This window comes from Streptomyces sp. NPDC057136 (assembly GCF_042670885.1).
GTDB lineage: Bacteria > Actinomycetota > Actinomycetes > Streptomycetales > Streptomycetaceae > Streptomyces.
Map to the genome: position 1 here is coordinate 1 of NZ_JBHUUV010000048.1, position 46,649 is coordinate 46,649.

Sequence of the window (46,649 nt, forward strand, 5' to 3'; positions counted from 1 at the left end):
CGGTCTGGCCGGGGGGCCCCCCGGCATGGTGGTTCCACCCCGGGGGGTTTGCGGCTTGTCCCGCCAGGGGACAGGCCCTACGGGCAGAGGCGTTCCACGTGCCAGGCGGCCGGGTTCTCCGTGGAGCGTACGTAGCGCAGGCGGTCGTGGAGACGGTTCGCGTGGCCCTGCCAGAATTCGATTGATTCCGGTACGACGCGGAAGCCGCCCCAGTGCGGGGGCGCCGGGACCTTCTCGCCCTCCGGGTAGCGGGCGGCCAGTTCCTCGTAGCGGTCGACGAGCTCCGTGCGTGAGCCGATCACCGTCGACTGGTCGCTCGCCCAGGCGCCCAGCTGGGAGCCGTGCGGGCGGGTGCGGAAGTAGGCGACCGTCTCTTCGCGGCTCACGCGGGCCGCGCTGCCGGTGACGATGACCTGGCGGGCCATCGGGTGCCAGGGGAAGAGCAGCGAGACGTACGGGTTGGCGGCCAGCTCACGGCCCTTGCGGGAGTCGTAGTTCGTGAAGAAGACGAAGCCCCGGTCGTCGTACTGCTTGAGCAGCACGGTGCGGGAGGACGGGCGGCCTTCGGGTGTGGCCGTGGAGACCACCATCGCGTTCGGCTCGTGGAGCACACCGCCCGCTGCGACCTGGCTGAACCAGTGGGCGAACTGGTCCATCGGATCGACGGCGAGGTCCTTCTCGGTGAAGTCCTCGGAACGGTAGTGCTCGCGCATCACGGCCGGATCGGTGGTGCAATCGTGACGAGGGGTGCGAGCGGAGGAGGGTGAGGAGTCTGGGGTGGGCACGGGGCCATCCTGCCGCAGGGGGCCAGTGTGCCCGGCGGGGAGGGGCCGTAACCGTCCACCGGGGAAATGGGGCCCTGTGCCGGATGTCACGCTTCCCCGCGTCGTGGGAACCCGCCAATATCTTGGGTTAGGGCCTGTCCGGCGGATCAGGGTCGGACAGGACGCGGCGTCCGATGCGGTGCATCGCAAGGCGCCGAAGGCCCCTGTGGCCTTCGTACAGCCGACGTTTCGAAACCAGTCGCCGCACAGCCGCCGAACCAGCCGCCGAACTGAGGGAGCCGCCCCATGTCCGCTTTCGTACCCGGACTCGAGGGAGTCGTCGCGTTCGAAACGGAGATCGCCGAACCGGACAAGGAGGGTGGCTCGCTCCGCTACCGCGGTGTCGACATCGAGGACCTCGTCGGACAGGTCTCCTTCGGCAATGTCTGGGGCCTGCTGGTGGACGGGGCGTTCAACCCCGGTCTGCCGCCCGCCGAGCCGTTCCCGATCCCCGTCCACTCCGGTGACATCCGGGTGGACGTGCAGTCCGCCCTGGCGATGCTCGCGCCCGTGTGGGGCCTCAAACCGCTGCTGGACATCGACGAGCGGACCGCGCGCGACGATCTGGCGCGGGCCGCGGTCATGGCCCTGTCGTACGTCGCCCAGTCGGCGCGCGGCCAGGGGCACGCGATGGTGCCGCAGAGCGAGATCGACAAGGCGGAGTCCGTCGTCGAGCGCTTCATGATCCGCTGGCGCGGCGAGCCGGACCCCAAGCACGTCAAGGCCGTCGACGCCTACTGGACCTCGGCCGCCGAGCACGGCATGAACGCCTCCACCTTCACCGCCCGCGTCATCGCCTCCACCGGCGCCGACGTGGCGGCGGCACTGTCCGGCGCGGTGGGCGCGATGTCGGGTCCGCTGCACGGCGGCGCCCCGTCCCGGGTCCTCGGCATGATCGAGGAGATCGAGCGGACCGGTGACGCGTCGGCGTACGTGAAGCAGGCCCTGGACAAGGGTGAGCGGCTGATGGGCTTCGGGCACCGGGTGTACCGGGCGGAGGACCCGCGGGCCCGCGTCCTGCGGCGTACGGCGAGGGAGCTGGCCGCGCCGCGCTTCGAGGTCGCCGAGGCGCTGGAGAAGGCCGCCCTGGAGGAGCTGCACGCGCGGCGCCCGGACCGGGTGCTGGCGACGAACGTGGAGTTCTGGGCGGCGATCGTGCTGGACTTCGCGGAGGTGCCGGCGCACATGTTCACGTCGATGTTCACCTGTGCCCGTACGGCGGGCTGGTCGGCGCACATTCTGGAGCAGAAGCGCACGGGGCGTCTGGTGCGGCCGTCCGCCACGTACATCGGTCCGGGGACGCGTGACCCCCGTGAGATCGGCGGGTACGACCAGATCTCGAACCTGGGGAACTGACCGGGGCCCGCTGAAACGCGGATAGTTCAGTCCAGTACGCCGTCCAGCAGGGCCGCCCACTGGGTGACGACCCTGCGGCGGCGTGCCGCGTCGTCGGTCAGCAGGTTGGCGAGGCCGAGGCCGCGGGCCATGTCCAGGAGGCCCTGGACCGTCTCGCGTACACCCGGCTTCTCCTCGTCGGCTCCGAGGAGTTCCACGGCGATGCGGTGGGTCTCGCGGCCGACGCGGGCTTCGAGCTCGGTGACGCGGGGGCGGAGCTGTTCCTCGTTGGACGCGGCGACCCAGAGCTGGAGCGCGGCGCGGAACAGCGGGCCCGTGTAGAGGTCGACGAGGGCGGCGACGACCTCCGCGCGGCCCTGGACGGGCAGGGCGCGCAGGGCGGCGGAGCGTTCCTCCGCGACGTATTCGACGGCCGCGGTGAACAGGTCCTCGCGGGTCGGGAAGTGGTGCTGGGCCGCGCCGCGCGACACCCCGGCGCGTTCGGCGACGACGGAGACCGTGGAGCCCGCCCAGCCGTGTTCGGCGAGGCAGGCGACCGCGGCTTCGAGGAGGCGCAGGCGCGTGGCGCGGCTGCGGTCCTGCTTCGGAGTCTTGGGGGGTGTCACAACACCCATGCGGGGTCCCGTCGTTCGAGGAAGGCCGTCATCCCTTCCCGTGCCTCGGCGGAGGTGAAGAGGGCTGCCGAGCGGGCGATGAGGTCTTCGGCGTGCTGGTCGAAATTCTTCAGCACAGTAGCCGTGACCAGCTCCTTGGATGCCCGCAGCCCTTGCGGCGAGGCCCTGCGCAGTCCGTCCAGTACCGGTTCGAGTGCCTTGTCCACGTCTTCCGCGGCCAGGGTGACGAGGCCGGTGCGGGCGGCTTCCGTCGCGTCGAAGCGTTCGCCGGTGAGGAAGTAGCGGGCGGCGGACGCCGGGTCCATGCGGGCCAGCAGCGGCACCGAGATCACGGCGGGGGCGAGGCCGAGCCGGGACTCGGTGAGGGCGAACGAGGCGCCGGGCCCGGCCACCGAGATGTCGCAGGCGCTCAGCAGCCCGAGGCCGCCCGCCCTGACATGTCCGGTGACCCGGGCCACGACCGGTTTGGGCAGGGCGGCGATCCGGCGCATCAGCGCGACGAACGCCGCCGGGTCGGGCGGTCCCGTCAGGTCCGCTCCGGCGCAGAACGTGTTGCCGGTGTGGGTGAGGACGACCGCCCGTACGGTGTCGTCGGCCGCGCACGCGTCCAGGGCTTCGCCGAGCTCGCCGACGAGCCGCGCGGAGAGCGCGTTGCGGTTCGCCGGTGAGTCGAGGGTGAGGGTGGTGATGCCCTGGTCGTGCGTCGGATCGGCGAGGGTCATGCGGTGCTCTCCTTGTGGGGGTCGGCGGCGTCGGGTGCGGCGGTCTTCTCGCGGTCGCGCAGTTCGCGACGCAGTATCTTCCCGGAGGCCGCGCGCGGTACGGCGTCGATGAACTCGGCCTGCCGGACCTTCTTGTACGGGGCGACGCGCTCGGCGACGTACGCCATGACGTCCTCGCCCGTCAGTTCCTCGCCGCCGGGCCGGCGCACCAGGAACGCCTTGGGGACCTCGTTGCCTTCGGCGTCGTAGACCCCGATGACCGCGGCGTCGGCGATCCGTTCGTGGCCCAGGAGCAGCGCCTCCAGTTCGGCGGGGGCGACCTGGTAGCCCTTGTACTTGATCAGTTCCTTCACCCGGTCGACGACGAACAGCCAGCCGTCCTCGTCGACGCGGCCGATGTCCCCGGTGTGCACCCAGCCGTCGCTGTCGATCATGTCGGCGGTGGCTTCGGGGCGGCCGAGGTAGCCCTTCATCACCTGCGGGCCGCGGATGAGTACTTCGCCGTCGGTGCCGGTGCCGGCGTCCTTGCCCGGTTCGCCCAGGGCCACGATGCGCATCTCGGTGTTGGGGAGCAGCTTTCCGACTGCTCCGGGCGGCGGGTTGTCGGCGGACAGCGGGACGACGTGGGTGCCGGGCGAGAGCTCGGTCATGCCGTACGCCTGGCGGACGGGCGGCAGCCCGAGGCGGGCCGAGCATGCGGTGGCGAGGCCGGCGTCCAGGGGGGCGGCGGCGCTGACGATGTACTCCAGCGAGGACAGGTCGAAGTCCCCGACGGAGGGATGCTTGGCGAGGGCCAGGACGATCGGCGGGGCCACGTACAGCCCGCTGACGCGGTGCTTCTCGATCGCGCCGAGGAACTGGGCGAGGTCGAAGCGGGGCAACACGACGACGGTGGCGCCGCAGCGCAGCGGGGCGTTCATCAGAGCCGTAAGACCGTATATGTGAAAAAAGGGCAAAACCGCCAAAATGGTGTCGCCCGGGCCCATCGGGATGAACGGGCGCAGCTGTTCCAGGTTGGTGGCGATGGAGCGGTGGGTGAGCATCACGCCCTTGGGGGCGCCGGTGGTGCCGGAGGAGTACGGGAGGGCGGCGACGTCCTCGGCGGGGTCGATGTCCACCTGTGGTTCCGGGGCGGTGGAGCCGAGCATGTCGAGGACGGAGGTGTGCCCTTCGGCCTGGTCGCAGACGAAGATCTCCCGCACGGAACCGGCGAGCGCCGCCGCCTTGCGCGCGGTGTCCAGGAGCGGGGACACGGTGACGATCCAGCGCGCCGCGGAGTCGGCGAGCTGTTTGGCGAACTCCTCGGCGGTGGCGAGCGGGTGGACGGTGGTGACGGCGGCCCCGGCCCGGGTCGCCCCGTAGAAGACGGCCGGGTAGGCGATGGTGTTGGGGCTGTGCAGGGCGAGGACGTCACCCTTGCGCAGCCCCGCTTCGGCGAGGGCCGCCGCGATGCGCCGGTGGAACGTGTCGAGCTGGGCGTACGTGACCGTGAGGCCGTTCGTCCCGTCGACCAGGGCGACGGTGTCGCCGAATTCGGCGGCCTGTCCGAGTACGGCTTCGTAGATGGGCACTTCGAGCGCCGTAATGTCTGCGTACTCGCTGATGAACACCATGGCAGTCCCCTTCGACCGATGTTTCGACGGGCGCTTCTACGGGTGCTTCTACGCGTGCGGAGTGCCAGAATCGCGTCTGCCGGACAGCTTGGGGAGCCCCTGGACGCGACTGTCACCGTCAGTACGACTTGGGCAGCCCCAGCGACTGGTGGGAGACGAAGTTGAGGATCATCTCCCGGCTGACGGGTGCGATCCGGGCGACACGGGCCGCCGTGACGAGCGAGGCGAGGCCGTACTCGCGGGTCAGGCCGTTGCCGCCGAGGGTGTGGACGGCCTGGTCGACGGCCTTCACACAGGCTTCGGCGGCGGCGTACTTCGCCATGTTCGCCGCCTCGCCCGCGCCCATGTCGTCGCCCTCGTCGTAGAGCCGTGCGGCCTTCTGCATCATCAGCCGGGCCAGTTCCAGCTCGATGTGGGACTGGGCGAGCGGGTGGGCGATGGCCTGGTGGGCGCCTATGGGGTCCTTCCACACCTGCCGCGTACGGGCGTAGTCGACGGCGCGGGCGATCGCGTACCTGCCCATGCCCAGGGCGAAGGCAGCGGTCATGATGCGCTCGGGGTTGAGCCCGGCGAAGAGCTGGAGCAGCCCCGCGTCCTCTCCCCCACTCTCGACTTCGCTCGAGCGGGAGGTACCCCCTCCTACAAGCGCGTCGGCGGGCAGCCGTACGTCGTCGAGTACCAGCTCGAACTGCTTCTCCGGGGCCTGGAGTTCCATGTCGATCCGGGAGCGCTGGAAGCCGGGTGCGTCGCGCGGCACGATGAAGAGGCAGGGCTTGAGCTTGCCGGAGCGGGCGTCCTCGGTGCGGCCGACGATGAGGGTCGCCTCGGCTATGTCGACGCCGGAGACGAAGACCTTGCGCCCGGTGAGCACCCACTCTGCGCCGTCCCTGCGGGCGGTGGTGGTGATGCGGTGGGAGTTGGACCCGGCGTCGGGTTCGGTGATGCCGAAGGCCATCGTGATGCTGCCGTCGGCGAGTCCGGGGAGCCAGCGCTGCTTCTGGGCGTCGGTGCCGAAGCGGGCGATGACGGTGCCGCAGATGGCCGGGGAGACGATCATCATCAGCAGCGGTGAGCCGGCCGCGCCCAGCTCTTCGAGCACGATGGACAGTTCGGCCATGCCGCCGCCCCCGCCGCCGTACTCCTCGGGGAGGTTCACCCCGAGGTAGCCGAGCTTGGCGGCCTCGGCCCACAGTTCGCGGGGGTGCTCGCCCTCGCGGACGAGGGAGGTCATGTAGTCGCGGCCGTAGCGCTTGCCGAGGGCGGCGACAGCGGCGCGCAGGGCCTGGTGCTCTTCGGTTTCGAGGGCGGTGCTCATACGTTCTCCTCCGGTGCTGCGGGTTCGGTGACGACGGCGAGCAGGGCGCCGACCTCGACCTGGCGGCCGGGGGCGGCATGGAGTGCGGTGAGGGTGCCGGAGGCGGGAGCGAGGATGCGGTGCTCCATTTTCATGGCCTCCAGCCAGATCAGTGGCTGCCCGGCCTCGACGGCCGAGCCGGGAGCGAGACCGTCCGCGAGGCGGACGACGGTGCCGGGCATGGGCGCGAGAAGTGAGCCGGGTTCGGTGCGCTCGGTGGGGTCGGTGAAGCGGGGCAGGGCGGTGAAGGTGTGCGCGCCGGTGGCGGTGTCGACGTACACCCGGTCCCGGTGGGCGGTGACGGCGAAGTGCCGGGTGACGCCGCCGGTTTCGAGGGTGACGCGGCCGGGCCGCGCGGCGAGGACGCGTACGCCGGTGGCCGCGCCGACGGGGACGGGGCCGTTGCGGGTGGTCCGGTAGGCGGCTTCCGTCTCGGCGCCGTCGGGTTCGCTGCGGTAGCGCTTGGTCTGCGGCTGCGAGGGGACGTTGCGCCAGGCGCCGAAGCGGGCGGGGCCTGGGCTCGCGTCCCCGGAGCTGTGGGCCGCCGCGTCCGCGAGGGCGGCGGCGAGGGCGGCGAGCTCGCGGCCCCCCGGCCGGCCGGTGAGGGCGTCCAGGTGTCGGTCGTAGAAGCCGGTGTCCAGGCGGGCGGCGGCGAAGTCCGGGTGGCGCAGGGAGCGTACGAGGAGATCGCGGTTGGTGGCGGGCCCGTGGATGCGGGCGCGTTCCAGGGCGCGGGCGAGGTGGCGTACGGCTTCGGCGCGGGTGGGCGCGTGGGCGATGACCTTGGCGAGCATGGGGTCGTAGTGCACGCCGATCGTGTCGCCGCCGGTGTATCCGGTGTCGAGGCGCAGCCCGGGTTCTTCGGGCACGTCGAGCGTGAGCAGTGCTCCGGTCTGCGGCTGCCAGTCACGGGCCGGGTCCTCGGCGTAGAGCCGGGCCTCGACCGCGTGTCCGCGCGGCTGCGGGGGCCCGTCGGCCGGCAGCGCTTCACCCTCGGCGATCCGCAGTTGCAGGGCGACGAGGTCGAGCCCGAACACGGCTTCCGTCACCGGGTGTTCGACCTGGAGACGGGTGTTCATCTCCAGGAAGTACGGACGCCCTTCGGCCGATACGAGGAACTCGACGGTGCCCGCCCCGAGGTACCCGACGGCCCGCGCGGCGGCGACGGCGGCATCTCGCAGCCGGGCCCTGAGCGCGTCGTCGAGTCCGGGCGCGGGTGCCTCCTCGATCACCTTCTGGTGGCGGCGCTGGAGCGAGCAGTCCCGGGTGCCGAGCGCCCACACGGCCCCGTGCCCGTCGGCCATGACCTGGACCTCGACGTGCCGGCCGCGTTCGACGTACGGCTCGGCGAAGACCTCACCGTCCCCGAACGCGGCGGCGGCCTCGGCCGAAGCAGCGGTCAACTCACCTGCCAGCGCCCCGAGTTCCCGTACGATCCGCATCCCGCGCCCGCCGCCGCCCGCAGCCGCCTTGAGCAGCAGAGGCAGCTGGTCATCAGTGGCGGTCGCCGTGTCCACGGGTGCGAGGAGCGGCACATCGGCCGCCGCCATCAGCTCCTTGGCGCGGGTCTTGGACGCCATCAGCTCGATGGCCTTGACCGGCGGGCCCACCCAGACGAGCCCGGCGTCCTGCACGGCGGCGGCGAATCCGGCGTTCTCGGAGAGAAAGCCGTACCCCGGATGGACGGCATCGGCGCCCGCCGCGAGCGCGGCGGCCACGACGAGATCGCCGCGCAGATACGTATCGGACGGCGCGGCCCCCCGCAGGCGTACGGCGGTGTCCGCCTCCCGTACGTGCAGGGCGTCGGCGTCCACGTCCGAGTACACGGCGACGGTGGAAATGCCCAGCTCACGGCAGGTACGGAAGATCCGGCAGGCGATCTCGCCCCGGTTGGCGACAAGGAGGGTGGTGATCACGTCTTTCCTCACATCCGGAAGATGCCGAAGCCGCCGCGGGCGCCCTCGACCGGTGCGGTGTGGATCGCGGACAGGCACATCCCGAGGACGGTCCTGGTGTCGCGCGGGTCGATGACCCCGTCGTCGTACAGCCGCCCGGACAGGAACATCGGCAGGGACTCCGACTCGATCTGCTGCTCCACCATGGCGCGCAGCCCGGCGTCGGCCTCGTCGTCGTAGGGCAGTCCCTTGGCGGCGGACGAGGCGCGGGCGACGATCGACAGCACGCCCGCGAGCTGCTGGGGTCCCATGACGGCGGACTTGCTGCTCGGCCAGGCGAACAGGAAGCGGGGGTCGTAGGCGCGCCCGCACATCCCGTAGTGCCCGGCGCCGTAGGAGGAGCCCATGAGCACCGACAGATGCGGGACCTTGGAGTTCGACACCGCGTTGATCATCATCGCGCCGTGCTTGATGATGCCGCCCTGCTCGTACTCCTTGCCGACCATGTAGCCGGTGGTGTTGTGCAGGAAGAGCAGCGGGATGTCGCGCTGGTTGGCGAGCTGGATGAACTGGGCGGCCTTCTGCGACTCCTCGCTGAACAGCACGCCCTGCGCATTGGCGAGAATCCCGACGGGATAGCCGTGAAGCGTGGCCCACCCGGTCACCAGACTGGCCCCGTACAGCGGCTTGAACGCGTCGAAGTCCGAGCCGTCGACCAGCCGGGCGATGACCTCGCGCGGATCGAAGGGGACCTTGAGGTCATCCGGCACGATCCCGATCAGCTCGTCCTCGTCGTACGTGGGCGGCTCGGCCGGTCCCGGATCACCGTGCGCCTTGCGCCAGTTGAGCCGGGCGACGATACGCCGGGCCTGCCGGATCGCGTCCTGCTCGTCGACGGCGTAGTGGTCGGCGAGGCCGGACGTACGGGCGTGCATCTCCGCGCCGCCGAGCGATTCGTCGTCGCTCTCCTCGCCGGTCGCCATCTTCACCAGCGGCGGGCCGCCGAGGAAGACCTTCGACCGCTCCTTGATCATCACGGCGTGGTCTGACATGCCGGGGACGTACGCCCCACCGGCCGTCGAGTTCCCGAAGACGACGGCGACGGTCGGGATACCGGCGGCGGACAGCCGGGTGATGTCGCGGAAGAGCGCCCCGCCGGGGATGAAGATCTCCTTCTGCGACGGGAGGTCCGCGCCTCCGGACTCGACGAGGCTGATGCAGGGCAGCCGGTTGGCGAAGGCGATCTCGTTCGCCCGCAGGGCCTTCTTCAGCGTCCACGGGTTGGAGGCCCCGCCGCGTACGGTCGGATCATTGGCGGTGATCAGGCATTCCACCCCCTCCACCACCCCGATCCCGGTGACGAGCGAGGCACCCACCGCGTAGTCGCTCCCCCAGGCCGCGAGCGGCGACAGCTCCAGGAACGGGGTGTCGGGGTCGACCAGCAGCTCGATCCGCTCCCGCGCGAGGAGCTTGCCGCGCTTCCTGTGCCGGGCCACGTACTTCTCGCCGCCGCCCGCGAGCGCCTTGGCGTGCTCGGTGTCGAGCTCGGCGAGCTTCGCGAGCATGGCCTCACGGTTCGCGGCGTATTCGGGTCCTGTGGTGTCGAGCGCGGTGGGCAGGACGGTCATGCGTTCACCTCCATGGTGTCCAGCAGCGATACGGGCACGTGCAGGCACCGGGACCGCAGCCACTCCCCCACCGCCTTGGCCTGGGGATCGAAGCGGGCCTGCGCGGCGACGCCTTCGCCGAGCAGCCCGTGGACGACGAAGTTCAGCGCGCGCAGTCCCGGCAGGACATGGCGTACGACGGTGAGCGGCCCGGTCTCCGGCAGCAGCTCCTTGAAGCGCTCGACGGTCAGCTCGTGGGCCAGCCAGCGCCAGGCGTCGTCGTCGCGAACCCACACCCCCACGTTGGCGTCGCCGCCCTTGTCGCCGCTGCGGGCACCGGCGATCCGGCCGAGCGGGACGCGTCGCGTAGCACCCTCGGGGAGCGCGGGAGGCAACACGGGCTCCGCGACGGCGGCGAGCACCCGCGTCTCCACGGGTTCGGCCACCCGCACCCGTCCCCCGTCGGGCAGGACGGCCACATGCTCCACCTCGGCCGCGGGTACGAAGGCCGCCTCGAACACCCCGTACGGCGCGCCTTTCCCGGGCGGGGCGGTGACATGGAAGCCGGGGTAACTGCCGAGGGCCAGCTCGATGGCGGCGCCCGACACGGCCCGGCCGACCGCCTCGGCGTCCTGGTCGCGGACGACGAGCCGCAGGAGGGCACTGGCCGTCTCCTCGCTGCCGGCGTCGGCATGGTCGGTACGGGCCAGCTCCCACCCCACCTCGGCGGGCCGGCTGCCGGACCGGGCGAACGCGTCGTCGAACTGGTCCCGTACGAGCTGCGCCTTGGCCTCGATATCGAGCCCGGTGAGGACGAAGACGACCTCGTTGCGCCACCCGCCGAGCCGGACGAGCCCGGCCTTGAGGGTGGGTGGCGGGGCCTCGCCGCGCACCCCGGAGATCCTGACCCGGTCCGGCCCGTCCTGCGTCAGCCGTACGGTGTCGAGCCGGGCGGTGGCATCCGGCCCCGCGTACCGTGCGCCGTTGGTCTCGTACAGCAGCTGCGCGGTCACCGTGCCGACATCGACGACACCCCCCGTACCGTCGTGCTTGGTGATGACGGACGACCCGTCGGCATGGATCTCGGCGAGCGGGAAGCCGGGCCTGCGGACGTCGTGGTCGCCGAAGAACGCGTAGTTCCCCCCGGTGGCCTGGGTCCCGCACTCCAGCACGTGCCCGGCGACGACGGCCCCGGCGAGCGCGTCGTGGTCCTCGGGCCCCCAGCCGAAGTGGGCGGCGGCGGGCCCGGTGACGAGCGCGGCGTCGGTGACCCGCCCCGTGACGACGATGTCGGCCCCGGCCCGCAGACACGCGGCGATCCCGGCGCCGCCGAGGTAGGCGTTGGCGGCGAGGAACCCGTCCGGTACGGGGAGGCTGTCGCCCTCGACATGGGCGACGCGTACGGGCACGCCCACCTTGTCCGCCAAATCCCGTACGGCGTCGGCCAGTCCGGCGGGATTGAGCCCCCCGGCATTGGTGACGATCTTGACTCCCCGCTCCTGTGCGAGCCCGAGCCCTTCCTCCAACTGGCGCAGGAAGGTGGTGGCGTACCCGCGGCCCGGGTCCTTGAAGCGGCTGCGCGCCAGGATCAGCATGGTGAGTTCGGCGAGATAGTCGCCGGTCAGGACGTCGAGGGGGCCGTCGGTGAGCATGTCGCGTACGGCGTCGAAGCGGTCACCGTAGAACCCGGAGGCGTTACCGATCCGCAGGGGCCGCATCAGCGGTCCTTCCGTGCGGGACGGCCGGCCCCCGCCGGTCCCGCGAACGCCTGCGCGATGTCCAGCCACTGACCGGCGTCCGCCCCGACGGCCCGGACCGCGAGGTCGTCGCGGTGCGCGCGCTGGGTGACGAGGAGGCAGAAGTCGTACAGCGGCCCGGTGACCCGCTGCGGCGCGCTTTCCGGCCCGTACGCAATCAACTGGCCGTCCGGCGCGGTGAGTTCCACCCGGAACTCTTCCTCGGGCGCCTTCATCCCGCGTACGAAGTAGGCGTAGTCGCGGGCCCGCACCCCGATCCGCGCCACATGCCGCAACCGGCCGGTCGGCGCCCTGATGACACCGAGGGCGTCGGCGACGTCCTGACCGTGCGCCCAGGTCTCCATGAGCCGGGCGGTCGCCATGGACGCCACCCCCATCGGCGGCCCGTACCAGGGAAACCTGCTCCCTGGCGCCGCTGCCCGCAACGCCCCCTGGAGCCGGCGCCGCCCGTCCCGCCACCGCGCGAGCAGCGCATCCGGCTCCAGCGCGCCCACCAGCTCCTCTGCGGCCTGGTCGACGAAGGAATCGGGGTCGGCCATCGCCGTCCCGACCTCGTCCGCGAAGGCACCGGCATCGGTGACGGAGAGCAGCGTGACCTCGTCGGTCCAGGCCAGATGCGCGATCTGATGAGCAACGGTCCACCGCTCGGCGGGCGTGGGCAGGCCCCATCCCCCACCACTCAACCCCGCGACCAGCGCATCGAGTTCTTCACCCTCCTCGCGCAGATCGTCGAGCACGGACACGGCTGCGGCATCGGACACGGGGCACTCCCTCGGGGCGTGGCGGTGTGCCCAGGAGCATGGCAGCGAGCACATAAACAAGCAAGCGTGCTTGCATTATTTTCCGCCCACGCTCCCCCGAGGGCACAACACATGCGGAACAATCCTGGGGATGACAGACCAATCGCACACCCTGGACGTGCACTTCGACGGCGACAAGCTGATCCTTGAAGAGCACCGGGACGAGACAGGCCCCTTCTACACGTTCCCCCGCACCGGCACCGCGCCCTCCCCCGGACCGCGCGCCGCGCTCCCCTGGGCCGAGGCGCTGCACGCCCGCATCCACCCGCTCGGCACGGCGGAGCAGGTCCTGCGCACCTGGTCCAGGGGCCGGCAACCCCAGGGCACGGCACCCCACCACGACCCGACAACCACCCCGCCCCGCCGCGTCCGCGCGGGCTGCATCGTCATCCGGGACGACCGCATGCTGCTGATCCGGTGCGAGGACAACGGCACGCATTACGAGATCCCGGGCGGCGGGGTCGAGGACGGTGAGACACCGGAAGCAGCGGCGGTACGCGAGCTGATGGAGGAGACCGCCCTGCGCGGCACAACTGTCCGCGAGGTGGCCCGGACCTGGCGGGAGCGCGGCCGCGGCCACTACTTCCTCATGGCCACCGAAGGCGAGGTCGGCCCCGCCGAAACCCTGGACAACTACGGGGGTCGCCCCGAGTGGGTCCCCGTGAAGGACCTCCCCACGACCCCCCTGTGGCCCCGACGGCTGTCCTGGCGGATCGCCCACTGGCACACCTCAGGCTGGCCCGCCCACCCGGCCGAGCTGGCGGACTCCATCTACGAACTGCACCGCCCGTGCAGCTGGTGACAGGGTGACGGTTCCGGGTCAGCCGGCCCGGCCGCGCTGTTCGCGGCGCGCCTTGACGCGGCGTGCGGGTGCGCCGGGGTCTTCGACGGCTCCGGCGGTCCCGGCCCGGAATGCGGTGTGCGGGCCCGTGCCGAGCCTCGCGGCGACGTCGGCCAGGGTCCTGCTGCCGGGCTTCGCGTTGATGTGGAAGTGCGAGGCCTTCACGGGGGTGAGGTCGGCGCCCCAGGTCACGGTCCCCGCGCAGTCCGCGAGGATGTCCCGCACGATGATCTCGTGGTGGGGCCACAGGCCCTCGACTCCGCCGAGAGGGTAGGCGGTGGGATGGAGGGCGATGGCGGTGCCGGACAGGTAGTTCGACTCGAAGTCGGCGCGAATGGCGCGACGGGTGCTGTGGGCGGTGATGCCCCCGCCTTCCCCCGTATCGAGGGGAGCGATCTCGTAGTGCCAGCGGCGGGCGATGTGCAGCAGCACCGTGGCGGCGTCGCCGCCACGCAGGGCGGCCGAGGCGCCGGCCCCCTCGACACGATGAGAGCGGATGGCGGCGGGGTCGATGGCCCAGCCGTTGGCGGACACGTCGCCCGTCCACCGCGCGGGGCCCGTGCGGGTCTCGGCCGCCCCTGCCGGGGCAGGGGCCAGGGCGCCGTGCGCGAGGGCGAGGGCGCCGGTGCCTACGGCGGCGCCTATGAAGCTACGTCTGGTGATCACTGAGGTCCTTTCAGCGGATCGTCGGATGCACGGGTCACACAGCTCACACAGCTCACGCGGGTCACACGGGTCACACCGGTCACGAGACGGCGGAGACGCCGGGGTCGCTGTCTTCACGCCAGACGTTGTGGTCCAGGCCCCAGCCGGGCTGGAACTCGTACTCCCTGATCTGGTTGAACGACCAGTTCGCCGGAAGCGGATAGCCGAGATTCCCGGAGAAACCCCACGACATTCCCGAGACGAACGACCAGCGGGCGCCGCCCTCGTGCGATACCCGGATGCAGACATTGCGGGAGCCGTAGACACCGAATGTGTACCGGTTCCCCAGCTCGGCGAGGCCGTCCTTGACCCCTCTGAAGTACGGCAGGATATTGCTGTCGATCTCCGAGTCCATCGCGTCGTAATCGACGGCGAAGTAAATGCAGGCGCCCGCTCCGATGCCGTGCTCGACGGCCTTCGCGTGAGCCTTCTTGCCCTGGTCGTAGCCCTTTTCGTACGTGAAGTTCGCCAGCTGCGTTCCGTTGTACTGGAAGATGGGATAGAGCCGCAGCCCCGCGTCGTAGATCCTCTGCGGTTCGCCGGGCTTGAGGGCCTTGCCGAGGTAGGCGGGGTCGCTGGGGGCGAGGTGTTCGTCGAGGTAGCGGCCGACGATCCGGTAGCCGCCCGCCCGGAGTGCCTGGCCGCGGGCGGTCGTGATCTCGGTGATGCCGTCGCAGCCGGTGGCGGGGCGGTCGGTGTCGCCGGAGGACACCAGGAGCTGGGCCCACGTGGTGTAGTTGTTGGAGCCGGTGACCGGGATCTGCGAGAACGACTGGAACGACCGCACCCACTCCAGGTGTGTGCTGGTCTCGGCGTCCGTCCCGATGTCCTCCGGTCGGTACATCAGCGGCGCGCCGTTCGGCAGGATCGTGGGCGAGTTGAAGTAGCACGCCGCACGGAACTGGTGACGCAGGTGCCCGGAGAGCGGCGCGGAACCCTTCCCCTTCAACCCGGCCTGGGTGCCCGCTCCGAAGTACCCGGTGATGGACGCCGGGTCGATGCCCAGCTCGTACTGGATGGACATCATGAAGCCCTGCTGGACATCACGTGAGTAGATGCCGTCGCAGGGCACGAGGCTCATCGCGGGGATGCCGACACCCGCGACATAGCGGGAGTTCAGCCACATCTGCACGTTCTTGATGTTGATGTCACCGCTCGGCACGAGGCGGAACTGGTCCATGCGCATCAGCGCCTTGGAGATGTGGGGCCACATGGCGTGTCGCTGTGAAAGATTCGCGTACGACAGGCCGATGTCTCCGTACAGCTGGGTGAGGGCCGCCTCGGAGTCGCTGCTCCATATCCCCAGATGGCGCGAAGTCCAGTAACCCTTGCACCACAACGCGCTGTTGTAGATGCGGACGACGTTCGCGTTGATTTCGCTGCCAGGCAGGGTGGCGCGCTCCTTGACGGCCGCGAAGGTGCCTGGGCCGTAACTCTGGACCGTTGGAGATATCCCGAGTTCGTGCTGGAGCCCCTGGGTCAGCGACAGGACGGTGGACCAGCCCGTGTAGCCGAATTCCGGGCACTTCAGATACCCGGGGGCCACTCCGTCGTAGGCGGCGTTCACCCACTTCTGGACTTCCCACACGTAGATGTCCGCCGTGCCTCTCCACGACGCGGCCGGGTCGATCGTCGAGCCCGGCTGCGCGTACATGTGAAGGTTCCCGGGGCAATCGGTGTCGTACGCGGCGGAGTGCGGGTGGATCCGGGTGCCGGCCGTCTTGGGGGCTTCCGTGCGCAGGTGCTCGATGAGGGACCTGAACGTCCGCAGCAAGGTCTCCGATGCCAGGTCGTCGGACCGCATCAGGGCGCAGATCGAGTAGAACGCGGTGTTGCTGCCCAGGCCATCGATGACATCGCCACCGTTCGCCTCACCGCGTTCGTATCCACGGCCCTCGTAGATGTTGCCGTGCGGGCAGATCAGGAAGTTGTAGCAGATGTCAGGCGGGACACCGTCCTCGTCCGCCTCGCCGTCGTCTCTCCATTTCGCATAGACCGCGGCGATGTCTCTTCTGCAGTCCTCCTCCGTCTTGAGGTCACTGGAGGTCCCGCCCCCACGGTAATGAATGAAAACCCCGCCGGACCCGGGATTCCACGCGCGCTGCTCGGTGGGGTCCGGGGGCGCGGCAGCGTGCGCCCTGTGCTCCTCGTCCACGTACGGGGCCCACGTACTACGCGGGTTGATGAAAACAGCCATGGTTGCTCGTCCCCTCGCTCATGCCGTCACTCCGCCGTGCATGCCTATTTGAGGGTCGACGAGGCGCACGCACCAGAGGTTTGCACCCTGCGGCAAACGGAGCTTTCGCCTCCATTCCCAGCCACCTCGGATTCGGGCGGCGGGTCCTGCCCGCCCAGGGCGAGTTCGAACCAGATGGTCTTGCCGCCGGACCCGTACGCCCCCTCGTCCCTCATGGCGCAGCGCCCCATCGGTCGGCCACCAGATCGAGGATCACCAGCCCGCGACCGCTTTCGCCGCCCTTCCGACGCCGGGGCGGCGCAGCTCCGGCAGATCAGGACTCAGGTCCCGCACGCTGACCCGCAGCACGGGACACAACCAGTGCAGGCCGACGGTGACCCGGCCCTTGGCGTACCGCACGGAGTTGGTCGTCAGCTCGGACGCCAAGAGCTCGGCCCGGCAGACGAGTTCGGTGACGCTGCTGGTGATCCCGTTCAGCGCCGGAGCCTTCCATGGCGCGGGCCAGTCCATCCTGTACGCGGAGGGAGCCGTCCCCGCGCTGGACACGGTCCAACTGGATACGGCCTTCGGCGCACACTTCGTGGACGCCCCGACACCCTTGGCCATTCCTCTCCGGCATACGCACCGATGAGGCTCGGCGCCTGACCATGCCGTAACCATCTCGGGACCGGTGAAGACCGCCCTGCGGTTACGCTCGGCGGCGGCGTCCCGGCCAAGGGGGCCCGGTCATCGGGGAGTTGGGGTTCATGATGCGGTCGTTCGAAGCGAGTCGGCGTGCCTGGCTCTCACGGGGGTTCGCGGTGGGGGCCGCCGCGGCCGTCTGCGGGGGTGTGTACGCGATCAGTGATACGCCGGAGCCGCTGCCGGACCACAAGAGAGTGCGCACCAATGTCGCACCGTTGCAGGACGTCTTCGGTGAGGCGGGCCGCCTGTCGGAGCCGCGCTGGCTCCTTTACGACCGGGATGCGAAGGGGTCGGGTCGGCTGGGCCCGCCCAGCCCGGACCCGCGGTAACCGCGCGGTGGGCATCGTCCGTCTGCCTGCCGGGAGCGTCGCCAAGGTACTGCGCGATCCCGCGTACGCCTTCGCCCCCGCCACGCCTGGCGCCGTACCGCAGCCACTGAGGGAGTTCGTCCCCGGGCAGGCACGATGGATGAGCAGCAAGGCGTACGACACCCACCTGCTGGGGCCGGATCCGGGCGAGCTCACCAGTGGGCGGTTCTTTCTCGACACGGCCGGCGACCGGCTGTATTTCGACACCATCAACCCCACGTAGGGCACCTTGGAGGAGCGACGAAGACGACGGTGTACCTCCCGGAAGATCTGGCAGCACGACTGGACGCCCAGTCGTCGGCCACCGGGATCAGCAAGGCCGAGCTCTTCTGGCGGGGCATCGCCCTGCTGCTCGATGACGCGGAACGGCCCAGGCGGAGCGGGGAGCCTCCGGTCTTCGACAGCGGACGCCCGCTCAGCTCCGAGGCGACCGCCTGAGTCGGCGCCCGCGGGCTACTCCTCGCGTTCGCCCTCGGCCTGAGACGGTTCCGTCCGCGGAACCTCCTTGTGCGTTTCGGGGCGGTTGCGCTCCGTGGATTCGTCGCGCTCGCCCTCGGCCTGCGAGGGCGTGTGGGAGTACAGCCCCTCGGGCTCGGTGGATTTCATGGCCGACCTCCTTCGCCCCCCTCCCATCGTGCCCCCCGGTCGCCGCCCCGGCGCGGCGACGCCGCCGACGGGACAGGGAGGACCGGGGCACCACTCGGCTCAGACGTCCGCCGTGCGGCGCCCGGCGTTCACCTGGCTGCGTACCGCGCCCATGCTCGCGCCGATGACCAGGGCGATGGCCAGGGCGTCCGTGGTCGACAGGGCCTGGTCGAGGATCAGGAAGCCCGCGGTTGCCGCGATGGCCGGTTCCAGGCTCATCAGGACCGCGAAGGTGGAGGCGGGGAGGCGGCGCAGGGCGATGAGTTCGAGGGTGTAAGGGAGGACCGAGCTCAGCAGGGCCACCGCGGCGCCCAGCGCGATCGTCGACGGGACGAGGAGTTTCGAGCCGGCGTCCGCGATACCCAGGGGCAGGGAGAGGACCGCGGCCACGACCATCGCCAGGGCCAGGCCGTCCGCCTGCGGGAAGCGGCGGCCGGTGCGGGCGCTGAAGACGATGTAGACGGCCCACAGGGCGCCCGCGCCGAGGGCGTAGCCCGCACCGACCAGGTCCAGGCCGCCGAAGCCTCCGCCGCCGAGCAGGAACACACCGGCGACGGCGAGGGCGGCCCAGACGAGGTTGACCAGGCGACGGGAGACGATCACCGAGAGGGCGAGCGGGCCGAGTACCTCCAGGGTGACAGCGACGCCCAGCGGAATCCGTTCGAGCGCCTGGTAGAAGAGGATGTTCATGCCGCCCATCGCGGTACCGAACGCGAGGACCGTGCCCCAGTCCGCCCGCGAGTGGCCGCGCAGCTTGGGGCGGCACACGAGCAGGAGCACGACGGCGGCGGCGATGAGCCGGAGGGTGACGACGCCGAGGGCGCCCGCCCTCGGCATCAGCAGGGCCGCGACCGCCGCGCCGAACTGGACCGAGAGGCCGCCCGCGACCACCAGCGCGACCGGGCCGAGCGCCACGCCCCGGCCGCCGGGGCGGCCCCGCCCGCCGGCGTCGGGCCCGGGAAGCGCGGACACCGCCTCGGGTACGGCGACTGCTGCGGCCGGTTCTGCGGCACTGCGCGGGACGTCCACCTGGGTCCGGCCTTCCGAAGAGAGGTTCAATTCAGCTCAGTGCACTTCACTGAACTGGTTGATCCAAGATACTGCACTTAGCATGCGGAGCTCATCCCTCCACCGTAGAGACGCGGGCGGTTCGCGTGAAATGCCTTATGTGCTCCGGTTATGCTCCGCACGCATGAACCCTGGACCCGCCGTCGGCCGCTCCATCGAACTCCGGCATCTGCGCGCCTTCCTCGCCGTCGCGGGCGAGGGCAACATCACCCGCGCCGCCGCCCGCCTCCACCTCACCCAGCCCGCCGTCTCCCGCACCCTCGCCGCCCTGGAGGAGCACCTGGGCGTCCGGCTCGTCGACCGCTCCACCCACCACCTCGCCCTCACCACTGAGGGCACCGCCTTCCGCGACAAGGCCGCCGTAGCAGTCACCGCCTTCGACGAGGCCCTGGACCCGGACCGGCTGCGCAACTGGCCGCTGCGGATCGGCCATGCCTGGTCCGCCTTCGGTCCGTACACCACACCCCTGCTCAGGGCCTGGCAGGAACGCCACCCGAAGACCCCGCTCGAACTGCTGCGGATCGACGACCGCACAGCCGGCCTGACCCGTGGCGAGGTCGACGCGGCGCTGCTGAGGGGGCCGGTCGAAACACCGGGGCTGGTCACCGAGGTGCTGTTCACCGAGGACCGGGTCGCGGCCGTGACCGCGGACGGGCCGCTCGCCGCCCGCGCCTCACTGACCCTCGCCGACCTCACGGGCGGCCCGGTCGTCCTGAACACCGTCTCCGGCATCACCACCCTCGACCTCTGGCCCCCGCACGACCGGCCCGCCGCCACCCTGACCGTCGCGAACACCGACGACTGGCTGACCGCCATCGCCGCGGGCCGAGGTTCCGGGGTCTCCGCCGCGTCCACCGCCGCCATGCACCCGCACGCCGGGGTCGCCTACCGGCCGCTCGACGACGCCCCGCCCGTCCCGGTCCTGCTCGTCCGGCGGGACGCACCCGGGCACCCGGCGTTGCCGGAACTCGCCGCGCTCGCCCGGGAAATCGTCGGCGGCGCGCAGAAATAACCGCGGCCGTACAACGGTTGGCGTGCGGGAGGGCGGGCCCCGAAGGGGCGGCGGGGATCAGCTCTCCAGGCCCTCCGCCAGTGCCTCCGCCAGGTGTCTGGCCCGCCTGCCCGCCAGCTGGTCCAGTTGGGTGCGGCAGGAGAAGCCGTCGGCCAGGAGTTCCGTGTCGGGTGTTGCCGCCCGTACGGACGGCAGGAGTTGGTCCTCCGCGCAGGCCACCGACACCTCCCAGTGGCCCCGCTCGAAGCCGAAGTTTCCCGCGAGGCCGCAGCAGCCGCCGCTCAACTCGCCTGTGAGGCCCGCCCGTTCGCGGAGTCTGCGTTCGGCCGCGTCGCCGATGACCGCGTGCTGGTGGCAGTGTGTCTGGCCCGCCACCGGCCGGTCCAGACGCGGCGGGGTCCAGTCGGGGACGTACTCCTCCAGGTACTGGGCGAACGTACGGACCGAAGCGGCCAGTTCGGCGGCGCGTGGATCGTCGGGAAGCAGCTCGGGCAGGTCGGTGCGGAGCGTGGCGGCGCAGCTCGGTTCGAGCACGACGAGTGGGTCGCCGAGAGAGAGGCCCATCCGGTCCAGGGTGCGGCGCATGACCTGACGGGCCTTGTCCAGCTGGCCCGTTGACACATACGTGAGTCCGCAGCACACCCCGCGCCCCGGGTACACGACGGTCTTGCCCGCCGCTTCCAGGACGCGCACCGCCGCCCGGCCCACCTCCGGCGAGAGGTGTTCGGTGAACGTGTCGGGCCACAGTGTCGCCACCTGATCGTTGGAAAGGATCACCGTCCCCTCGGGCGCGCGCTTGCGCGCCCACCGCCCGAACCGTTCCCGCGACAGCACCGGAAGAGCACGCTCCGGGGCGATCCCCGCCAGGCGCTTCACCACCGCGGCGAGCGGGCCGATCCGGGCCAGTGCGTTGAGGACGCCCGCGAAGGGGGCCGCCAGGCGCAGCCACCGGGGCAGCCGGCCCAGGGCGTAGTGCGCGGCGGGCCGCAGCCGCCCCTTGTAGTGGTGGTGCAGGAACTCCGCCTTGTACGTGGCCATGTCGACGCCCACCGGGCAGTCGCTGCGGCAGCCCTTGCAGGACAGGCACAGGTCGAGCGCGTCCTTCACCTCCTCCGACTGCCAGCCGGTCGTGATCACGTCCCCGGCCAGCATTTCGTGGAGGAGGCGGGCCCGGCCCCGGGTCGAGTGGGCCTCCTCGCCGGTCGCCCGGAACGAGGGGCACATGACGTCCGCCCCCGCCGCCTCCGTCGTACGGCACTTGGCGACGCCCACGCAGCGGCGGACCGCCGCCGAGAAGTCACCGCCGTCCTGCGGGTAGCCGAAGGCCACGTCGACCGGGCGGCTCGGCAGCACGGCGAAGCGGAGGTTCTCGTCGAGGCGGGCGGGGCGGACGAGGATGCCCGGGTTCATCCCGCCGTCCGGATCCCAGAGGTCCTTGAACCGGGTGAAGACGCCGACGAGTTCGTCCCCGTACATACGAGGGAGCAATTCGGCGCGGGCCTGCCCGTCCCCGTGCTCCCCGCTGAGCGAGCCGCCGTGCTCGACGACGAGGGAGGCCAGCTCCTCGGAGAATCGGCGGAAGGCGGCCACCCCTCGGGGGCTGAGCAGGTCGAAGTCGATGCGCACATGGATGCAGCCGTCGCCGAAATGCCCGTACGGCGTGCCGCGCAGTCCGTGTGCGGTGAGCAGGGTGCGGAAGTCGCGCAGATACGGGCCGAGGCGGGCGGGCGGTACGGCGCAGTCCTCCCAGCCGGGCCACGCCTCGCTGCCGTCCGGCATCCGGGTGGCGGTGCCGGCCGCGTCCTCGCGGATGCGCCACAGGGCGCGCTGGGCTGCGGCGTCCGTGACGACGGCACCGTCGACGGTGCCGTCGGCGTCGGCGGCCCGCACGATCCGTTGGGCGTGCGCGCGGGCCTCGGCGGGGGTGCCGCCGCCCGTCTCGACGAAGAGCCACGCCCCGCCGCGCGGCAGGCCCGCCGGTTCGCGTACGAGGTCGGCGGCCATGCCTTCGACGGTGAGCGGGTGGTACGGGAGGAGGCCGGGGGCGGCTTCCGCGGCAGCGGACTCGTCGGCGTACCCGAGGACGGCGAGCGCACGGGCCTTCGGGGCCTCGACGAGTCGTACGGTCGCCTCCGTCAGCACGGCGAGGGTGCCTTCGCTGCCGCAGAAGGCGCGGACGAGGCCGGCGCCGCGGTCACGCTCGCGCTCGGGGAGCAGGGCGTCCAGGGCGTAGCCGGAGATGCGGCGGGGCAGGTCGGGGAAACGGGTGCGGAGGGGGGTGAGGTTGGCGTCGATCAGCTCGCGGAGGCCTTGGACCGTACCGGCCCCGTGTCCGAGCCGCAGCGGCTCGCCGCCGTAGCGGATGACGGACAGGTCGTGGACGTTGTCGGCGGTGGTGCCCCAGGCCACGGAGTGCGAGCCGCACGAGTTGTTGCCGATCATGCCGCCGAGGGTGCAGCGGCTGTGGGTGGACGGGTCGGGGCCGAAGGTCAGTCCGTGCGGGGCGGCGGCGTTACGGAGGTCGTCCAGGACCACGCCGGGCTGGACGACGGCGGTGCGGGCGTGGGGGTCCAGGTCCAGGATCGACCGCATGTGGCGGGTGAAGTCGAGCACGACACCGGTGCCGGTGGCCTGGCCTGCGATGGAGGTCCCGCCGCCGCGCGGCATGACCGGTACGCCGTGCTCGTGGCAGACGGCGAGTGCGGCGGCGACGTCGTCGGCGTCGCGCGGGGCGGCGGTGCCGAGGGGGACGCGGCGGTAGTTGGAAGCGTCCATGGTCGTGAGCGCGCGGGCGGACGTACCGAAGTCCACCTCTCCGCGGAGGGCGGCGGCGAGGGCGTGGGCGAGGTCGGGGCGGGCCATGGGTTCAGCATGTCGTGCGCCGAGGGTTCCGTCCTCGAACTCCCCCAAAGCCTTAAGGGCATGGGGGGACCCCCTCGACGGGCTGTGTTGTGGCGCCCCGGTCCGGGGTTGCCGGTCCGGGGTTGGTCCGCGGCCCCTCCGGAGTGTCTCCTCGGGCAACGAACGCTCGGCGGAGACGTAATACGAACCCGGGTATCCGTTCGTCACCCTGCGGGGACCCTCCTGCACGGCCCCGGACCGGCCGGAGCGTCAGCGCGGGCCGTGCCACCTGGGGAATCCCGGGGCCGCCGGGTACGTGTCAGCCGGCCGTGCCACCTGGGGAATCCCGGGGCCGCCGGGTACGTGTCTGCGTCCCGTGCCACCGGGTCGCAGGTGACCGCGATACGTGGGTGGGGCCGTGCAGGAGGGTCCCCGCAGGGGCGGGCGTACGACCCGGGTTCGTCTCCTCCGTACCCGGGTGTCACGCCCGTCCCGAGGAGACACTCCGGAGGGGCCCCACCCAACCCACCACCGGTCAGGCCGACGACCCGGTACGCGGTACGGCTACTTCGCGCAGACCGACTTGTCGGCTTCCACTCGCTGGATGTTCTCCGGCGCCTTGGACGGCGGGGTCAGCGGCGTGCCCGCCGCGGTGAAGTCCGGGCCCAGGGTCAGCTTCATCGGCTCCATCTCGCCCGCGTCCTTCGTCGTCGGCTTCAGGGCCGAGGCCGACAGGCCCATCAGGTCCGCGAGCTGACGGGCCTGGTCCGCCTGGTTGGGGGCGTAGACGAGCTGGGTCTTCGCGACCTTCTCGGGCGCGTTCGCCAGATTGCTGGACTTCAGCACGCCCTCCGAGTTCTGCAGCCAGTCGATGGCTTCCTGCGCGGACCCGGACGGCGCGCCGCCGTTGTAGACGTCGACCCGTACGTCCGCCGATGCGGCCCGGGGCCCCTTGAGCTTCGCCGCCGCCTGGGCCTTCTTCTGCTTCTTGACCTCGGTGAGGGAGATGTCCTCGCGGATCATCGAGAAGAGCTGCGGAGCCTTCGTCTTGTCCACGACGACGGTGGCCTTGACCTTCTCCGCCGGATTGTCGATGACCGGCACCGTCGTGAAGGTGATGTTCTTCATCTCGACGGAGCTCAACTCCATGCCCAGCTTGCGGAGTTGATTGATGTCCTTGATCCGCTCGTCGACGGTGAGCGCCTTGGTCGCAGCGTCGGCGAGCTTGAACATCTTCGTGGGGCTGGTGAGCGTGTCGTTGGACTTCAGCTTCCGCATCAGCGAGCCGAGGAACTGCTGCTGGAGCTCGATGCGGCTCAGGTCACCGCCGAAGCCGACGGACTTGCGGGTGCGCAGGAAGGCCAGCGCCTGTTCGCCGTCGAGCGTGTGGTCCCCCTTGGACAGCTTGAGGTGGGACTTCTCGTCGTCTATGTCCTTGGCCAGGCAGACGTCGACACCGCCGACCGCGGCGGTCAGCGTCTTGACCGCGTTGAAGTCCGCCACCATGAAGTGGTCGGCCTTGACGCCCGTCAGCTCGGTGATGGTGCGCATGGTGCAGCTGGGCGTGCGTTCGTACTGCCCCAGGCTCTCGTTGAACCGCTTGCCCGGTGTTCCCGCGATGTCCTTCGTCGAGCCGTCGCTCTGCCTGGTCGGGCAGTCCGGGATGTCGGTGATCAGGTCGCGGGGGATGCTCAGCGCGGTGGCGTTCGTACGGTCCTTGGAGACGTGCAGGAGGATCGTGGTGTCGGCGTGGCCGACGCTGCCGCTGTCGCCGTATCCCTCGTTGCCCGCACCGGTGCGCTTGTCCGTGCCGATCACCAGGACGTTGATCGCCCGGTCCTTGCTGAAGCCCCCGGTGCCCGCGCCGTCGTCGGGGACGGCGCGGATGTTGCTGTTGAAGTGCTGGTAGACGAGGTAGCCACCGGTGACAACGGCCAGCAGCAGGAACACCATGACGCCGCCGGTCCAGACCAGCGCCCTCTTCTTGTTGGTCTTCTGCTTGGACCTGCGGCGCCCGCTCTGCTGTTCGGCGAGCTGCCGGGAGGAGCGTCCGCGGGGCTGCCGGGACGACTGCGGGTCCGGGCGTCCGCGCTGCCCGGGCACCGTGGCCCGCTCGCCGTTGCCGGACCGGCGGCGCGCTGAGCGGCCGGGTGCGGAGGGGGTGGGCGGTTGCTCTGCGGACGGAGTCAGTCGCAGTTCGTAATCGCCGGTGTCCGGGTTGAGCACCCACTGGTCAGCGGGGTCGACAGCCTCGCCCCGACCACGGCCTTGCGCGTCCACGGTTCCCTGCTTCCTCCATCGGGTCACTCAGCCTATCCGCCCGGCCTCTCCGCCGATTCGGGGCCGGAAAGATCCTCACATCTCCCTGCCCGCGGGCCGGGCGCACAGGGTTCGCACGCCCCGGCCGATAGGCGGCCTTACTGAAGGACCAATCAGAAATGACCACATGGAATCCCCAAACAAGTCGTCAATTCTCCTATAGTTGCCGAGACTTGATCAGGAATAGTCAGCTCCAGTTATGACGTTCCGCCCTTCATGAACTGAAGCGTCCCGATTGTCCCGCCCTGTACCGTCCGCCCCAAGGACTCCGATTGCGCCCCATATTCCGGCCGACCGCACTCGCCCTGCTGGTCTCCGCAGCCGTAACCGGTTCCCTGTGTCTGTGGGCGGTTGCCGCCGCCCCCGCATCGGTACGGACCCCGCTGGCCTGGGGAGCGGGGTCCGCCGCCGTACTGCTCTGCGCCGCCGTGACCGTCGCCGTCCACTCCCTGCTCACCGCGCGCGGCCTGCGCGCGATGCGGGCCGCCGACGCCCAGCGGTTCACCACGGAGACCTCTCGGCTCGTCTCCTCGTCCGCCGCGGAGGCGCAGCGCTTCACCGCCGAGACCGCCCGGATCAGGGCCGCCGCCGCCACCGAGACCGCCCGGGTCAACGCCCAGGCGGCCGCCGAGACGGCCCGGGTCACCTCCGAGGCCGCCGCGGAGTGCGCCCGCCTCGGCGCCGAGGTGAAGCAGCTGACCGCCCGCGCCACCCGCAGCGAGACCGAACGCTCCGCGGCCGTGGCCGCCTGCGCCAACGCCGCGGGCCGGATGCAGGCCCTGGCCACGAGCATGCTGGCCGACCTCCGCGGGATGGAGCACCGGCACACCGCCGAGGACGTACTCGGTGATCTCCTGCACCTGGACCACCGCACCGCCCAGGCGGGCCGGCTGGCCGACTCCATCGCCGTACTGACCGGTGCACGCTCCGGCCGCCGCTGGGCGAAGCCGATCGTCATGGAGTCGATCCTGCGCGGCGCGATGGGCCGTATCGGCAGCTACCAGCGTGTACGTCTGCACTCCACCAGTGACGTCGCGATCGCCGGGCACGCGGCCGAGGGCATCATGCACGCGCTCGCCGAACTCCTCGACAACGCGGCGAACTTCTCGCCGCCCACCGCCGAAGTGCATGTGTACGTCGAGGAGGTGCCGGCGGGCATCGTCATCACCGTCGAGGACAGCGGCCTGGTGATGAGCGATGTGCAGCTGCGCCGCGCCCAGCGTGCCGTGTCGTCCGAGAACCGGGACCTCACCGGCATCTCCGGCACCCGGCTCGGGCTCGCCGTCGTCGGCCGGCTGGCCCGTAAGCACGGTCTCACCGTCTCCTTCCGGCCGTCCGCGCGCGGCGGCACGGGCGCGCTGATGATGCTGCCGCAGGAACTCATCTCCCGTTCCGGGGTTCCGGTGGCGGCCCCGGAGTTCCCCACACCCGTACCCATGGCACCGGAACCGGCGCCCACCGCCGATGCCGAAGCGCAGAACGAACCGCGGCCCGAACCGCAGGAAGCGCCGTACGAAGAGCCGCAGGAAGCGCACCGCTCCGCGTCGGAAACGACCGGCACGCTCCCCCAGTTCGGCGAGAGCGGCCTCCCCAAGCGGCGCCGCGGACGCACCCTCGCCGCCGCCGAATCCCGTACCGGCAACGTCACTTCCGACGACGCCGACTCCTCCCGGCCCCGTACCACCGACCCGAAGGTCCAGGCAGCCCGCTTCAGCACCTTCAGCAAGGCGGTACGAGCCAACTCCCCGCACCCGGAAGGCAACCCCCGATGACCGCGACCACCGACGAGAAGCTCAACTGGCTGCTGGAGGGGCTGCTCGACCGGACGCCCGGCGCCCGGCACGCCCTCGTCCTGTCCCGGGACGGCCTCAAGCTGTGCCGCACCCCTGAGCTCTCCGTCGACCAGGCCGACCAGCTGGCCGCGATCTCCGCCGGTATCCAGAGCCTGTCGCACGGCGCGTCCATCGAGTTCGGTGACGGCACCGGCGGCGTACGGTCCGCGATGGCCGAGTTCTACGGCGGGGTGCTGTTCATCGTCGAGGCGGGCGCGGGTGCCCATCTCGCGGTCGTCGCCTCGGAGGACTCCGACGTCGGCCTCGTCGGCCACAACATGAGCGAGCTCGTCGAGCAGCTCGGCGAACACCTCGTCGCCCCGCCGCGCACCCCCGCCGAAGCGGCGGCCCACGCGGCGGCCGCGGAAACCGCGGGCGTATGACGGCGGCGCCCCGTCGCCGCCCGGGCCGCGACGACGACCCGGACCGGCTCTACACCCTCACCGGTGGCCGTAGCAGGTCCGACTCGGCCGCCTTCGACCTGGTGACGCTCGTCGTCTCCGAGTGCGAGCCATCCCCCGGCATGCAGTCGGAGCACGTCGCGATCCTGCGGATGTGCGAGCGGCCCTCCGCGCTCGTCGAGATCGCCGCAAGCCTGAATCTGCCCGTCAGCATCGTGCGCATCATGCTGTGCGACCTGCTCGACACCGGCCGGATCAGCGCCCGGCACCCCCGTACTGCCCGTGTCGCGGACCGGCTCCCCGACCCCGACATCCTGGAACAGGTGCTCGTTGGACTCCGCAACCTCTGACCGTGACGCCCTGCAGGCGACGGCCGACAACGGACTGAAGATCGTCGTTGTCGGCGGCTTCGGGGTCGGCAAGACCACCATGGTCCGTTCCGTGAGCGAGATCCGTCCGCTCAACACGGAAGAGACCATGACCCGCGCGGGCGAGGCGGTCGACCACCTCGACGGCGTGCACGCGAAGACGTCCACCACGGTCGCCTTCGACTTCGGCCGGATCACGCTCGACGCACGCTCGGTGCTCTATCTCTTCGGCGCGCCCGGACAGGAGCGCTTCTGGTTCCTGTGGGACCGGCTGTTCTCCGGCACCCTCGGCGCCGTCGTCCTCGTCGACACCCGGCGGCTCTCCGACTCCTGGTACGCGATCGACCGGCTGGAGCACCACGGGACGCCGTTCATCGTCGCGTGCAACGACTTCGGCGGTCCGCTCCACAGCGAGCAGCAGATAAGGGAGGCCCTCGACCTCTCACCCGACGTACCGCTCGTCGAGTGCGACGCCCGGGACCGGTCGTCGAGCAAGTACGTGCTGATCACCCTGGTCGAACACCTCCAGGAGCTGGCTGCCGCCCGCACTACCGAGGCGGCCCTGACGGCAGCCCCGGCCGCCATGACCCCGGAGCCCACCCTGTGAACCAGTGCCCCGTGTCCCACGGCTCCGCACCCCTGCCCGTGCCGCTGTCCGGCCCGCGGTTCCAGACCGACCCCGTACAGCTGTACCGGGACATGCGCCGCGACCACGGCGCCGTCGCCCCGGTCGTGCTCGACGGCGGCGTACCCGCCTGGCTGATCCTCGGCTACCGGGAACTGCACCAGGTCACCAGCGACCCGGTGCTGTTCAGCCGGGACTCCGAACTGTGGAACCAGTGGGACCGCATCCCGGACGACTGGCCGCTGCTGCCGATGATCGGCCGCAAGCAGCCGTCGATCCTCTACACCGTCGGCGAACGGCACAGCCGGCGTGCGGCGATGATCAGCGAGGCCCTGGAGGGCGTGGACCCCTTCGCGCTCAAGCGGTACGCGGAGGAGTTCGCCGACGGTCTCATCGACCGGTTCTGCTCCACCGGCCGTACGGACATCATCGCCGAGTACGCGACGCTGCTCCCGGTCCTCGTCCTGGCGAAGATCTACGGCTTCTCCAACGAGGTCGGCGAGGCGCTCGTCGGCTCGATCAACGACATGATCGACGGCCGCGAGCGGGCGCTCGCGGGGCAGATGCATCTCGCCTCGTCCATGATCCAGCTGCTGGTCGACAAGCACGCCGAGCCCGGCGAGGACGTGGCGACGCGGATGCTCGCCAACACGGACGGCTTCTCGGACGAGGAGATCGCCCAGGACCTGATGGTCATGATGGCCGCGGGCCACCAGCCGACCGCCGACTGGATGGGCAACTCGCTGCGGCTGATGCTGACCGACGACCGGTTCGCCGCCTCGCTCTCGGGCGGCCGGCACAGCATCGGCGAGGCGATGAACGAAGTGCTCTGGGAGGACACCCCCACCCAGAACGTCGCGGGCCGCTGGGCCGCCCGCGAGACCCGCCTCGGCGGCCGCCACATCAAGGCCGGTGACCTGCTGCTCCTGGGCATCGCCGCGGCCAACGGCGACCCGCAGGTGCGCACCGACGGCTCGGCGCTCACCGGCGGCAACAACGCGTTCCTCTCGTTCGGTCACGGCGAGCACCGCTGCCCGTTCCCCGCGCAGGAGACCGCCGAGGTCGTCGCCCGTACCGGCATCGAGGTCCTGCTCGACCGGCTGCCGGACGTCGACCTCGCGGTGGCGGAGGAGCAGCTGACGCGGCGCCCGTCCCCGTGGCTGCGCGGTCTCACGGACCTGCCGGTCCGCTTCACTCCCACGCCCGCCCTCGGAGGCCAGCAATGACCCGGATCGTCCTCGACCCCTTCGTCACCGATCTCGACGCGGAGAGCTCCGCGCTGCGTGCGGCCGGACCGCTGGCCGAGGTCGAGCTGCCGGGCGGGGTGCACTGCTACGCCGTCACGCACCACGCCGAGGCGCGTGCGCTGCTCACCGACAGCCGCGTCGTGAAGGACATCAACGTCTGGGGCGCCTGGCAGCGCGGCGAGATACCCATGGACTGGCCGCTGATCGGCCTGGCCAACCCGGGCCGCTCCATGCTGACGGTGGACGGCACCGAGCACCGCAGGCTGCGCACGCTGGTCGCGCAGGCGCTGACGGTGAAGCGGGTGGAGCGGCTGCGGGCAGGCATCGAGGCGCTGACGAACGCGAGCCTGGACCGGCTCGCGGCGCTCCCCAAGGGGGAGACGGTCGACCTGAAGGCGGAGTTCGCCTACCCGCTGCCCATGAACGTCATCAGCGAGCTGATGGGTGTGGACGCCGCCGACCACCCCCGGCTCAAGGAACTGTTCGAGATGTTCTTCTCGACGCAGACGCCGCCGGAGAAGGTCCCGCAGATGATGGCGGACCTCGGTGCCCTCTTCACGAAGATCGTGGACGAGAAGCGGGCGAACCCGGGCGACGACCTGACCAGCGCCCTGATCGCGGCCTCCGAGGACGGCGACCAGCTCTCCGACGAGGAGATCGTCAACACGCTCCAGCTGATCGTCGCGGCCGGTCACGAGACGACGATCAGCCTGATCGTCAACGTCGTGGAGGCCCTCCAGACCCATCCGGAGCAGCGCAAGCGGGTGCTGAACGGCGAGGTCGCGTGGGAGAACGTGATCGAGGAGACGCTGCGCTGGAACACGCCCACCTCGCACGTCCTGATCCGCTTCGCGGCCGAGGACGTACCGGTCGGCGACCGGGTCCTCCCGAAGGGTGAGGCGCTGATCGTCTCGTTCGGCGCGCTCGGCCGCGACGAGGAGCAGTACGGGCCGACGGCGGGCGACTTCGACATCACCCGCTCCCCCAACCGCCACATCGCCTTCGGCCACGGCCCGCACGTCTGCCCGGGTGCGGCACTGTCCCGCCTCGAAGCGGGGGTGGCGCTGCCCGCGCTGTACGAGCGTTTCCCGGAGCTGGACCTCGCGGTGCCGGCCTCCGAACTCCGTAACAAGCCGATCGTCACCCAGAACGACCTGTTCGAACTCCCGGTCGACCTGGGCTGACACGGCTGCCGTCCACGAGCTGGAGCGTGCGTCTCATCCGACGGACAGGGTCCTCGACCGTCCACCGGACCGACTACGCTCCGGCTCGTGGCCGACATCCAGATCCCCGCTGACATCAAGCCCGCCGACGGACGTTTCGGCGCCGGGCCCTCCAAGGTGCGGACGGAGGCGCTCGACGCGCTGGCCGCCACCGGCACCTCCCTCCTCGGTACGTCCCACCGCCAGGCTCCGGTGAAGAACCTGGTCGGCGAGGTACGTGACGGTGTACGCAGCCTCTTCTCCCTCCCCGAGGGGTACGAGGTCGTCCTCGGCAACGGCGGCTCCACCGCCTTCTGGGACGTCGCGACGCACGGTCTGATCGACTCGAAGTCCCAGCACCTGACCTTCGGCGAGTTCTCGTCGAAGTTCGCGAAGGCCGCCAAGCTCGCCCCGTGGCTGGCCGACCCGACCGTCATCGCCTCCGACCCGGGCACCCACCCGGACCCGCAGGCCGAGGCGGGCGTGGACGTCTACGCCTTCACCCACAACGAGACCTCGACGGGTGTCGCCGCGCCCATCAAGCGCGTCGCGGGCGCCGACGAGGGCTCCCTGGTCGTGGTGGACGCCACCTCGGGCGCGGGCGGCCTGCCGGTCGACATCACCGAGACGGACGTCTACTACTTCGCCCCGCAGAAGTCCTTCGCCTCCGACGGCGGCCTGTGGATCGCGGCGTTCTCCCCGGCAGCCCTGGACCGTGCGGCGCGCATCCACGCGTCGGGCCGCCACATCCCGGAGTTCTTCTCGCTTCCGACGGCGGTCGACAACTCCCTGAAGAACCAGACGTACAACACCCCGGCCCTGGCGACGCTGTTCCTCCTGAACGAGCAGCTGAAGTGGATGAACACCCAGGGCGGCCTGGCCTTCACCACCGGCCGCACCGCGCAGTCGGCGCAGAACCTGTACGGCTGGGCGGAGGAGTCCAAGCACGCGACCCCGTTCGTCACCGACCCGGCGAAGCGCTCGCAGGTCATCGGCACGATCGACTTCGCGGACGAGATCGACGCCTCGGCGATCGCGAAGGTGCTGCGCGCCAACGGAATCGTCGACACGGAGCCGTACCGCAAGCTGGGCCGCAACCAGCTGCGCGTCGCGATGTTCCCGGCGATCGACCCGTCGGACGTCCAGGCCCTGACTGCCTGCATCGACTACGTGATCGAGAAGCTGTAGCGATTAAGCGATTTCGCCTACGGAACGGCCCTGCACACGCCACGTGTGCAGGGCCGTTTCTGCTTCACTCGACCGGGTGACCCGGCCGCTTGCAGGACGAAACCGGGCACGCCGTCCCACGATGATGTTCTCGACATCAACCGTCCCAGGAGGCCCGCAATGTCTGCGGCAACGGTCGAGAACCCCCATGGCGATGAGCCGGACCCCCTGCTCACAAGCGCCAACCGGCTCTCGCAGATGCTTCCGGGCTACCGCGTCGAGATCATCGGAGGCGCCATCACCGTGGCCCCGCCCCGGGACGGCCCGCACGCCGACGCACTGACCAGCCTCATGATCCCTTTCCTGGCCGCAGGACTTCACGGCGATGAGTCGAAGGTCCTCCAGGGAATCGGCCTGTGGCTGCCCGGTGGACCCGAGGACTACACCATCCCCGACCTCGCCGTCGTCGACGCCGATTACGACGATCACCGGGCCGAGAATGCCACCTATGACCCCGGCGTCTTCCGCCTGGTCCTGGAGGTCACCTCCAGCAACTATCAGAACGACCTGCGCCACAAGGTCGCCGCCTACGCCTACGCCAAGATCCCGGTGTACGTGATCCTCGACCGTCGCCACGGCCGCGTCCGTGTACTGACAGAACCCGTCGGCGGCACCTACGACCGACACGAGGCGTACGCCCCGGGCCAGCAGGCCGTGCTCCCCGTCTCCATCGGCGCCGAAGTAACCCTCGATGTCGCCGAGTTGGTCAAGGCCAGCCAGTCCCGCCCGTAACCGTTGTCAGTGGTCGCTGCTAGCTTCCCGCGCATGACGAAGACCGTGCCGTACACAGCCGGCGGCGAGAAGGAATCGCTGCACGCCAGCCTCAACAACCACCGTGAAGTGATGCTGTGGAAGCTGGAAGGGCTGGACGACGAACAGCTGCGCCGCCCCATGACCCCCACCGGGACCAATCTGCTGGGACTGGTCAAGCATCTCGCCACCGTCGAATACGGCTGGTTCTGCTCGTCGTTCGGCCGCGAGACCGAGAAGCTCTGGTTCGACCCGTACAAGAACGACATGACGGTCTCCCCGGACGAGACGACCGAGCAGATCCTCGCCTTCTACGGCCGTGCCCGCGCCGCCGCGGACCGGGCGATCGAGGAGATCGGCCTGGAGGAGACGGGCACCTCGTGGGACGGGAAGACCGTGTCGATGCGCTGGGTCCTCATCCACATGCTGGAGGACGTGGTACGCCACGTCGGGCACATGGACATCGTCCGTGAACTGATCGACGGGGCGACGGGCACCCACCGCACCGGCTGAGCCGGCCCGTCACACCCCCGCTGCCCTCGCCAGCACCTCCCGGAGCTCGGCGATGCCCGCCGTCCACTGCTCGCCCTCCCCGGAGTCTCCCCACAGCTCCGGGAGTTCGGACTCCTCGCCCACCACCCGGTCCAGGGCGCTCACCGCCAGACCGCGCAGCTCCGGGGCGAGCGGCGGCAGCGGCTCGTCGGGCCCGTACGGCGTGGTCACGGGGGCACCCCCCGGACACTGCGCGGCGACCAGCGCGGCGGCGGCCACCGCCACCACGGCCTCGTCGGAGTCGAGGTACTCCTCGCGCCCCGTCCCCGTCACGACCGTCAGCGCATCCCTGAGCAGGGCCTCACGCTTGCCGGACGGCGCGTCGTCCAGGTCACCGCCGAAGTCGGCGGCGGTGTCGTTGTCGAAGTGACCGATGTCCCAGGTGCCCACGGCGACCTCCCCCTCAGTTGGTGCCACCATCCTCGCGCGCACCACTGACAATCGGCTTGCGCGCCAGCAGGAACGCCTGCGGGGTCACCTCCGGGAAGTCGCTCTCGGTATCGATCTCGCGCACCATCCGGGCCGTCATCGTCAGCCCTGCCTCGACCAACAGCCCGGCCATCCATTCCGGTTGGCGACGGCGGAAATCGAGGTCGATGTCGCGCCCCCACGCCTCCGTCCGGCGCTTCACCCCGTCACCCGCCTGGAACCCCAGCAGAAGGTGACCTCCTGGGGCGAGCACCCGGAAGAACTCATCGAACGCCCCCGGCAGTTGCTCGTCCGGCACGTGGATCGTGGAGTACCACGCCATCAGCCCGCCCAGCCCACCGTCCGGCAGGTCGAGGCCGAGCATCGACCCTTCCTCGAACCGCAGACCTGGATGGTTCCGCCGGGCCACAGCAAGCATCCCCGGCGACAGGTCGATCCCGAACGCGTCCACGCCAAGACCATGCAGATGGGCCGTCACCCGCCCCGTACCGCAACCGACATCGGCCACGGGCCCGCCGCCCCCGTCCCGTACGAGTTCGGCGAATCCGGCGAGCATCGCCCGGTCCAGCGGCTTGGCGGCCAGTTCGTCCCGGAAGCGTTCGTCGTAGCCGACGGCCATGGTGTCGTACGAGGTCCGGGTGGTCCGGAGGAAGTCGAGTTCGGTCACGGTCGGGCACCCTACTCCGCGGGGACGGGCACCTGAAGAGCGGCTACGGAGACAGCGCGACACCGAGCGAATCGGCGCCCATCGCCTTCGGGGCGCCCTTCTCGTAGAAGACGTCGAGTTCGGTGATGGTGAACCCTGCGGCCGTCAGCATGTCGACGACCGGCCGGGTCAGGTGGCAGCCACCGAAGACCCGTTTGTTGATCGGCTCCAGCCGTCGCTGCCAGCGGCGCACGCTCTCGTCCTCTTCCGGGGCCAGCCCGTGTTCCACGAAGTGCAGCGTCCCGCCCGGCCTGAGGACGCGCCGCACCTCCCGCAGGGCGGCAGCGGCGTCGGGGATGGTGCACAGCGTCCAGGTGGACAGCGCAGCGTCGAAACTGTCGTCCTCGAACAGCAGCGCCTGACCGTCCAGACCGGTGCGCTCCACCGGGATGCCTGCCGCCCTGATGCGTTCGCCGGCGAGTTTCCATCCGACGCCTGAGGGCTCGACCGCGGCCACCTGGGTGACGGCCGCCGGGTAGAAGGGCACGTTGTGTCCCGTACCGAAGCCGATCTCGACGATGTTGCCGCTCAGGCCCTCACAGACTCGCTGCCGTAGAGGCACGGTCGTCTTCGCCCCGCAGGCGACATTGACGATGCGCGGCACGATCTGCTCGGCGTAGAAGCCCATCGTGACCTCCGGGTGTCATGTCCAGCATGGCACCGGTGCGACCTGCCCGCACCGACTCGGGCGGATCACCCGGCCCGGTGCCACCGCACCTCGCCGTCCTCCCACACCTCGGTGGGTGTGAGCCCTGCCGCCGAGGCCACAGCGGCGGATGCGGCGTGGTCGGGGTGGATGTGCGCGACGACCGTACGGACGTGTCCGCCCCCCAGCAGGTGCGCGACCAGGCCCGTCGCCGCTTCCTTGGCGTAGCCCCGGCACTGCCGTCCGGACCCGATCACCCAGGCGATCTCCGCCTGCCCGTCGCGCACCGTCGCCTGCACATAGCCCGCCAGACAGTCGTCGGTACGTACCCGGAGCACCCAGTTCCACCAGAGTTCGGCGGGGTCGGGTGATCCGGCGCTCTGGCGTTCGTAGCGGGCGCGCAGGGTGTCCGCGTCCTCCGGGGCGCCCCCGGTGAACGTGTACAGGGCCGGGTCAGCGAGTACGGCCGCCATCTCGTCCGCGTATCCGGTCCGCAGCGGCAGCGCGTCCAGACGGGTGGTGGAGAAGGGCGCGGGCTGGTTGGTCGTCGTCATAGGCCGCCGACCCTACGCCGACGGCTTCGAGGCTCTCGTGGGGAGTGCGCCGCAGGATGACGCGAGGCCCGGACCATGCGCCAATGGAGACATGGATACGAGCCCGGAGCTGAGCCGCTTCGTCAAGCAGTGGGCCGTCAACCTCACCACCCACAAGCGGGACGGCTCGGGCGTCGGCACCCCCGTCAGCATCGCCGTCGAGGGCGACCACGCCTACATCCGGACGTTCGCCGCGGCATGGAAGGCCAAGCGGATGCGCAACAACCCCGTGGTGGAGATCGCCCCGTCCACCGCGCGGGGCAAGGAGACGGGCCCGCAGATCAAGGCCCGGGTGCGCCTGCTCGACGCGGGGAGCGAGGAGAACGCCCATGCCGCCAAGCTGCTCGCCCACAAGCACCCGGTGGTGCACGGCGTGCTCGTCCCGCTGGCCCACAAGGTGATGCGCGACCGGACGGTGCACTACGAGGTCCGCCCGGTCACGGACAACTGACGGCGGCCCTCAGCCCTGCTTGCGCCGCCGGTTCATGAACACCAGGAAGCCCACCGCTGCGAGCAGCATCGCCCCGGTCAGAGTGGTGCCCTCCACCCCGCTGCCGCCGCTCCCGTCCCCGTCCCCGCCACCCCCGCCGGTGGACGTCCCCCCGCTGTCCTTCGACGGCGGCTTGCTGCCGCCCCCGTCGTCTCCCCCATCCCCCGCACCCACCCGCACCACATCGCTGCGCGCCCCCTCCGAGCCGAACATCAGCGCCGAACCGTCCGCCGTGTACGTCACCGACTCGGCCTGCCCCTGGAACGGTGCGTCCACCCGGTGGTCGTCGCCGATCCGGCCGTCCTCGAAGGCGTACCCGCGCGCGCTGAAGTAGGAGCGCAGCACCAGCTGCGTACCGTCCGGTGAGAACGCCCCGTCCGTCACCCACGGCACCTCGCCCACCCGCCGGAACACGTTGTTCCCGCCCGTGGAGAGCCGTGCGGGACCCTCGTACAGCCCGCCGCCGTCCTCGTTCTTCGATGCGATGTAGACCCGCCCCGTCTTCGGGTGCACCATCATCGCCTCGGCGTTGCGCGCCCCGTCCGCGTACGTCACGTCGAACTGCGTCGCCTGCACCGTGGCGTCCCGCAGCTGCTTCGGTTCGGGGAAGCGGTAGATCCAGACGTGGTCCCAGGACCCGTCGAGGTTGTCGCCGATGTCACCGACGTACAGATTCCCGTCCTGCCCGATCGAGACCGCTTCCACGTCGCGGGGCTCCCCCACCCCCCGCATGGTGATCGTCGCAACGGTCTTCCCGGTCCGGGAGTCGACGGCGTAGAGGTAGGGGCCGTCCTCGCTGTCGTTGTGCGTCCAGTAGACGCCCGGGTGGAGCCGGCTCGCGGCGAGGCCGCTGGACTCGGTGATCCGGGGGTCCTCGATCGTGAAGCTCTGGTCGGCTCCGTCATCGGCCACGGCCGGGGCCGCCCCCGTCAGGACGAGCAGGAGGGCGGCCCCGTAAGCAGTCAGATACGCACGCATGGCACAAGTGTCCATCGTCACGTCGCAGGCCGGAGCGTTGATCGGCAATGATTACGCCATGCGTTTTCTCTTCGTCGGCGACTCCATGACCATCGGGAGCTCCGGCGACTTCACCTGGCGCTACCGGATGTGGCAGCACCTCGAAGCGACGCTGCCCGGCGGATACGCGATCGTCGGCCCACGCTCGGAGCTGTACGACACCGGGGCGAACGCCCCCGTCTCGTACACGTACGGCGACCCCGCCTTCCCCGTCGCCGCCCGCCGACACCTGGCCGGCTGGGGCGAGGGCTGGCTCCACATGGCCCCGGCGATCGCGAACACGGTCACCGCGACCCGCGCCGACGTCCTGCTCGTCTCGCTGGGCCTGATAGACCTCGGCTTCTACACGGACAGTGAGCAGACTGCGGCGAACGCGCGGGCGTTCATCGCGGCGGCGCGCACCGCCAACCCGCACATCAAGGCCGTGCTCCTGCCCGTCATACCGAACATCCGGGCCGAGTCCGACGCCCCGTTCGCCGCCGAATGCGACCACTTCAACGTGCTCCTCGCCAAGGCGGTCGCCGACCTCGACGAGCCGATGTCCCCCGTCCTGCTGGCCTCGCGCCCGACGGCGTACGACATCCACGAGGACACGTACGACGGCACCCACCCCGGCCCGACCGGCGAACACAAACTGGCCGCCGCTTTCGCGGACGCGATGCACCAGGCATGGGGCGTCGGCGGACCCTACGCGAGCAGGTAACAGGCCCTCCAGGCTGCACAATTCGCCTGCGGCCTCCCGGCGGCCGATCATACGGTGGGTGCTTCACCGGTTGTGGTCGATCTGTTGCGGGGGTGGGTTCCATGGACCCGATTTCACTGGGTGTGCTGGCCGCGCTGGCCGGCGGTGCGGGCGGCGAGATCGGCCGCCAGGCGTGGGTGGGGCTGACCGGTCTGGTACGCCGCCGCGGTCCGGCCCCGGACTGCGTGGACGGCGCGTCGCCGGAGCCCGGCACCACCGAGACCGCTCTGGCGGCGCTGGAGGGCCGGCCCGAGGACCGGAACCGCGCCGAGGAGCTCGCGCAGGCGCTGCGCGCCCAGGTCGCGGCGGACGAGGCGTTCGCCCGTGCGGTACGGGTATGGGAAGCGATGTTCCATGCCTCCCTCACCGCGGACCCGGAGGCGGCGGCGGACCTGGAGGCAGCGGTCCAGGCCATCGCCCCGGAGGCGGGCACGCCGGGCGCGGTCCACAACGACTTCCGGGGCGCGACGTTCGAGGGCCCGGTACAGGGCAGCGGAACGCAGCACAACACGTTCAACCGGTAAGGCGGCGGGGCGGAGAGAAATGGGCGCCAAGAAGAAGTCCGGCAGGCACAGAGCCAACGGGCACGGGCACGGCGCAACCACCACGGCGAAGGTGGCACCCGGAACAACCTCGGAACTGCCTTGCGCGCCCTCTCCCGCTACGACGAAGCCCTCACCGCGGGCACCCGCGCCGTAGAGATCCTGACCGAGATGAACGACCAATTCCTCGCGGGCGAGGCCCTGGCCTAAGTGGCCGCCACCCTCGCCGCAGCCGACGCGGCCCCCGAGCAGATCCGCGAGACCTGGCTCCGCTCGGCCGCCTCCTACGAGCAGGCCGGCGCACCCGACGAGGCCGCCATGTCCCGCGCGAACGCGGCGCACCCGCCCGGCCCGTCGGGCGAGCCGGACAGGGACGCCGCGTAGATCCGTGCCCTACTCCGTCGTCAGCAACGTCAGTGCCAGGTACGTCAGTTCCCCCGACACATCCTCCGGCCTCGCCCGGCGCGGGCGGCGGCTGTGGTGGGCCATGAGTTCGAGGATCGTGTTGACCATCACGATGACGTCGGCCCTGTGGTCCGTGTTCACCGCCTCGCCCCGCCCCACGGCCCGTTCCGTCGCGGCGGAGTAGAACTCCACCCACGTCTCCCGCCAGCGCCGGCAGTGTTCGTCCACGGCCCGGCTGACGCCCAGCACCTCGACGAACGCCACGCGCGCCTCACGTGGATCACGCGTAACGGCGTTCACGTACGCGTCGAAGAGCCGCCGCACCCGCTCCTGCGCCGTGCACTCGTCGATGTCCTCGGCGAGCTGGACGTTCTCCGCCGCTCGCATCCCCTTCGTCGACACCCGGTTGTGCAGCGCGATCAGCAATCCCTCGGGGGAGTCGTACTCCTCCCGGAACACGGCCTCCGGCACCCCGGCCTCCGCGCACAGGGCGTCCACGGTCGTATCGGCGTACCCGTACACCCCGAACAACTCCAATCCGGCTACGAGCAGTTGTTCGCGAACAACTGCTCGAAGCCGGTCCCCCGACGCTCCGGTTCGCTGCTTCACCTTGGTGTCCGTCACCGGTCCTCCTCAGGCCAGGGGCACAGCAGAGGGGTTTGTCTCGCCTCTGCCATCGATGCCGAGCCATTCTCCTCGCCCGAGGGACAAGTCCACCATTCCGCCACACCAACGGCCTATCGAACGCGGCTCCGCATGCGCTTCCGGCGGCGAACGCAACCCCCGGGCCCCACGCCCTCGCTACTGGCCCACCCTGCCGTCGATGCACTCGCGCAACAGGTCGGCCTGCCCGCAGTGACGGGCGTACTCCTCGATCCTGTGCACCATCAGCTCCCGAACCGCGATCCCGTCCTTCCCCAGACGCTCGCCCAGATCCGGGTGCTCGGCCAGCGCGGCGTCGGTCGCGGCCTGCTCGCGCTCCAGATCGGCGTACGCGGCGTCGACCTCGGCCTGCTCGCCGACAGCCCCGTTGAAATCCGCGTCACGCTCGCCGTACAGCTTCGAGAGCCGCTCACCGTCGCTGATCCAGTTGCGCCAGTCCCGCTCCACCTCGGCAAGGTGCCGCAGCAGGCCGAGCAGCGACATCGTCGACGGCGGAACCGACCGACGGGCCAGCTGCTCCGCATCCAGGCCCTCGCACTTCATCCGCAGGGTCAAGCGGTAGTCCCTCAGGAATTCCTGCAGCGTCGCAAGCTCGCCGTCCGGGCTGACACCTTCGCTACTACGGGGGTCGTCGTCCGGGTCGGCCCACATGTCGGGGTAGGTGGTTGCCTGGGTCCATCGTGCGGGTTGATCAGTCATACGTTCCATCGTCGTCCGCGCGGACCCGGGCCCGCCACTAATTTCTCCGGCCGTTCACAGCAGCTCCTTCAGCCGCCGCAAGCTGCGTTCTCCCTCCCGGCGCACCCCCAGCGGCACCAGCGCCGCACGCCCCGGCACCCGTACCCCGCCGGTGAACGCCACCCTTGTGCCGTCGCCGTCCGGGGCCGCCGCGACGCCGAGCAGCAGAAACTGGCTCTGCAGCCAGCACCAGCCCGGCCGCTGCTCCCCGTACAACCGGGCCCGCATCCCGTACGCGCTGCGCGCCAGCGCCTCGACGCGCACCCCGTCCCGCCGTACGACCCGCAGGTTCCGCATGTCCGGTGCGATCCGCCCGAAGTCGCCCTCCAGGTCCGCCAGTAGAGCCCCCACGTGTTCGTACGGGGCGGCCACGAAACCCTCTGTGACAGAGCGTCCACGGTGAGCACCGAGGCGAGGAGTACGGCTGCGCGCTGCGCCGTGCGGTGGGGCATGGGGCCTCCTGCGGTAGGAATCGACACCCACCAGAGGAGGCGTACGCGGTATTCGTTCCCTCGGTCTGCGGAATTTCTGGAGCGAAAAACGGACCATCCACTCCTCAAGAGCTCCGGGCCAGGACGCCCAGCGTCAGTTCGTGCAGCAGCCCCGGGTCGACGTACGGCACCTCGGCCGTCGGCCGGGAGCGCCAGTCCAGCGGCCAGGTCGCCCCGTCCAGCGCGGGCACCCCGACGAACGCCGCCCCCCGCCCGTCCCGGCTCAGCGCCTCCGTACCCGGGGGCCAGCGGTAGGCGGCCACGGTCCGCGGCGGCAGCAGGAAGAACATGCTGCGCTCGCCGATCCCGGAGCGGACGATCGGTCCGGCCTGGAAGTCGGTGAACTGCATGATCTCGTACGCGATTTGCTCGCCGAGCAGACCGATCGCCCGCACCGCGTCGAAGTGGATTCCCGCGTGCCGCAGGGCGTGCCCGGAGGCGGGTACCCAGGTCGGTACCGGATCAAGTGAACTTCGCTGTTCCATGCGTACAGCGTTGCGGCGCACACGTAACGTGACCAGCACCACATGTAGTCCGTGAACAGCGGTGTACGTAAGAGGTGGGCCTGTGCACTCCAGTGATCAACGGGACAGCAACGCCGAAATGTTCGGCCAACTGCTGCGCCACTTCCGCGAACGGGCGGGGCTGTCGCAGGAAGCACTGGGCGCGCGGATCGGCTACTCCAAGTCCCAGGTGGCCATGGTGGAACGGGGCGCGCGGCCGCCGAAGGGGGCGTTTACCCAGCAGGCGGACGAGACGCTGGGTGCACAGGGTGCACTGCTCGCCGTCGCGCCGACCCTTCGCACCAGTCCGCTGCCACCCTGGTTCGCGGGTTTCGCTGAGGAGGAATCCGGCGCTGTAGCCCGCCACGCCTACGAGACCCACGTGATGCCGGGACTGCTCCAGACCGAGGCGTACGCACGAGCCGTCCTCGCTGGCCAGTACCCGACGTTTGACGACGATGAAGTCGAAGCCAAAGTGGCCGCCCGGCTCGCCCGTCAGAGCCTGCTGTCCCGAAGGCCACTCCCAGACATCAGCTTCGTCCTGGAATTGGCTGCGCTCACGCGTCCGATCGGCGGTCGACGAGTGCGGAGAGAGCAACTGCGCCACCTTCTCGATGTGGTACAGCTCCGACACGTAAAGATCCAACTGATGTCACCAGAACGAGAGAGCCACCCAGCGCTTGACGGCCCCTTCGTCCTCCTGGAGAACTCCAAGCGCCGCCAGCTGGCGTACATCGAGGGGCAGGGCGGAAGCTTCTACGTCACCCAACAGCCCGACCTGGGCAACCTGTTCGGCAAGTATGGCCTTCTGCGAGCCCAGGCATACACTCCCGAAGAGTCACGGGAAATGATCGAGAAGATGGCAGAGGAACTATGAGCACCGACCTCCACTGGTTCAAGAGCAGCTACAGCGGCAACCAGGGCGGCGACTGCGTCGAGGTAGCCCTCACCTGGTCAAAGTCCAGCTACAGCGGGAACGAGGGCGGGGACTGCGTAGAAGTCGCCACCTGCCCCCACACCGTGCACGTTCGCGACTCCAAGGATCTCGCCGTCCCCGCACTCGCCCTCTCCCCCGCCGCCTGGACGTCCTTCGTCGGATTCGCGGCCGACGCCTCCGCCTGAGCCACGTGTGGAGTAGTGACGTGTTCACGGCCAGGTCGTTAGCCGACCATGAACAAGCTCACCGCCGCTGTCGCGGCCGTTCTTCTCGGTACCGGCCTGGCCGGTACGGCCCACGCCACCGCCGAACCCGTCTCCGCCCCCTCCGGCGCACCGATCGCCGCTGAGGAATTCGAACTGGTCCTGTCCGTCAGCGGATCTGACGAGACCTGGTACCGCGCCGTCGTACTCACCTGTCCCGCCGTCGACAGCCCGGGTCACCCCGACCCGGCGGCTGCCTGCGCCGAGGTGGTCGAGGCGGGCGGGGACTTCGATGGGCTGCCCGGCGACCGCCACATGTGCACGAAGGAGTACGACCCGGTCACCGCCGAGGTGTTCGGTACCTACCAGGACCGCCCCGTGTCCTGGCGCAAGACCTATCCCAGCGCCTGTGTGCTGGACTCCGCGACCGGGACGGTCTTCCGCTTCTGACGGCGAACAGGGCGACTACGGCGAACGCGGCGGGGTCCGCCCTCAGCGCCCCGCCAACCGCTCCCCGCACTCGGCGCAGAACCTCGGCGCCGCGCCCTCCGCGACCCGGCCGCACGACGGGCAGACCCGGTCCAGCAGGCAGGGAGCCTCACCGCCCTCAGCCGAGGCCGAGGCCGAGACCGGAGGGCCGGCCGGGGACTGGATGGTGAGGGCGGGGCGGCGGCGGTGGACCGTCAGGTACGACAGGCCCTCCGGGCCCGCAGCCAGGGCGCGGCGGGAGGTCCGGGGCAGCCAGGTCACCGTCGTCGGGGTGAGGTCCAGGGTGTCCGGGCCCGTCGTGAGACGCCCGGAACCCGCGAGGACGACCACGAGAACGTCCAGGGTGTTCTCCTGGTGCTCGGCCACCTCCGCATCCGCCGGCAGGTGCACCAGATTGGCGTCCAATTGGCGGCCCGGCTCGGACAGTTGCCACAGGGAGCCGCGGTCGCCCGGGGCGATGGAGGCGAGCACGTCGTCGAGTACGGCCAGTACGTGCGGGGTCGCGTTCACGGCGTCCAGGCTACGCCGGGGGCACCGCAAAGAGGTTGCCGTGCCCCGTACCCTCCCGGATGATCGCTTGCCGTGACTACCACCGAACCTCCTCGCCCCGTCGCCCTGATCACCGGGGTGGGACGCACCGTCGGCATCGGGGCCGGGATCGCCCGGCGGCTGGCCGCCTCGGGCTGGGACATCGCGTTCACCTACTGGACGCCGTACGACAAGCGCATGGCATGGGGAGCCGAGGAGGGCGCCCCGGAGGCCGTGTCCGCCGCGCTGGGCGCGTCCGGGGCGCGGTCCACCGCCATCGAGGCGGACCTCTCGGGCCCCGATGCCCCGTCCAGGATCTTCGACGAGGCGGAACGCCGCCTCGGCCCCGTCACGGCTCTCGTCCTCAGTCACGCCGAATCGGTCGACTCGGGGCTGCTGGACACCACCGTCGAGAGCTTCGACCGGCACTTCGCGGTCAACGCCCGCGCCACCTGGCTGCTGATCCGCGAGTACGGGCTCCGCTTCCGCGCCGGCGCCGGGACCGGCCGGATCGTCGCGCTCACCAGTGACCACACCGTCGGCAACCTCCCCTACGGGGCGAGCAAGGGCGCACTGGACCGGATCACGCTGGCCGCCGCCCACGAGCTCGCCCATCTGGGGGTCACCGCCAATGTCATCAACCCCGGTCCGGTGGACACCGGATGGATGTCGGAAGAGATCCAGGAGGCCTGCGTCGCGTCCACACCGCTCGGCCGCCTGGGCACCCCGCAGGACACCGCCCACCTCGTGGAATTCCTGTGCTCCCCGCAAGGTCAGTGGATCAACGGTCAGTTGCTGAAGAGCAACGGCGGTTCCGCATCCTAGGAATGTCGAGTCGTTCGGCAAACTCCGTGGAACGACGGGGCCGTTCAGGTCGTTGCCGAATCGCAAGCCGTCGTAGGGCCGATCACGGGCCGCAAGAACCCGCCCGGCCTGCCGGACCCGACCGAGTGCAAGGGCTGCTGAGCCCGATCCAGAAGACGCAAGGACGCAAAGACACACCGTGGACCGCAAACCGGACGAAAAGTACCCTCCCATCGAGCCGTACGACCACGGCATGCTCGACGTCGGCGACGGCAACCTCGTGTACTGGGAGGTCTGCGGCAACCCGGCCGGAAAGCCCGCGCTCGTCGTCCACGGCGGTCCGGGTTCGGGGTGCACCGCCCGGCCGCGGCAGTACTTCGATCCCGAGCGGTACCGGGTCGTCCTCTTCGACCAGCGCAACTGCGGCCGCTCCACCCCGCACGCGAGCGACCCGGCCGCCGATATGAGCCTCAACACCACCGGCCATCTGATCGACGACATGGAGCGCCTGCGCACCCATCTCGGGATCGACACGTGGCTGCTGTACGGGGGTTCCTGGGGCTCCACGCTGATCCTGGCGTACGCCGAACAGCACCCGGAGCGTGTCTCGGAGATCGTGATCCCGGCCGTGACGACGACCCGCCGCAGCGAGATCGACTGGCTGTACCGGGGCGTGGGCGCCATCTACCCGGAGGCCTGGGACCTGTTCCGGGCGGGCGTACCGGAGGCGGCGGGGCCCGGCGATCTCGTCGCCGCGTACGCGCGCAGGATGGAGAGCCCCGACCCGGACGTACGGGCGAGGGCGACGGCCGACTGGTGTGCCTGGGAGGACGCGGTGCTCTCCCAGGAGACGTACACGGGCCCTCCCCCGTACAGCGGCCGCCCGGGCCACGCGCAGACGGCGCTCGTCCGGATCTGCTCCCACTACTTCTCGCACGGCGCCTGGCTGGAGGAGGGACAGCTGATCCGCGACGCGGGCCGCCTGACCGGCATCCCCGGCGTCCTGATCCACGGCCGCTTCGACCTGGGCGGCCCATTGATCACGGCCTGGGAACTGTCCAAGGCCTGGCCGGACGCCGAGCTGACGGTCATCGACAACGCGGGCCACCTGGGCGGAGCGGCGACCAGCCGGGCGGTGCTGTCGGCGCTGGACCGGTTCGCGCGAGAGGCGTAACCGGTCGACGGGCCACCGCCGCCTCTTGCTTCGAGCGCGCTCGAAGGCGTTGGCTTGGTGGTCATGAAGTACACGCAGCTCGGACGCACGGGACTCAAGGTCAGCCGGCTCGTCCTCGGGACGATGAACTTCGGACCGCAGACCAACGAGGCCGACAGCCACGCGATCATGGACTCCGCCCTGGAGGCAGGGGTCAACTTCTTCGACACCGCGAACGTCTACGGGTGGGGGGAGAACAAGGGGCGCACCGAGGAGATCCTCGGTACCTGGTTCGCCGAGGGTGGTGACCGCCGCGACAAGGTCGTCCTCGCCACCAAGGTCTACGGCAACATGGCCGCCGACGGGGATGCCTGGCCGAACCACGACAAGCTCTCCGCGCTCAATATCCGCCGGGCCGTCGAGGCCAGCCTCAAGCGGCTCCAGACGGACCACATCGACCTGTACCAGTTCCACCACATCGACCGGTCGACCCCGGTCGAGGAGATCTGGCAGGCCATCGACGTACTGATCCAGCAGGGCAAGATCCTGTACGCGGGCTCGTCCAACTTCCCCGGGTGGAAGATCGCCCAGACGAGCGAGACGGCCAAGCGGCTCGGTTCGTACGGTCTGGTCAGCGAGCAGTGCATCTACAACCTGATGCAGCGGGGCGCCGAGATGGAGGTCATTCCGGCCTCGCAGGAGTACGGCCTCGGCGTCATCCCGTGGTCGCCGCTGCACGGCGGACTGCTGGGCGGCGCGATCCGCAAGGAGCGCGAGGGCGGCGGCGCCCGGTCCACCTCGGGCCGCTCCGGTGAGGCGCTGGCCGATCCGAAGGTGCGGGCGCAGATCCAGGCGTACGAGGATCTGCTCGACAAGCACGGGCTCGAGCCCGGCGAGGTGGGTCTGGCCTGGCTGCTGACCCGGCCGGGCGTCACCGGGCCGATCAGCGGCCCGCGCACACAGGAGCAGCTCGACTCGGCATTGCGCGCGATCGAGCTGGAGCTTCCGGACGAGGTGCTGGCCTCACTGGAAGAGATCTTCCCGGGCCCGGGGCCGTCCCCGGAGAACTTCGCCTGGTAGCCGGTAGCCGGCGCAGTCGGTAGCCGGCGCAGTCGGTACGGCCGTGGCGGCCGCCGTCGTCATC

Annotated in this window: 50 protein-coding genes; 24 read left to right on the forward strand and 26 right to left on the reverse strand. The window is 70.7% G+C overall.

Features of this window, described 5'->3' with window-relative positions:
* Window positions 1-77: 77 nt before the first annotated feature.
* Window positions 78-713, reverse strand: a complete 636-nt coding sequence (gene pdxH / locus ACFT7S_RS34480) for a pyridoxamine 5'-phosphate oxidase (protein WP_382739175.1) — start codon at window positions 711-713, stop codon at window positions 78-80.
* A 357-nt stretch (window positions 714-1,070) separates the two neighbouring features.
* Here pdxH and ACFT7S_RS34485 point away from each other — a divergent pair, with 357 nt between their 5' ends.
* A complete protein-coding gene (locus ACFT7S_RS34485) occupies window positions 1,071-2,180 on the forward strand; it encodes a citrate synthase 2 (protein ID WP_382739039.1) in 1,110 nt (369 codons plus the stop codon).
* 26 nt (window positions 2,181-2,206) lie between these two features.
* Here the strand turns inward: ACFT7S_RS34485 and ACFT7S_RS34490 are convergent, their stop codons facing one another.
* The 8 genes from ACFT7S_RS34490 to ACFT7S_RS34525 all read right to left on the reverse strand — a co-directional run bounded on the left by ACFT7S_RS34490 (window position 2,207) and on the right by ACFT7S_RS34525 (window position 12,503).
* Window positions 2,207-2,794, reverse strand: a complete 588-nt coding sequence (locus tag ACFT7S_RS34490; RefSeq protein ID WP_382739042.1) for a TetR/AcrR family transcriptional regulator — start codon at window positions 2,792-2,794, stop codon at window positions 2,207-2,209.
* Window positions 2,782-3,516, reverse strand: coding sequence for an enoyl-CoA hydratase family protein (locus tag ACFT7S_RS34495; protein WP_382739045.1), 735 nt, complete (start codon window positions 3,514-3,516; stop codon window positions 2,782-2,784). The genes ACFT7S_RS34490 and ACFT7S_RS34495 overlap by 13 nt, the downstream gene beginning before the upstream one ends.
* Window positions 3,513-5,129, reverse strand: coding sequence for a 4-coumarate--CoA ligase family protein (locus ACFT7S_RS34500; protein WP_382739048.1), 1,617 nt, complete (start codon window positions 5,127-5,129; stop codon window positions 3,513-3,515). Before ACFT7S_RS34500 ends, ACFT7S_RS34495 begins: the two co-directional genes overlap by 4 nt.
* A gap of 118 nt (window positions 5,130-5,247) precedes the next feature.
* Window positions 5,248-6,444 (reverse strand): acyl-CoA dehydrogenase family protein, encoded by a 1,197-nt coding sequence (locus ACFT7S_RS34505; protein WP_382739051.1) that lies wholly within the window; start codon window positions 6,442-6,444, stop codon window positions 5,248-5,250.
* Window positions 6,441-8,399: a biotin carboxylase N-terminal domain-containing protein gene (locus tag ACFT7S_RS34510; protein WP_382739054.1), complete on the reverse strand. Its 1,959-nt coding sequence runs from the start codon at window positions 8,397-8,399 to the stop codon at window positions 6,441-6,443. Before ACFT7S_RS34510 ends, ACFT7S_RS34505 begins: the two co-directional genes overlap by 4 nt.
* A gap of 8 nt (window positions 8,400-8,407) precedes the next feature.
* Window positions 8,408-10,006: an acyl-CoA carboxylase subunit beta gene (locus tag ACFT7S_RS34515; RefSeq protein ID WP_382739057.1), complete on the reverse strand. Its 1,599-nt coding sequence runs from the start codon at window positions 10,004-10,006 to the stop codon at window positions 8,408-8,410.
* Window positions 10,003-11,703, reverse strand: coding sequence for an acyclic terpene utilization AtuA family protein (locus ACFT7S_RS34520; RefSeq protein WP_382739060.1), 1,701 nt, complete (start codon window positions 11,701-11,703; stop codon window positions 10,003-10,005). Before ACFT7S_RS34520 ends, ACFT7S_RS34515 begins: the two co-directional genes overlap by 4 nt.
* Complete coding sequence (locus ACFT7S_RS34525; protein WP_382739063.1) at window positions 11,703-12,503, reverse strand: TIGR03084 family metal-binding protein; 801 nt, start codon at window positions 12,501-12,503, stop codon at window positions 11,703-11,705. The genes ACFT7S_RS34520 and ACFT7S_RS34525 overlap by 1 nt, the downstream gene beginning before the upstream one ends.
* Window positions 12,504-12,633: 130 nt before the next feature.
* Here ACFT7S_RS34525 and ACFT7S_RS34530 point away from each other — a divergent pair, with 130 nt between their 5' ends.
* The gene (locus ACFT7S_RS34530; RefSeq protein WP_382739065.1) at window positions 12,634-13,344 is read left to right on the forward strand and encodes an NUDIX domain-containing protein; all 711 of its coding nucleotides are present in this window, start codon (window positions 12,634-12,636) and stop codon (window positions 13,342-13,344) included.
* An 18-nt stretch (window positions 13,345-13,362) separates the two neighbouring features.
* On the opposite strand, the gene ACFT7S_RS34535 is transcribed toward ACFT7S_RS34530, so the two are convergent.
* The 3 genes from ACFT7S_RS34535 to ACFT7S_RS34545 all read right to left on the reverse strand — a co-directional run bounded on the left by ACFT7S_RS34535 (window position 13,363) and on the right by ACFT7S_RS34545 (window position 16,831).
* Window positions 13,363-14,049 (reverse strand): hypothetical protein, encoded by a 687-nt coding sequence (locus ACFT7S_RS34535; protein ID WP_382739068.1) that lies wholly within the window; start codon window positions 14,047-14,049, stop codon window positions 13,363-13,365.
* 79 nt (window positions 14,050-14,128) lie between these two features.
* Window positions 14,129-16,285, reverse strand: a complete 2,157-nt coding sequence (locus ACFT7S_RS34540; protein ID WP_382739071.1) for a glycoside hydrolase domain-containing protein — start codon at window positions 16,283-16,285, stop codon at window positions 14,129-14,131.
* A 252-nt stretch (window positions 16,286-16,537) separates the two neighbouring features.
* Window positions 16,538-16,831 carry a hypothetical protein gene (locus ACFT7S_RS34545; RefSeq protein ID WP_382739075.1) on the reverse strand — a complete coding sequence of 98 codons (294 nt, stop codon included), beginning with the start codon at window positions 16,829-16,831 and terminating at the stop codon, window positions 16,538-16,540.
* 474 nt (window positions 16,832-17,305) lie between these two features.
* On the opposite strand from ACFT7S_RS34545, the gene ACFT7S_RS34550 reads away from it, so the two are divergent.
* Complete coding sequence (locus ACFT7S_RS34550) at window positions 17,306-17,560, forward strand: hypothetical protein (protein ID WP_382739078.1); 255 nt, start codon at window positions 17,306-17,308, stop codon at window positions 17,558-17,560.
* A 29-nt stretch (window positions 17,561-17,589) separates the two neighbouring features.
* Window positions 17,590-17,775: a CopG family transcriptional regulator gene (locus tag ACFT7S_RS34555; protein ID WP_382739080.1), complete on the forward strand. Its 186-nt coding sequence runs from the start codon at window positions 17,590-17,592 to the stop codon at window positions 17,773-17,775.
* Window positions 17,776-17,790: 15 nt separating this feature from the next.
* Here ACFT7S_RS34555 and ACFT7S_RS34560 read toward each other — a convergent pair whose 3' ends face one another.
* Together ACFT7S_RS34560 and ACFT7S_RS34565 are read right to left on the reverse strand one after the other, a co-directional pair.
* Window positions 17,791-17,943, reverse strand: coding sequence for a hypothetical protein (locus ACFT7S_RS34560; RefSeq protein WP_382739083.1), 153 nt, complete (start codon window positions 17,941-17,943; stop codon window positions 17,791-17,793).
* A gap of 99 nt (window positions 17,944-18,042) precedes the next feature.
* Window positions 18,043-19,011: a DMT family transporter gene (locus ACFT7S_RS34565; RefSeq protein ID WP_382739178.1), complete on the reverse strand. Its 969-nt coding sequence runs from the start codon at window positions 19,009-19,011 to the stop codon at window positions 18,043-18,045.
* Window positions 19,012-19,174: 163 nt separating this feature from the next.
* Here ACFT7S_RS34565 and ACFT7S_RS34570 point away from each other — a divergent pair, with 163 nt between their 5' ends.
* On the forward strand, window positions 19,175-20,062 hold the full coding sequence (locus ACFT7S_RS34570; RefSeq protein ID WP_382739086.1) for a LysR family transcriptional regulator: 888 nt from the start codon (window positions 19,175-19,177) through the stop codon (window positions 20,060-20,062).
* 57 nt (window positions 20,063-20,119) lie between these two features.
* Here ACFT7S_RS34570 and ACFT7S_RS34575 read toward each other — a convergent pair whose 3' ends face one another.
* Window positions 20,120-22,924 carry an FAD-binding and (Fe-S)-binding domain-containing protein gene (locus ACFT7S_RS34575; protein WP_382739089.1) on the reverse strand — a complete coding sequence of 935 codons (2,805 nt, stop codon included), beginning with the start codon at window positions 22,922-22,924 and terminating at the stop codon, window positions 20,120-20,122.
* A 543-nt stretch (window positions 22,925-23,467) separates the two neighbouring features.
* A complete protein-coding gene (locus ACFT7S_RS34580; RefSeq protein WP_382739092.1) occupies window positions 23,468-25,183 on the reverse strand; it encodes an LCP family protein in 1,716 nt (571 codons plus the stop codon).
* Window positions 25,184-25,494: 311 nt separating this feature from the next.
* Between ACFT7S_RS34580 and ACFT7S_RS34585 the strand changes: the two genes are divergently transcribed.
* The 9 genes from ACFT7S_RS34585 to ACFT7S_RS34625 all read left to right on the forward strand — a co-directional run bounded on the left by ACFT7S_RS34585 (window position 25,495) and on the right by ACFT7S_RS34625 (window position 33,387).
* Window positions 25,495-26,994, forward strand: a complete 1,500-nt coding sequence (locus ACFT7S_RS34585) for an ATP-binding protein (RefSeq protein WP_382739095.1) — start codon at window positions 25,495-25,497, stop codon at window positions 26,992-26,994.
* On the forward strand, window positions 26,991-27,437 hold the full coding sequence (locus ACFT7S_RS34590; RefSeq protein WP_382739097.1) for a roadblock/LC7 domain-containing protein: 447 nt from the start codon (window positions 26,991-26,993) through the stop codon (window positions 27,435-27,437). Before ACFT7S_RS34585 ends, ACFT7S_RS34590 begins: the two co-directional genes overlap by 4 nt.
* Window positions 27,434-27,805 (forward strand): DUF742 domain-containing protein, encoded by a 372-nt coding sequence (locus ACFT7S_RS34595; protein WP_382739100.1) that lies wholly within the window; start codon window positions 27,434-27,436, stop codon window positions 27,803-27,805. Before ACFT7S_RS34590 ends, ACFT7S_RS34595 begins: the two co-directional genes overlap by 4 nt.
* On the forward strand, window positions 27,786-28,430 hold the full coding sequence (locus ACFT7S_RS34600) for an ATP/GTP-binding protein (RefSeq protein WP_382739103.1): 645 nt from the start codon (window positions 27,786-27,788) through the stop codon (window positions 28,428-28,430). The genes ACFT7S_RS34595 and ACFT7S_RS34600 overlap by 20 nt, the downstream gene beginning before the upstream one ends.
* Window positions 28,427-29,674 (forward strand): cytochrome P450, encoded by a 1,248-nt coding sequence (locus ACFT7S_RS34605; RefSeq protein WP_382739105.1) that lies wholly within the window; start codon window positions 28,427-28,429, stop codon window positions 29,672-29,674. Before ACFT7S_RS34600 ends, ACFT7S_RS34605 begins: the two co-directional genes overlap by 4 nt.
* Window positions 29,671-30,879 (forward strand): cytochrome P450, encoded by a 1,209-nt coding sequence (locus ACFT7S_RS34610; protein WP_382739108.1) that lies wholly within the window; start codon window positions 29,671-29,673, stop codon window positions 30,877-30,879. The genes ACFT7S_RS34605 and ACFT7S_RS34610 overlap by 4 nt, the downstream gene beginning before the upstream one ends.
* Window positions 30,880-30,966: 87 nt before the next feature.
* A complete protein-coding gene (gene serC / locus ACFT7S_RS34615) occupies window positions 30,967-32,085 on the forward strand; it encodes a phosphoserine transaminase (protein WP_382739111.1) in 1,119 nt (372 codons plus the stop codon).
* Between the two features lie 159 nt (window positions 32,086-32,244).
* Window positions 32,245-32,856 (forward strand): Uma2 family endonuclease, encoded by a 612-nt coding sequence (locus ACFT7S_RS34620; protein ID WP_382739114.1) that lies wholly within the window; start codon window positions 32,245-32,247, stop codon window positions 32,854-32,856.
* Window positions 32,857-32,889: 33 nt separating this feature from the next.
* Window positions 32,890-33,387, forward strand: a complete 498-nt coding sequence (locus ACFT7S_RS34625; RefSeq protein ID WP_382739117.1) for a DinB family protein — start codon at window positions 32,890-32,892, stop codon at window positions 33,385-33,387.
* 9 nt (window positions 33,388-33,396) lie between these two features.
* On the opposite strand, the gene ACFT7S_RS34630 is transcribed toward ACFT7S_RS34625, so the two are convergent.
* The 4 genes from ACFT7S_RS34630 to ACFT7S_RS34645 form a co-directional block, all read right to left on the reverse strand.
* Window positions 33,397-33,816: a DUF4259 domain-containing protein gene (locus ACFT7S_RS34630; RefSeq protein WP_382739120.1), complete on the reverse strand. Its 420-nt coding sequence runs from the start codon at window positions 33,814-33,816 to the stop codon at window positions 33,397-33,399.
* Between the two features lie 13 nt (window positions 33,817-33,829).
* The gene (locus tag ACFT7S_RS34635; RefSeq protein ID WP_382739123.1) at window positions 33,830-34,522 is read right to left on the reverse strand and encodes a class I SAM-dependent DNA methyltransferase; all 693 of its coding nucleotides are present in this window, start codon (window positions 34,520-34,522) and stop codon (window positions 33,830-33,832) included.
* 43 nt (window positions 34,523-34,565) lie between these two features.
* A complete protein-coding gene (locus tag ACFT7S_RS34640; protein ID WP_382739126.1) occupies window positions 34,566-35,189 on the reverse strand; it encodes a class I SAM-dependent methyltransferase in 624 nt (207 codons plus the stop codon).
* A gap of 65 nt (window positions 35,190-35,254) precedes the next feature.
* Entirely contained in the window at window positions 35,255-35,761 is a 507-nt protein-coding gene (locus tag ACFT7S_RS34645) for a GNAT family N-acetyltransferase (RefSeq protein WP_382739128.1), read from the reverse strand.
* A 91-nt stretch (window positions 35,762-35,852) separates the two neighbouring features.
* On the opposite strand from ACFT7S_RS34645, the gene ACFT7S_RS34650 reads away from it, so the two are divergent.
* Window positions 35,853-36,251, forward strand: coding sequence for a PPOX class F420-dependent oxidoreductase (locus ACFT7S_RS34650; protein WP_382739131.1), 399 nt, complete (start codon window positions 35,853-35,855; stop codon window positions 36,249-36,251).
* 9 nt (window positions 36,252-36,260) lie between these two features.
* Here the strand turns inward: ACFT7S_RS34650 and ACFT7S_RS34655 are convergent, their stop codons facing one another.
* Window positions 36,261-37,268, reverse strand: coding sequence for a WD40 repeat domain-containing protein (locus ACFT7S_RS34655; protein ID WP_382739134.1), 1,008 nt, complete (start codon window positions 37,266-37,268; stop codon window positions 36,261-36,263).
* On the opposite strand from ACFT7S_RS34655, the gene ACFT7S_RS34660 reads away from it, so the two are divergent.
* From ACFT7S_RS34660 to ACFT7S_RS34670, 3 genes are all read left to right on the forward strand, one after another.
* Window positions 37,267-38,010: a GDSL-type esterase/lipase family protein gene (locus ACFT7S_RS34660; RefSeq protein WP_382739137.1), complete on the forward strand. Its 744-nt coding sequence runs from the start codon at window positions 37,267-37,269 to the stop codon at window positions 38,008-38,010. The genes ACFT7S_RS34655 and ACFT7S_RS34660 overlap by 2 nt on opposite strands.
* Window positions 38,011-38,111: 101 nt before the next feature.
* Entirely contained in the window at window positions 38,112-38,573 is a 462-nt protein-coding gene (locus ACFT7S_RS34665) for a hypothetical protein (protein WP_382739140.1), read from the forward strand.
* A gap of 228 nt (window positions 38,574-38,801) precedes the next feature.
* The gene (locus tag ACFT7S_RS34670) at window positions 38,802-38,975 is read left to right on the forward strand and encodes a hypothetical protein (protein WP_382739142.1); all 174 of its coding nucleotides are present in this window, start codon (window positions 38,802-38,804) and stop codon (window positions 38,973-38,975) included.
* Between the two features lie 9 nt (window positions 38,976-38,984).
* Here the strand turns inward: ACFT7S_RS34670 and ACFT7S_RS34675 are convergent, their stop codons facing one another.
* The 4 genes from ACFT7S_RS34675 to ACFT7S_RS34690 form a co-directional block, all read right to left on the reverse strand.
* A complete protein-coding gene (locus ACFT7S_RS34675) occupies window positions 38,985-39,620 on the reverse strand; it encodes a TetR/AcrR family transcriptional regulator (protein WP_382739145.1) in 636 nt (211 codons plus the stop codon).
* A gap of 177 nt (window positions 39,621-39,797) precedes the next feature.
* Window positions 39,798-40,367 (reverse strand): DinB family protein, encoded by a 570-nt coding sequence (locus ACFT7S_RS34680; RefSeq protein WP_382739147.1) that lies wholly within the window; start codon window positions 40,365-40,367, stop codon window positions 39,798-39,800.
* A gap of 45 nt (window positions 40,368-40,412) precedes the next feature.
* The gene (locus ACFT7S_RS34685) at window positions 40,413-40,769 is read right to left on the reverse strand and encodes a hypothetical protein (RefSeq protein ID WP_382739150.1); all 357 of its coding nucleotides are present in this window, start codon (window positions 40,767-40,769) and stop codon (window positions 40,413-40,415) included.
* A 184-nt stretch (window positions 40,770-40,953) separates the two neighbouring features.
* A complete protein-coding gene (locus ACFT7S_RS34690; protein ID WP_382739153.1) occupies window positions 40,954-41,373 on the reverse strand; it encodes a hypothetical protein in 420 nt (139 codons plus the stop codon).
* Window positions 41,374-41,455: 82 nt separating this feature from the next.
* On the opposite strand from ACFT7S_RS34690, the gene ACFT7S_RS34695 reads away from it, so the two are divergent.
* The 3 genes from ACFT7S_RS34695 to ACFT7S_RS34705 are packed head-to-tail and all read left to right on the forward strand — an operon-like array spanning window position 41,456 to window position 42,981.
* Window positions 41,456-42,268 carry a helix-turn-helix domain-containing protein gene (locus ACFT7S_RS34695; RefSeq protein ID WP_382739156.1) on the forward strand — a complete coding sequence of 271 codons (813 nt, stop codon included), beginning with the start codon at window positions 41,456-41,458 and terminating at the stop codon, window positions 42,266-42,268.
* The gene (locus ACFT7S_RS34700; RefSeq protein WP_382739159.1) at window positions 42,265-42,513 is read left to right on the forward strand and encodes a DUF397 domain-containing protein; all 249 of its coding nucleotides are present in this window, start codon (window positions 42,265-42,267) and stop codon (window positions 42,511-42,513) included. Before ACFT7S_RS34695 ends, ACFT7S_RS34700 begins: the two co-directional genes overlap by 4 nt.
* A 48-nt stretch (window positions 42,514-42,561) precedes the next feature.
* Window positions 42,562-42,981, forward strand: coding sequence for an SSI family serine proteinase inhibitor (locus tag ACFT7S_RS34705; protein WP_382739162.1), 420 nt, complete (start codon window positions 42,562-42,564; stop codon window positions 42,979-42,981).
* 42 nt (window positions 42,982-43,023) lie between these two features.
* Here ACFT7S_RS34705 and ACFT7S_RS34710 read toward each other — a convergent pair whose 3' ends face one another.
* The gene (locus ACFT7S_RS34710) at window positions 43,024-43,530 is read right to left on the reverse strand and encodes a hypothetical protein (RefSeq protein WP_382739164.1); all 507 of its coding nucleotides are present in this window, start codon (window positions 43,528-43,530) and stop codon (window positions 43,024-43,026) included.
* A gap of 72 nt (window positions 43,531-43,602) precedes the next feature.
* On the opposite strand from ACFT7S_RS34710, the gene ACFT7S_RS34715 reads away from it, so the two are divergent.
* From ACFT7S_RS34715 to ACFT7S_RS34725, 3 genes are all read left to right on the forward strand, one after another.
* On the forward strand, window positions 43,603-44,373 hold the full coding sequence (locus ACFT7S_RS34715) for an SDR family oxidoreductase (protein WP_382739166.1): 771 nt from the start codon (window positions 43,603-43,605) through the stop codon (window positions 44,371-44,373).
* A gap of 178 nt (window positions 44,374-44,551) precedes the next feature.
* Window positions 44,552-45,526: a prolyl aminopeptidase gene (gene pip, locus ACFT7S_RS34720; protein ID WP_382739169.1), complete on the forward strand. Its 975-nt coding sequence runs from the start codon at window positions 44,552-44,554 to the stop codon at window positions 45,524-45,526.
* 63 nt (window positions 45,527-45,589) lie between these two features.
* Entirely contained in the window at window positions 45,590-46,585 is a 996-nt protein-coding gene (locus ACFT7S_RS34725; RefSeq protein ID WP_382739172.1) for an aldo/keto reductase, read from the forward strand.
* Window positions 46,586-46,649: the final 64 nt, after the last annotated feature.

Excerpts from the sequence above, each read along its gene's own strand:
- pdxH (WP_382739175.1), bottom strand. The coding sequence starts at position 713 with ATGCGCGAGCACTACCGTTCCGAGGACTTCACCGAGAAGGACCTCGCC.
- ACFT7S_RS34485 (WP_382739039.1), top strand. The coding sequence starts at position 1,071 with ATGTCCGCTTTCGTACCCGGACTCGAGGGAGTCGTCGCGTTCGAAACG.
- ACFT7S_RS34490 (WP_382739042.1), bottom strand. The coding sequence starts at position 2,794 with ATGGGTGTTGTGACACCCCCCAAGACTCCGAAGCAGGACCGCAGCCGC.
- ACFT7S_RS34495 (WP_382739045.1), bottom strand. The coding sequence starts at position 3,516 with ATGACCCTCGCCGATCCGACGCACGACCAGGGCATCACCACCCTCACC.
- ACFT7S_RS34500 (WP_382739048.1), bottom strand. The coding sequence starts at position 5,129 with ATGGTGTTCATCAGCGAGTACGCAGACATTACGGCGCTCGAAGTGCCC.
- ACFT7S_RS34505 (WP_382739051.1), bottom strand. The coding sequence starts at position 6,444 with ATGAGCACCGCCCTCGAAACCGAAGAGCACCAGGCCCTGCGCGCCGCT.
- ACFT7S_RS34515 (WP_382739057.1), bottom strand. The coding sequence starts at position 10,006 with ATGACCGTCCTGCCCACCGCGCTCGACACCACAGGACCCGAATACGCC.
- ACFT7S_RS34520 (WP_382739060.1), bottom strand. The coding sequence starts at position 11,703 with ATGCGGCCCCTGCGGATCGGTAACGCCTCCGGGTTCTACGGTGACCGC.
- ACFT7S_RS34530 (WP_382739065.1), top strand. The coding sequence starts at position 12,634 with ATGACAGACCAATCGCACACCCTGGACGTGCACTTCGACGGCGACAAG.
- ACFT7S_RS34540 (WP_382739071.1), bottom strand. The coding sequence starts at position 16,285 with ATGGCTGTTTTCATCAACCCGCGTAGTACGTGGGCCCCGTACGTGGAC.
- ACFT7S_RS34560 (WP_382739083.1), bottom strand. The coding sequence starts at position 17,943 with ATGAAATCCACCGAGCCCGAGGGGCTGTACTCCCACACGCCCTCGCAG.
- ACFT7S_RS34570 (WP_382739086.1), top strand. The coding sequence starts at position 19,175 with ATGAACCCTGGACCCGCCGTCGGCCGCTCCATCGAACTCCGGCATCTG.
- ACFT7S_RS34575 (WP_382739089.1), bottom strand. The coding sequence starts at position 22,924 with ATGGCCCGCCCCGACCTCGCCCACGCCCTCGCCGCCGCCCTCCGCGGA.
- ACFT7S_RS34590 (WP_382739097.1), top strand. The coding sequence starts at position 26,991 with ATGACCGCGACCACCGACGAGAAGCTCAACTGGCTGCTGGAGGGGCTG.
- ACFT7S_RS34595 (WP_382739100.1), top strand. The coding sequence starts at position 27,434 with ATGACGGCGGCGCCCCGTCGCCGCCCGGGCCGCGACGACGACCCGGAC.
- ACFT7S_RS34610 (WP_382739108.1), top strand. The coding sequence starts at position 29,671 with ATGACCCGGATCGTCCTCGACCCCTTCGTCACCGATCTCGACGCGGAG.
- ACFT7S_RS34620 (WP_382739114.1), top strand. The coding sequence starts at position 32,245 with ATGTCTGCGGCAACGGTCGAGAACCCCCATGGCGATGAGCCGGACCCC.
- ACFT7S_RS34625 (WP_382739117.1), top strand. The coding sequence starts at position 32,890 with ATGACGAAGACCGTGCCGTACACAGCCGGCGGCGAGAAGGAATCGCTG.
- ACFT7S_RS34640 (WP_382739126.1), bottom strand. The coding sequence starts at position 35,189 with ATGGGCTTCTACGCCGAGCAGATCGTGCCGCGCATCGTCAATGTCGCC.
- ACFT7S_RS34645 (WP_382739128.1), bottom strand. The coding sequence starts at position 35,761 with ATGACGACGACCAACCAGCCCGCGCCCTTCTCCACCACCCGTCTGGAC.
- ACFT7S_RS34650 (WP_382739131.1), top strand. The coding sequence starts at position 35,853 with ATGGATACGAGCCCGGAGCTGAGCCGCTTCGTCAAGCAGTGGGCCGTC.
- ACFT7S_RS34660 (WP_382739137.1), top strand. The coding sequence starts at position 37,267 with ATGGCACAAGTGTCCATCGTCACGTCGCAGGCCGGAGCGTTGATCGGC.
- ACFT7S_RS34655 (WP_382739134.1), bottom strand. The coding sequence starts at position 37,268 with ATGCGTGCGTATCTGACTGCTTACGGGGCCGCCCTCCTGCTCGTCCTG.
- ACFT7S_RS34665 (WP_382739140.1), top strand. The coding sequence starts at position 38,112 with ATGGACCCGATTTCACTGGGTGTGCTGGCCGCGCTGGCCGGCGGTGCG.
- ACFT7S_RS34680 (WP_382739147.1), bottom strand. The coding sequence starts at position 40,367 with ATGGAACGTATGACTGATCAACCCGCACGATGGACCCAGGCAACCACC.
- ACFT7S_RS34690 (WP_382739153.1), bottom strand. The coding sequence starts at position 41,373 with ATGGAACAGCGAAGTTCACTTGATCCGGTACCGACCTGGGTACCCGCC.
- ACFT7S_RS34700 (WP_382739159.1), top strand. The coding sequence starts at position 42,265 with ATGAGCACCGACCTCCACTGGTTCAAGAGCAGCTACAGCGGCAACCAG.
- ACFT7S_RS34705 (WP_382739162.1), top strand. The coding sequence starts at position 42,562 with ATGAACAAGCTCACCGCCGCTGTCGCGGCCGTTCTTCTCGGTACCGGC.
- ACFT7S_RS34725 (WP_382739172.1), top strand. The coding sequence starts at position 45,590 with ATGAAGTACACGCAGCTCGGACGCACGGGACTCAAGGTCAGCCGGCTC.